The 41,302-nt window shown below is 60.0% G+C and carries 33 protein-coding genes and 1 pseudogene; 17 read left to right on the top strand and 17 right to left on the bottom strand.

Annotated elements, in window-relative coordinates:
• Positions 1-40: 40 nt before the first annotated feature.
• Positions 41-4,459: a beta strand repeat-containing protein gene (locus Ga0074115_RS16900; protein WP_232433096.1), complete on the bottom strand. Its 4,419-nt coding sequence runs from the start codon at positions 4,457-4,459 to the stop codon at positions 41-43.
• Between the two features lie 663 nt (positions 4,460-5,122).
• On the opposite strand from Ga0074115_RS16900, the gene Ga0074115_RS13065 reads away from it, so the two are divergent.
• The 3 genes from Ga0074115_RS13065 (at position 5,123) to Ga0074115_RS13055 (ending at position 8,453) form a co-directional block, all read left to right on the top strand.
• The gene (locus Ga0074115_RS13065) at positions 5,123-5,440 is read left to right on the top strand and encodes a DUF2934 domain-containing protein (RefSeq protein WP_057955727.1); all 318 of its coding nucleotides are present in this window, start codon (positions 5,123-5,125) and stop codon (positions 5,438-5,440) included.
• A gap of 220 nt (positions 5,441-5,660) precedes the next feature.
• On the top strand, positions 5,661-8,195 hold the full coding sequence (gene mutS / locus Ga0074115_RS13060) for a DNA mismatch repair protein MutS (RefSeq protein WP_057955726.1): 2,535 nt from the start codon (positions 5,661-5,663) through the stop codon (positions 8,193-8,195).
• 45 nt (positions 8,196-8,240) lie between these two features.
• Complete coding sequence (locus Ga0074115_RS13055; protein WP_057955725.1) at positions 8,241-8,453, top strand: dodecin; 213 nt, start codon at positions 8,241-8,243, stop codon at positions 8,451-8,453.
• A 186-nt stretch (positions 8,454-8,639) separates the two neighbouring features.
• Here Ga0074115_RS13055 and Ga0074115_RS13050 read toward each other — a convergent pair whose 3' ends face one another.
• From Ga0074115_RS13050 to Ga0074115_RS13025, 6 genes are all read right to left on the bottom strand, one after another.
• Positions 8,640-9,305 (bottom strand): FHA domain-containing protein, encoded by a 666-nt coding sequence (locus Ga0074115_RS13050; RefSeq protein WP_057955724.1) that lies wholly within the window; start codon positions 9,303-9,305, stop codon positions 8,640-8,642.
• 13 nt (positions 9,306-9,318) lie between these two features.
• A complete protein-coding gene (locus Ga0074115_RS13045; protein WP_057955723.1) occupies positions 9,319-10,068 on the bottom strand; it encodes a PP2C family protein-serine/threonine phosphatase in 750 nt (249 codons plus the stop codon).
• A 169-nt stretch (positions 10,069-10,237) separates the two neighbouring features.
• The gene (locus Ga0074115_RS13040) at positions 10,238-10,993 is read right to left on the bottom strand and encodes a DsbC family protein (RefSeq protein ID WP_057955722.1); all 756 of its coding nucleotides are present in this window, start codon (positions 10,991-10,993) and stop codon (positions 10,238-10,240) included.
• 3 nt (positions 10,994-10,996) lie between these two features.
• The gene (locus tag Ga0074115_RS13035; RefSeq protein WP_006475850.1) at positions 10,997-11,479 is read right to left on the bottom strand and encodes a YajQ family cyclic di-GMP-binding protein; all 483 of its coding nucleotides are present in this window, start codon (positions 11,477-11,479) and stop codon (positions 10,997-10,999) included.
• Positions 11,480-11,575: 96 nt separating this feature from the next.
• A complete protein-coding gene (gene xerD, locus Ga0074115_RS13030; protein ID WP_057955721.1) occupies positions 11,576-12,481 on the bottom strand; it encodes a site-specific tyrosine recombinase XerD in 906 nt (301 codons plus the stop codon).
• Positions 12,478-12,954: a methylated-DNA--[protein]-cysteine S-methyltransferase gene (locus Ga0074115_RS13025; protein ID WP_057955720.1), complete on the bottom strand. Its 477-nt coding sequence runs from the start codon at positions 12,952-12,954 to the stop codon at positions 12,478-12,480. The genes xerD and Ga0074115_RS13025 overlap by 4 nt, the downstream gene beginning before the upstream one ends.
• Before the next feature lie 85 nt (positions 12,955-13,039).
• Between Ga0074115_RS13025 and Ga0074115_RS13020 the strand changes: the two genes are divergently transcribed.
• The 3 genes from Ga0074115_RS13020 (at position 13,040) to Ga0074115_RS13010 (ending at position 15,229) form a co-directional block, all read left to right on the top strand.
• Entirely contained in the window at positions 13,040-13,348 is a 309-nt protein-coding gene (locus tag Ga0074115_RS13020; protein WP_057955719.1) for a hypothetical protein, read from the top strand.
• A gap of 382 nt (positions 13,349-13,730) precedes the next feature.
• A complete protein-coding gene (locus Ga0074115_RS13015; RefSeq protein WP_408642719.1) occupies positions 13,731-14,168 on the top strand; it encodes a YcgN family cysteine cluster protein in 438 nt (145 codons plus the stop codon).
• Positions 14,165-15,229 (top strand): DUF3549 family protein, encoded by a 1,065-nt coding sequence (locus Ga0074115_RS13010; RefSeq protein WP_057955717.1) that lies wholly within the window; start codon positions 14,165-14,167, stop codon positions 15,227-15,229. Before Ga0074115_RS13015 ends, Ga0074115_RS13010 begins: the two co-directional genes overlap by 4 nt.
• 98 nt (positions 15,230-15,327) lie before the next feature.
• Here Ga0074115_RS13010 and soxB read toward each other — a convergent pair whose 3' ends face one another.
• The 4 genes from soxB to Ga0074115_RS12990 all read right to left on the bottom strand — a co-directional run bounded on the left by soxB (position 15,328) and on the right by Ga0074115_RS12990 (position 21,045).
• Positions 15,328-17,106 (bottom strand): thiosulfohydrolase SoxB, encoded by a 1,779-nt coding sequence (gene soxB / locus Ga0074115_RS13005; RefSeq protein ID WP_057955716.1) that lies wholly within the window; start codon positions 17,104-17,106, stop codon positions 15,328-15,330.
• Positions 17,107-17,439: 333 nt separating this feature from the next.
• Positions 17,440-18,054: a response regulator transcription factor gene (locus Ga0074115_RS13000; RefSeq protein ID WP_006474790.1), complete on the bottom strand. Its 615-nt coding sequence runs from the start codon at positions 18,052-18,054 to the stop codon at positions 17,440-17,442.
• A gap of 4 nt (positions 18,055-18,058) precedes the next feature.
• Complete coding sequence (locus Ga0074115_RS12995; RefSeq protein WP_057955728.1) at positions 18,059-20,122, bottom strand: PhnD/SsuA/transferrin family substrate-binding protein; 2,064 nt, start codon at positions 20,120-20,122, stop codon at positions 18,059-18,061.
• Between the two features lie 248 nt (positions 20,123-20,370).
• Positions 20,371-21,045 (bottom strand): hypothetical protein, encoded by a 675-nt coding sequence (locus tag Ga0074115_RS12990; protein ID WP_232433095.1) that lies wholly within the window; start codon positions 21,043-21,045, stop codon positions 20,371-20,373.
• Positions 21,046-21,533: 488 nt separating this feature from the next.
• Between Ga0074115_RS12990 and Ga0074115_RS12985 the strand changes: the two genes are divergently transcribed.
• Complete coding sequence (locus Ga0074115_RS12985; RefSeq protein WP_057955714.1) at positions 21,534-23,834, top strand: Tex family protein; 2,301 nt, start codon at positions 21,534-21,536, stop codon at positions 23,832-23,834.
• Here Ga0074115_RS12985 and Ga0074115_RS12980 read toward each other — a convergent pair whose 3' ends face one another.
• The 4 genes from Ga0074115_RS12980 to Ga0074115_RS12965 form a co-directional block, all read right to left on the bottom strand.
• Positions 23,835-25,601 (bottom strand): SLC13 family permease, encoded by a 1,767-nt coding sequence (locus tag Ga0074115_RS12980; protein ID WP_057955713.1) that lies wholly within the window; start codon positions 25,599-25,601, stop codon positions 23,835-23,837.
• A 107-nt stretch (positions 25,602-25,708) separates the two neighbouring features.
• Positions 25,709-26,551 (bottom strand): deoxyribonuclease IV, encoded by an 843-nt coding sequence (gene nfo / locus Ga0074115_RS12975; protein ID WP_057955712.1) that lies wholly within the window; start codon positions 26,549-26,551, stop codon positions 25,709-25,711.
• A gap of 171 nt (positions 26,552-26,722) precedes the next feature.
• On the bottom strand, positions 26,723-28,498 hold the full coding sequence (locus Ga0074115_RS12970) for a PAS domain S-box protein (RefSeq protein ID WP_057955711.1): 1,776 nt from the start codon (positions 28,496-28,498) through the stop codon (positions 26,723-26,725).
• A 3-nt stretch (positions 28,499-28,501) separates the two neighbouring features.
• Positions 28,502-29,047 carry a heme NO-binding domain-containing protein gene (locus Ga0074115_RS12965; protein WP_057955710.1) on the bottom strand — a complete coding sequence of 182 codons (546 nt, stop codon included), beginning with the start codon at positions 29,045-29,047 and terminating at the stop codon, positions 28,502-28,504.
• Between the two features lie 310 nt (positions 29,048-29,357).
• Between Ga0074115_RS12965 and cysZ the strand changes: the two genes are divergently transcribed.
• The 3 genes from cysZ to Ga0074115_RS12950 all read left to right on the top strand — a co-directional run bounded on the left by cysZ (position 29,358) and on the right by Ga0074115_RS12950 (position 33,607).
• Positions 29,358-30,098, top strand: a complete 741-nt coding sequence (cysZ, locus tag Ga0074115_RS12960) for a sulfate transporter CysZ (protein WP_057955709.1) — start codon at positions 29,358-29,360, stop codon at positions 30,096-30,098.
• A 24-nt stretch (positions 30,099-30,122) separates the two neighbouring features.
• Positions 30,123-31,079, top strand: a complete 957-nt coding sequence (locus Ga0074115_RS12955) for a DUF3616 domain-containing protein (protein ID WP_057955708.1) — start codon at positions 30,123-30,125, stop codon at positions 31,077-31,079.
• 185 nt (positions 31,080-31,264) lie between these two features.
• On the top strand, positions 31,265-33,607 hold the full coding sequence (locus tag Ga0074115_RS12950; RefSeq protein WP_057955707.1) for a hypothetical protein: 2,343 nt from the start codon (positions 31,265-31,267) through the stop codon (positions 33,605-33,607).
• Between the two features lie 44 nt (positions 33,608-33,651).
• Here Ga0074115_RS12950 and msrB read toward each other — a convergent pair whose 3' ends face one another.
• On the bottom strand, positions 33,652-34,056 hold the full coding sequence (gene msrB / locus Ga0074115_RS12945; protein ID WP_006474801.1) for a peptide-methionine (R)-S-oxide reductase MsrB: 405 nt from the start codon (positions 34,054-34,056) through the stop codon (positions 33,652-33,654).
• Between the two features lie 118 nt (positions 34,057-34,174).
• On the bottom strand, positions 34,175-34,618 hold the full coding sequence (locus tag Ga0074115_RS12940; RefSeq protein WP_057955706.1) for an Hsp20/alpha crystallin family protein: 444 nt from the start codon (positions 34,616-34,618) through the stop codon (positions 34,175-34,177).
• Positions 34,619-34,817: 199 nt separating this feature from the next.
• Between Ga0074115_RS12940 and Ga0074115_RS12935 the strand changes: the two genes are divergently transcribed.
• From Ga0074115_RS12935 to Ga0074115_RS12905, 7 genes and pseudogenes are all read left to right on the top strand, one after another.
• The gene (locus tag Ga0074115_RS12935) at positions 34,818-36,002 is read left to right on the top strand and encodes a pyridoxal-phosphate-dependent aminotransferase family protein (protein WP_060528596.1); all 1,185 of its coding nucleotides are present in this window, start codon (positions 34,818-34,820) and stop codon (positions 36,000-36,002) included.
• A complete protein-coding gene (locus Ga0074115_RS12930; RefSeq protein ID WP_057957141.1) occupies positions 35,999-36,817 on the top strand; it encodes a sulfurtransferase in 819 nt (272 codons plus the stop codon). Before Ga0074115_RS12935 ends, Ga0074115_RS12930 begins: the two co-directional genes overlap by 4 nt.
• A 6-nt stretch (positions 36,818-36,823) precedes the next feature.
• Positions 36,824-37,648 carry an endonuclease VIII gene (gene nei / locus Ga0074115_RS12925; protein ID WP_057957140.1) on the top strand — a complete coding sequence of 275 codons (825 nt, stop codon included), beginning with the start codon at positions 36,824-36,826 and terminating at the stop codon, positions 37,646-37,648.
• 63 nt (positions 37,649-37,711) lie between these two features.
• On the top strand, positions 37,712-38,296 hold the full coding sequence (locus Ga0074115_RS12920) for an SCO family protein (RefSeq protein WP_057957139.1): 585 nt from the start codon (positions 37,712-37,714) through the stop codon (positions 38,294-38,296).
• A gap of 4 nt (positions 38,297-38,300) precedes the next feature.
• Complete coding sequence (gene asd, locus Ga0074115_RS12915; protein WP_057957138.1) at positions 38,301-39,206, top strand: archaetidylserine decarboxylase; 906 nt, start codon at positions 38,301-38,303, stop codon at positions 39,204-39,206.
• A gap of 151 nt (positions 39,207-39,357) precedes the next feature.
• Entirely contained in the window at positions 39,358-39,702 is a 345-nt protein-coding gene (locus Ga0074115_RS12910; RefSeq protein WP_057957137.1) for a CU044_2847 family protein, read from the top strand.
• Positions 39,703-39,963: 261 nt separating this feature from the next.
• Positions 39,964-41,253: pseudogene (locus tag Ga0074115_RS12905) on the top strand (SulP family inorganic anion transporter); the annotation flags it as partial.
• Positions 41,254-41,302: the final 49 nt, after the last annotated feature.

Genomic DNA, 41,302 nt, shown 5'->3' with positions numbered 1-41,302 from the left:
GCCTCCACTACATCTTTCCTTTTCTGATCACGCTGTTCTTTTATCGTAGCCATGGAAAGCAGTATACACTGCCAATACTTTCGGAACGATTAATAGTGCCGGTGCGATTAAAGACATAGGCGGCACCGGCCTCGGTCTCGGTATTGTTGGTCGGGGTATTGATACCATCGTTGCCACCATCCTCAAGATCGGCACCCACCGCCAGGGTGTTGCCATCCGCGCTAAGGGCCACGGCATAGCCGAAGTCATCTCCAGCCTCGGTGGTAGCCGCCTTAAGGCGGGTCTGCTCGTTCCATGTGGCACCGGAGCGAGTGAAGATGTAGACCGCACCGGAGTCGGGTGCCGACCCATTGGAGGAGAAGTGACTACCGGTGTCGTCACTATCCTCGGCGTTTGCACCAACCGCCAGAGTGGAGCCATCCGAGTTCAGGGCGACGGATGCACCGAACTGATCGCCCGAGCCAGCGTTGGATGCAGTAAGCACCTGTTGCAGGCTCCAACTTCCAGCGGCGAAGTAGAAGATATGGACCGCACCTGCTCCTCCGTTGGCGATCTGCGGCGCACCGACCGCCAGGGTGGTACCGTCAGCGCTCATAGCGACCGAGTAGCCGAAGTTGTCATCGTTGCTTGCTGTGCCCGGCTTGAAATAGCCGATGGCAGCAACCGAGTCAATCGCCACAGTGGTCTGCTCTGCAGAGCCGGCGCAGGCGCTCTCGGCGGCGTCACAGGCCTCCACCATATAGCGGGCGGCGGGCCAATTGTGCAGGTGCACCGGGATGTCGATGGTATGGCTGGTGAGAGTGATCGAGTCGGCTCCTGCTACCACGCTGTATCCAGAAACGCCGTCAGGGTTCACCATCAAACGGTAGTGGTCTGCCCCCAGTGACGCATCCCAGCTGAACTGGAACCGTTTGAAGCCGATGCTCATGGTCACATTGGTAGGTGCGTTCGGGGCGCTTGACACCACCTGAACCGTTCGGGTCAGTTGAGTCGCGGCATTGCCGCTAGCATCGGTGACATCGTAGGTCACGCTGTAGCTACCGATGGTAGCGGTGTCGACGGCACTGCTGTCGATAGCCAGGCTAGCGGAGATATCGCCATCCAGATTATCCGTGGCCGTGGCGCCAGGCTCAGTGTAGCTATTGTCCACAATGACAACCAACGGGTTGTCTCCTGTGAGGGAGATCACCGGAGCGGTGGTGTCCACCACATTCACCGTGCGGGTGACTGCGATGGCGGCGTTGCCAGCCGCGTCTAAAACGTCATAGCTCAGGGTATAACCGCCTAGAGCCACGGTATTCACGTTGCCGCTCACCACCACGCTGGCACTGAGATCGCCGTCCAGGGTGTCGCTGGCGCTTGCCCCCGGATCGATGAAGGTGGAGCCGGCCTCCACGCTCATCGGGTTGGCCCCGTTCAGGGTGATGACCGGGGCCGTCTGATCGGAGACGACTACACTGCGGGTCACCGTGGTGGCCACATTGCCAGCGGCGTCGGTGACATCGTAGCTGAGGGTGTAGCTGGCGGGTACCGCGGTGTCCACACTGCCGCTGACGCTAATGCTCGCGCTAAGGTCGCCGTCGACATTGTCGCTGGCGCTGGCACCGGGATCGCCATAGGTCGAACCCGCCTCCACCACCTGCGGATTGGCGCCGATCAGAGTGATGACCGGGGCGATCTGATCGGTGACCAAGACGCTGCGCTGCACTGGCGTGGCAGCGTTGCCCTCCGCATCGGAAACACTGTAGGTGAGGGTGTAGCTGCCCAGGGTGCTGGTGTCTACCGTACCCGCCACAGTGATGCGGGTCGAGAGATCACCATCCACCGCGTCGCTGGCACTGGCACCCGGGTCGCTAAAGGTGCCGTCCAGCGCCACCTCCAACGGGTTGGCACCAATCAGGGTGATGACGGGTGCGGTCTGATCCACTACATTGACCCTGCGGGTCACCGCGGTGGCGGCATTGCCGGTGCTGTCGGAGACGTTGTAGGTCAGGGTATAGCTGCCCAGCACGGCGCTATCGACACTGCCACTGATGACGATGCCGGCGCTGAGATCGCCTTCAAAGCTGTCACTGGCGGTGGCGCTTGGATCACTGAAGGTAGAACCCCCCTCCACACTCATCGGATCGCTGCCCAGCAGGGTGATGACGGGTGCGGTCTGATCCACCACGTTGACCGTGCGGGTAACCGCGGTGGCGGCATTGCCGGCCGCATCCGAGACGTTGTAGGTAAGGATATAGCTACCCAGCACGCTAGCGTTGACACTGCCGCTCACCGCCACGCTGGAGGAGAGATCTCCGTCCACGTTGTCGCTGGCGGCGGCCCCAGGATCGCTGTAGCTAGAGCCTGCCTCAACGCTCTGTGGATTGTCGCCATTAAGGATGATCTGTGGCGCAGTCTGATCGGTGACCGAAACAGTGCGGCTCTGGGTGGCGCTGTTGCCGGCGGCATCACTGACCGTATAGGTCAGGGTGTAGTCGCCTGGAGTATTGCTGTCCACCACACCGCTGACCGTGATGCTGGCCGAGACATCGCCGTCGAAATTGTCGTTGGCGCTGGCACCCGGGTCGGAAAAGGCGGCGCCAACGGCCAGGCTAAAGGGATTGGCACCGCTCAGGGTGATCACCGGGGCGGCAGCGGCGGAGACATCCACGGTGCGCGTCGCGCTGGCCGGGTTACCGGCCGTATCGGAGACACTGTAGGTCAGGGTGTAGCTGCCGGCGGTGGTGCGGTCGACCGTACCACTCATCACAATATTGGCGCTGACATCGCCATCCACATTGTCGTTGGCGCTGGCGCCCGGATCGCTATAGGCTGCCGGCCCCGCCTCCAGGGTTAGAGGGTTGTCGCCGGAAAGAGTGATCACCGGGGGCGTTGACTCGATCACGTTGACCCTGCGGGTCTGTGTGGCGCTGTTGCCGGCGGCATCGCTGACCGTATAGGTCAGGGTGTAGTCGCCTGGAGTATTGCTATCCACCGTGCCGCTGACCGTAATGCTGGCCGAGACATCGCCGTCGAAATTGTCATTGGCGGAGGCCCCCGGGTCGCTGAAGCTGTCGCCCGCCTTCAAGTCGATCGGATTGGCACCGGAGAGGCTGATCACCGGGGCGGTAGCGGCGGAGACATCCACGGTGCGCGTCACGCTAGCCGAGTTACCGGCCGTGTCGGAGACGCTATAGGTCAGGGTGTAGCTGCCGGCGGTGGTGCGGTCGACCGTACCACTCATCACAATATTGGCGCTGACATCACCATCCACATTGTCGTTGGCGCTGGCGCCCGGATCGCTATAGGCCGCCGGCCCCGCCTCCAAGGTCAGGGGGTTGGCGCCGGAGAGAGTGATCACCGGGGCGGTAGCGGCGGAGACCTCCACGGTGCGCGTCGCGCTAGCCGGGTTACCGGCTGTGTCGGAGACGCTATAGGTCAGGGTGTAGCTACCGGCGGTGGTGCGGTCGACCGTGCCACTCATCACAATATTGGCGCTGACATCGCCATCCACATTGTCATTGGCGCTGGCGCCCGGATCGCTATAGGCCGCCGGCCCCGCCTCCAGGGTCAGAGGGTTGTCGCCGGAGAGGGTGATCACCGGGGGTATTGCCTCGGTCACGGTCACTGTGCGGGTGACCTGGGCCGCCGCATTCCCCGCCGCGTCCGAAACATTGTAGGTGCGGGTATAGCTGCCGATCGAGGCGGTATTGACGTTGCCACCAATCATGATGTTAGCGCTGATGTCACCATCCCTGTCGTCGTTGGCGCTCGCGCCGGGCTCACTGTAGCTGGAGCCGAGGGCGACCGTCTGGGGATTGGCGCCGGTCAGGGTGATGACCGGGGGGGTGACATCTGCGGGGAGCGTCACGGCGACCACGTTGACCGTGCGGGTGATCGCGGTGGCGGCGTTGCCGGCGCTATCCGCAACATTGTAGGTCAGAGTGTAGCTGCCAACGGCACCGGTATTGACGCTGCCTGTGGCAACGATACTGGCCGAGATATCGCCATCGAAAGAATCGTTGGCAGTCGCACCCTGATCGCTATAGCTTGCGCCGAGGGTGACGGTCTGCGGGCTACTGCCAATGAGGCTGATGGCCGGGGGGGTCGTATCGGCTACCAGCACGCTCCGAGTCACTGCGGTAGCAGCATTACCGGCGGCATCCGAAACATTATACGTGAGGATGTAACTGCCGGGAGCGGAAGTGTCAACCACGCCGCTTTGCGTGATGTTGGCGCTGATATCGCCATCTTTCGCATCGTTGGCGCTGGCGCCAGAATCAGTGTAGACGGTTCCCGCCTCGACAGTGAGGGCATTGGCGCCCAGCAGGGTGATGATGGGGGGATCGGTATCGTCACCGGCAGCGGCCGTGGTCGTTGTATTATTGTCTACCACTTCCTCAACACAGCCTGACAGCAGGGCCGCTGCAATGAGCGCCAACGGGTAGTACGATCGCTTGATCTTCTCGGTCAACATGGATAAACTCCCCGATTCTGTTTCGCTATCAGTTATTTTTAATGCAAGGGGATGCAGGGGAGGTGCTTGTCCGCAACCATCGGGCAAGCAATCAGTACCAACCTCCAGAAAAAACCAGATCCCTGTTCTCTATTCCCTAAATAACAACAAGAATGAATGGTACATTCTCTGGATTTTGTGGCATCGATCAACGCGGCATAACGTCTTTTTAGGCGGCTTTGTGATTGCTATCACGCTTATTTCTGAGGGGGGATCTGGCGCTGTGAGGACTATCAACTTCGCGCATTTTGTAGATGAATTGGAGCGGACTTTGCGCTAGGCAGATCCTCTGCGCTGTCCGTCCCGCAACCGATGCGCCATGTGATCGAACACTAACTTCTGCCCGGCATCCAGCCCCATGCCCAATGTCAAAATTTGTGGACAAGGTTCCTGAATGGTGTGGGGTATGGGGCTACTGCCCATCCGCGGAAGCAGTCTTCACTGCCTTGACCGTACGATACTTTGCTTTCCAATTCCCAGAAATTGTGTGAGGGGGCGCAGCATCGGCTGGCGCAACACCAAGAATAATCCGGCACGCTCCGGCTCCCAGATCAACCATGGTTTTTTCATCAATATTGTCTAGAATGCCGGAGGTATTTCAGCACTAAATAAAGGGATAAGGACGTGAACAAGAGATCCGGCAAAGACGACGAGAAAATGAAAAAGGCCAAGAAGAAGGTGGTGAAAAAGAAGGTCAGCAAGAAGAAAGCGACGAACAAGGCCGCCAGCCCAAAGGGCCCGGTCAGGAAAAAGAGGGTGGCCAGAGTAGCGCCCCAACAAGCCACCACACCCCATCCCGAGGTCAGCCCCCGCGAACGCTACGAGATGATCGCCACCATGGCCTACTACCGGGCCGAGAATCGCAACTTCGAAGCGGGCCACGAAATGGACGACTGGATCGAGTGCGAGCACATCGTCGACCAGATGCTGGCGCCGAAATAGTCCCGAGCAAAACAAGTTACGCACAATCTGAAAGGGGCAAACAGGCCCCTTTGTCACCCACCTCCCGCATAGATTTCTCTCAAACATCCTCTCGCCAAGGCGAGAGAGGGTATGATCCACCATACACATTCCAGACTGCCCACAAACACCGGAATCGATGGATAAAATACAGAGCAGCTCCGCACCACAAACCAGGCCAAAAAAGGCAAAACACACACCCATGATGCAGCAATACCTGCGCATCAAGGGTGAATTCCCCGGCATGTTGCTGTTCTACCGCATGGGGGACTTCTACGAACTCTTCTTCGACGACGCGGAGCGCGCCGCGCAACTGCTCGACATCACCCTCACCAAACGCGGTCAGTCCGCCGGCAAACCGATCCCGATGGCCGGGGTGCCCTACCACGCGGCGGAGAACTATCTGGCGAAGCTGGTGCGGCTTGGAGAATCGGTAGCGATCTGCGAGCAGATCGGCGACCCGGCGGCCAGTAAGGGGCCGGTTGAGCGCAAGGTAGTGCGCATCATCACCCCCGGCACCCTCACCGATGAGTCACTGCTGGAGGAGCGTCAGGAGAATCTGCTGGCCGCCCTCAACCAGGTCGATGACAAGTTTGGCCTGGCGACCCTCGATCTGGCCAGCGGCCGCTTCATCGTACAGCAGTTCAGCGGCCTGGAGGCGCTGCAGGGGGAGCTGGAGCGGCTGCGCCCGGTGGAGCTACTGCTGGAAGAGGATAACCCGATCGCCGAGCGGCTCGGCCTGAAACGCGGCATCACCCGCCGACCCGCCTGGCACTTCGACCTGGCATCCGCCGAGCAGCTGCTGACCCGCCAGTTCGGCACCCGCGACCTGGGCGGCTTCGGCTGCAACGACCAGCCGCTGGCGCTGGCCGCCGCCGGCTGCCTGCTGCAATACGTGGCGGAGACCCAGCGTAGCGCCCTGCCCCACATCCGTTCATTGCGCACCGAGCGACGCGAGGATGCGATCATCATCGACGCCGCCACCCGGCGCAATCTGGAGCTGGATCACTCGCTCTCCAACCAGCCGCAACACACCCTAGCGGGGATCATGGACCGCACTGCCACTGCCATGGGCAGTCGTATGTTAAGGCGCTGGATCAACCGTCCGCTACGCAATCGGCAGGCGGTGGCACAGCGCCACACCGCCATCGAAGAGCTGCTCGAGCAACGCGTCTTCCTCGAGCTGCAGGAGAGCCTGAAAGAGATCGGCGATATCGAACGCATCCTCACCCGGGTCGCCCTGAAGAGCGCCCGGCCGCGGGATCTGGCCACACTACGCGACACCCTGGATGTGCTACCGGCGCTGCAGTCACAGCTCGCTCCGCTGCAAAGCCCATTGTTGACTGAGCTGGCCAAGCAGATCGACACCCATCCGGAGGAGCATGCGTTGTTGGCACAGACGATCATCGAGCAGCCACCAATGCTGATCCGCAACGGCGGGGTGCTCGCCACAGGCTTCGACGAACAGCTCGACGAGCTGCGCAACCTGTCACAGAACGCGGATCAGTTCCTGCTCGACCTGGAGGCGCGGGAGCGCGAGCGCACCGGTATCGCCAGCCTCAAGGTGAGCTATAACCGTGTCCACGGCTACTACATAGAGATCAGCCGCAGCCAATCCGAGAATGCGCCGGAGGACTACATCCGCCGCCAGACCCTGAAGGGGGCGGAACGCTTCATCACCCCCGAGTTGAAGAAGTTCGAGGATCAGGTGCTGAGCGCCCGCGAGCGCTCCTTGGCCCGGGAGAAGGCGCTCTACGAGCAGCTACTGGAACAGCTGGCAGAGTCGCTAGCTGCATTGCAGCAGTGCGCCGAGGGGCTCGCCAGCCTGGATATTCTCTGCAATCTGGCGGAGCGCGCCGAGAGTCTCAACCTCTGCCGCCCTGAACTCAGCGACGAATCCGGCATGCAGATCAGCGATGGCCGTCACCCGGTGGTGGAACAGGTCAGCCGCGAGCCGTTTATCGCCAACAGCATTGAGCTGGACGAGCAGCGCCGCATCCTCATCATCACCGGACCCAACATGGGCGGCAAGTCGACCTTCATGCGGCAGATCGCGATCATCGCCCTGCTCGCCTACTGCGGCAGTTTTGTGCCGGCCAGCGCGCTGCGCATCGGGCCGATCGACCGCATCTTCTCGCGCATCGGCGCCTCTGACGATCTGGCGGGGGGACGCTCCACCTTCATGGTGGAGATGGAGGAGACCGCCAACATCCTGCACAATGCCACCGACCAGAGCCTGGTGCTGATGGACGAGATCGGCCGCGGCACCTCCACCTTCGACGGACTCTCACTGGCCTGGTCCTGCGCGGTAGAACTGGCGACCAAGATCCACGCCTTCACCTTGTTCGCCACCCACTATTTCGAGCTGACCACCCTACCCGAAGAGTATCCCGGCATTGTCAATGTGCATCTCGACGCGGTGGAGCATGGCGACTCCATCGTCTTCCTGCATGCGGTCAGGGAGGGGCCGGCGAATCAGAGCTACGGACTGCAGGTGGCAGCACTGGCGGGGGTGCCGAAAGCGGTAATCCAGCGCGCGCGACAGCGCCTGGAGGAGCTGGAACAGGCGGCCCAGCAGCACGCCGATCAGCAGCAGAACCAGCTGCCGCTATTGTTTCATGAGACACCACAGAATTCAGTCGTCGAACAGGCGCTGCTGGAGATCAACCCAGACAACCTCACTCCCAGGCAGGCGCTGGAGCAAATCTACCGACTGAAGACACTCTGTCAGACGTGAGGCTTCGGCAGGTGTCGTGTATTGATCCAATCAGAGGAGAAGAAGATGAGTGAGCATATCTACAAGATGATCGAGATTGTTGGTTCATCCAGCGAGAGCAGTGACGATGCGGTACGCAACGCAATCAGGCGTGCGGCAAAGTCGATCCATAACATGAACTGGTTTGAGGTGGTGGAGAGCCGCGGCCATATTCAGGATGGTGAAGTGGCCCACTGGCAGGTCACCCTGAAGATCGGCTTCCGACTCGAAGATGAGTAGCACAGGCCAAATTTAACGTCGGACTTTCCAAGATTGGCGATACCCCTAACCGGCGGAGTGTCGGCAGCGGGGATGCTGCCGTGAAGCTTCCAAGGATGGATCTACAGCGTCTTTGCCGGTCAGGGGCATCGCCGGAATACGGATATATTTGATGGCCGCGTTAATAGCCGCAGCAGCCGCCTGAGGTCAGGCGGCGCCCGAGTTCACTGGAGAGGCAAAGAAGCGCAGCCGGTGTTCGGCAAACTCGACCAGATCACCATCCTGGAGTTCATGACCACCCGCTCGCACCAGCGTGCCATTCACTTTGGGAAGGGTATCGCCAGCCAGCTTGAGCAGCACATAGTTGCGGTGGCGGCGGTTGATCAGCGCCAGATCGCTGCCCGGCTTGCCGATGGTAAAGAACTGATCCTGCAACGCCTGCTGCTTGCCTCGTTCAGGACCATCCAGGTAGAGCACATGCGCCGCTAGTGCTTGATGCGCTGGTTTTTCCACAGCGGCTGGTCGGCGTTGATCCGCCGGATGAAGCACCACAGTTCGATCCAGCTCAGGCTCTTGTGCTCTGTCCTCACCCACCTGAAATTCAAACTCAAAGACGCCCAAGTTGATTCGGTCGCCATGCTTGAGGAAGTGTTTGCGGATCTCGTGGCCGTTGAGTTTGGTACCGTTGGTACTACGCAGGTCTTCCAGAAAATATTCGTTGAAGATGCGCACCACCGCGGCGTGGTGGCGACTGACCGAGGTGTCATTGAGGCAGACATCACTCATCGGATCCCTTCCAATCATCACCCGCTTACCACTGAGATCGACCTCTTTCAACACCCTGCCTTTATCGATCATCACGAGTTTTTCCATCACCGGTTCCCCACTATTGCTGCAGAAGCTCGGCCTCCTTGTCGTCCCAAACTCTGACAAGGATGACAGAGACATTATCCATGCCACCCTTCTCACAGGCGGCCTCTATCAGCTGATCGGCCGTCTGTTCCAGATCTTCATCGCCTGCCATCAAATATTCGTGAATCTCGTTCGCGCTTAGCATACCGTTCAGTCCGTCAGTGCAGAGCAGGTAGAGATCGCCCGTCTCCAGGCGTGTCTTCTCCAGATCCACCTCGACATAGGGGAAGATGCCATAGGCACGTGAGAGCACGCTGCCCGGCACCCCTGACCTGCGCGCCTCTTCGGTGGAGGAGAAGACCTCCTGAGCAACCAGCTCCTCGACCAGTGAGTGGTCACGGGTCAGCATCTCCAGCTCCCCTCCGCGCAAACGGTAGAGACGGGAGTCACCCACATGGCCGTAGATCAGATCGTTTCCACGAAACATGCCCAGCACCAGGGTGGTGCCCATACCCTTGCACTCGGGCATCTCCTGGGCCGCTGAATAGATCGCGGAGTTGACCTCCTGGACCGTCAGGCGCAACTGATCACAATCCACCGGACCACTGGCGACACCGGGAGTATCCAGCAGCCGGTTGAGCAGCAGGTTGACCGCCAGGTTGCTCGCCACATCGCCGGCATTGGCGCCGCCCATGCCATCCGCGAGGATAACGATGCCTGCATCAGGATCTGCTCCCACCGCATCCTCATTGCGTTGGCGTACCACTCCCGTATCAGTACGCATCACAACCGCTAACTCCACATGTCCCCCCTGTCCCAAACTTGGCTGTTTCGATCCGCGCCACCCATCAAGCGGCAACTATCCGATGATATTAATCTCTATTGCACAGCTGCGAATATACAAAGAGGGCGCCAAAGCCCCTTCTCAGCTGACATCGATCCGTTGCGTTCTGCTACTGGGATTGTTTCGCCTTCAAATAGGAGAGCATGCGCTTTGCAGGCACATAGCCCGGTAGCAGTTCGCCATCGTCAAAGAAGATCGCGGGGGTACCGGTCACGCCCAGCTGTTGCCCCAGTTCCATGTGCTGGATGATCGGGTTTTCACACTTTTTTTGCTCAACCTGTTTGCCCGCTTTCGAGAGCGTCATCGCCTTCTGACGGTCGTCGGCACACCAGACAGCGACCGCCTTGTCGAAGGAGCTACTGCCCACCCCGGCACGTGGGAACATCATGTAGCGCACGCGGATGCCAAGATCATTGTACTGGCCTATCTCGCTGTGCAGCTTGCGGCAGTAACCGCAATCGATGTCGGTAAACACCGTCACCGTGTGCTCAAACTTCTCTGGCGCAAAAATCACCATATTCTCTTCACCCACCGCCTCAATCGCCCGCGCCTTCGCTTTGGCGACCTTCGGGGTGGTCAGATCCTCGCGGGTCTCGATATCGAACAGTTTGCCATTGAGCAGATATTTTCCATCGGCGCTGACGTAGACTAGACGCGGCCCGATCATCACCTCGTAGACCCCCTGCACCACCGAAGGCTGGATACTGTCGGGCGTCTCCCCTCCCAGCAGTTTGCCGACCCCCTGCCTGACCTGCTCGATCTCCGCCCTGTCAGCGGCAACCGCCAGCCCGGAAAATAGCAGCATCCCACCCAGTAGTGGTGCCGCAACCCGCCTGAGGCGATTTCGCAAACGATAATATTGCATGAGTTAATCCCTGAAGTTTTGAAACTGTAGAGGCAGCCCGTAGTCCGCCTCTCTGAGCGTGGCGATGATCTGCTGCAGGTCGTCCCGCTTCTTGCCGTTCACCCGCACCTGCTCACCCTGGATCTGCGCCTGCACCTTGATCTTGGTGGCCTTGATCGCCTTGACTATCTTGCGCGCGGTGTCGGTATCTATGCCCTGGCGGATGATCACCAGCTGGCGAGCGGCGTTGAGGCTCGTCTCCGGCTCCCGGATCTCCATGCAGCCCACATCAACGTTCCGTTTGACCAACTTTTGCCGCAGGATATCCCGCATCTGCTGCAGCTGAAACTCCTGCTCGGCGCGTAGTGTGATCTCGGAGTCGTTCTGTTCGAAACTGGCATCCACCTTTTTGAAGTCGAATCGGGTGCTGACCTCCCGATTGGCCTGATCCACGGCGTTACGGACCTCCTGCAGATCCACCTCAGAGACAATATCGAATGAAGACATATTCACCTCCCCGCAAAGCTGAATGTAATAATCGCGGGAATGTAGCACAGTTCCCGCTGCACATCAGGCATTGACAGGACCCATGCAGCATCCGCTTCAGGCTCGCGGATGGTGTTTGGCATGGAGAGCTTTCAACCGCTGCCGCGCCACATGAGTATAGATCTGGGTGGTGGAGAGATCGCTGTGGCCAAGCAGCAGCTGCACCACGCGCAGATCTGCACCGTGATTCAGCAGATGGGTGGCAAAGGCGTGGCGCAGGGTATGGGGTGAGATCGGTTTGTCGATGCCCGCCTGCCGGGCATGGCGCTTGATCAGATACCAGAATGCCTGTCGGGTCATGCCGCTGCCGCGTCGAGTAGGAAACAGGTGGATACAGACCCGCTGACCCAGGATCGCCTGGCGCGGTCCGCGCAGAAAACGCTCGATCCACGACTGAGCTTCATCCCCCATCGGCACCAGCCGCTCCTTGTCGCCCTTACCGATGACCCGTACCACGCCCTGGCTCAGGCTGAGCTGCTCCGGGCGCAGATCGATCAGCTCCGAGACCCGCAGGCCGGTAGCATACAGCAGCTCCAGCATAGTCCGATCACGAACCCCCTGAGGATCGCCCACGTCAGGGGCCGCCAATAGCTGCTCAACCTCACGCTCAGTAAGGGTGCCCGGTAGCGGGCGGGGCAGTTTCGGCGATTCGATCTGCGCACTGGGGTCGGCGCTGAGCAGGCTCTCCCGCACCGCATATTGGTAAAACTGGCGCATACAAGAGAGCAGCCGGGCACTGGAGCGGGCCTGGCGACCCTGCTGCGCCAGCACCGCCAAGTAGCCCAACAGGTCCTTCTGCCCCGCCTCGAGCAATCTTTTGCCGCGTTGGCGCTGCAGCCACAGCGAGAGCTTCGACAAATCGCTCTGGTAGGCGACCAGGGTATTCTGACTGAGTCCCCGCTCCATCCAAAGCGCATCGGCAAACGCCTCGATCAGCGCCTGCTCCACCACCGCTTCACTCACAATGCCCCCTCATGCCGTAGCAGCCAGGCCTTTATCGCCAGCTTTGTCCCACTCCGCCTGCCGGCAAAACCGCCCAGCCCAGTGGCGGCTACCACCCGATGGCAGGGCACCACCAATGGACAGGGGTTGGCACGACAAGCATTGCCCACTGCCCTGGGGCTGGTTCCCAACTCAGCCGCCAACGCACCATAGGTAAGGGTGGAACCCGGCGGGATCTGGCGCAGGCGCTGCCACACCCGCTGCTGAAAGGGGGTCCCCTGCGAAAAAAGACGGCAGCTAATCGACAGTTGCGGATCAGCCAGATAGGCCTCGATCTGTTGGACAACCGCAGAGACGTTCCTCTCTGTCGCATCCATCAGGAGCCAGGTTCGCGGCAGGAAATCGATGGACAAAAGCTCATGCCCCCGCATGCGCACGCCAAAACGACAACAAGCGGCATCAATTACCGCTTGATAGTCGGGCCTATCCGCCATAATCTTTCGCCAGAAAAAGTGTAAAAATAACCGACACAAAATCAGAACAAAATCCACCCGCCAGCGCCACAGGCCCCTGCGAGATATGTCTATCTTACCCCTATCCCTGCTGACGATACTGTTCCTCCCAACCGTCCCCAGCGCACTGGCGGACGACAACCGGCCCGACATCAACAGCTTGAGCCGCCAAGTCAGCGAACTGCTCGCAGCAGGTCAGCGTCTACGCGAGCAGAACCTGGCAGCCAGGCAGCGTCTGCAAACACTCTCACAAGATCTCCAGGAGGGGTGGCGCCGTAATCAGATACTGGATCAACAGATCCAAGAGCAGAGTCGCCTCTACAACGAAACCGCCCTCTCCAGCCCCGAAATCCAGACAGTTCAGACAGATAGATAACCGCCACCTCATCTTTCCACAGTTCTTGTGGATAACTTTGTGGGTAAGGTGATTGTATTTGCCTGCAGTCCTTGTCACTCAAGCCCTCATGTTAGATTGATCAGTTTTTATACAATCCAGATATACCCTTTAATTTCAAGGAGTTACAAATATATTGACAAGCCAAGTAAAAATCTGTCAGGCAGCACCCAGGCATTGCGAAGCAATCGACTAGGGTGTGCATAAAGAATTTGACAAGTGAAAAAACTGAAAAAACCTCAAGTTAGAGGCGGCTGCATAATGTGACACAGGTCATACAATCCCCCGCCTCCCTGTCAAGCGTTGCACAGACTCGATGGAACCCGGACAATGCGCCACCCCATCAACAGCCGCCGGATCGATAGTGACAACACCATTCTGGAGATCGAAACCACTTGAACAGCTCTCCGCCAGCGAATGGGAGTTGCTCTGCGACGGCTGCGCCAAATGCTGCCTGCAGAAGCTGGAGGATGCAGAGACCCGGGAGATCTATTTCACCAACGTGGTCTGTGACCTGCTCGACCTCGACAGCTGCCGTTGCAGCCGCTACCAGGAGCGCTCCACCCTGGTGCCAAGCTGCATCACTCTCACACCCAAAGACCTGGATGACCCCTACTGGCTGCCCTCTACCTGCGCCTATCGGTTGCTAGCAGAAGGCGCAGAACTCCCCAGCTGGCACCCATTGCGCTCCCACGATCCTCACAGCGTCGCCGCTGCGGGCCATACCATCTGCGGCCGGGTGGTGCCTGAAGCGGAAGCGGATGACCTGGAGTATCACCTGATCGACTGGGTGCAGGCATGAAACCAGGCTCTACTCTCACCGAACTGCTGGAAACGAGCGGCTTCCAGCCCAGTTATTTCGATATGGGACGTCGTGTGAACCCGATCGACAGAGCGGCCTTTCTCGACTTTGAATGTACCCGCAGCCCCTATCCCCTGCCTTTGCAGCAGCAGGCCTGGTTTGCCGTCCTGCTTGCAGAACCGGACAACCCACAGGGCGAGGTCTCGATCTGGTTTCTGCACCTGCCCCTCGACGAGCAGTGCAAGCTGCAGCAGGCCGTCCGTGACGACCTGCTGCAGCGCCTGCTGGAGGTCACCGGCCGCAATCTGCAGGCAGCGGAGAAGGGGGAGCAGCTGCAGGCCGCACTGCAGGACAACCCCTACGCCTTCACCCCAAAACAGGAGCGACTTGCGGTGTTTCACGCCAAGGTGAGCCGGCTGTTGAATCGCCCGCCCTCACGCTTTTATGCGCATGCCAGATCCTACTTCTGCGGTGAGATCGGCTGGGACCAGTGGCCCTTCCTCGGTTACCAGGGGATTGCCGATCTAGGTGCCAGATTCGATCTTGAAGACACAAGCCAACAGCTGGCAGCCGCTATCCCACAGCTCCCCGGCGCGCCACTCGAGGCACTCTGCCACTGTCTGGAGAACGAAAGGGTGACGGACGAAATCGCGACAGCCCTGCTGGAGCGGATGGAGTCGGCGTTGAATGAAGAGGAGATCGACCTCCAACTGATTACGGCGGCGATCCGTGGCAGCTCGCAGGCGCGTTCCCCGGAGATCCGACAGCGACTGATCGAACGGGTGCTGCAGGCCCCCTGCGCGACACACAGCGAGATCCTTGCGGCGATCGCCGGGCGCGCCTGGGAGGGACTGCAGGAGACCACCATCTGCCGTCTGTTTCTCGAACGTCTGGCAGAGAATCAGGAGGGACAGGCGTTGTTCAATCAACTACTCAGTGATCTGATGTTTCTGCCCGACACCCGCCCGCGGGTTCTCGCCGGGGTCAGGGATCCGGCACGCTCAGAGCAGCTGAGCAGCGCGTTTGGCGCCTTCCTGCAAGGCGTGCAAACGACGCCTTAAGAAGCAAAAAAGGCGCAGAGAGTGTTCCCTCTCTGCGCCATATCCATCAATCTGCAGCGCACCGGGAGTGAGCCTGCCCGACGGGCCGCAATGCCTGATCAGGCGCCCCGATATTCAGCAATGCCCGGATTGTTATCGACTCCAACCAGTTTGGGGGTGTTGAGCTTCTTGATCCTGATCGTCTTCTGGTCACGCAGGTAGTCGGCCACCACATCCCAGATCGGCCGACCCGGCGACTTGGAACCGACTGTCGCCCAGCCGGCGACCACGTAATTCTTGCCCGCCTCGATCTTGCTGCCGTCGTTGAGGCGCATGTCGGTAATACGCTTACCAAACCCCTGGCCGGGATCGCAGGTGTAATCGAGTCCACCCACCCGCACCATGTCACCGCCCTGCTGATAGTAGGGATCCTTGTTGAAGAGGTTGTCACTGACATCCTCCAGAATATTCTTGATGTCAGCACCACTCATCTCGCGGCGGTAGGTCTCGGGGTAGGTGATGCAGGTCTGATCCATCACGTTGTCCATGATGATCTTCTGACCCGGCAGCACCGTGGTACCCCAGCGAAAGCCTGGGGAGAGGGAGATCTGCGCATCGTTGACCGTGGTCAGAGCGTCGCAGATCACCTGATCGAAGGTGCCGTTGAAGTTGCCGCGACGGTAGAGAGTCTCCTCCGCCACCGCCAGTTCCTCATCCAGGGTCTCTTTATAGGGGGCGCGCACACCGTCGATGTAGGCCTGCATCTCTTTGTCCGCCGGCAGCAGATTGGAGAAGATCGGCAGCAGACGGTAACGAAAATCGCGTACCTTGCCGCCGCGTACATCGAGGTCCATCACTCCGAGGAACTTGCCGTTGGAACCAGCGTTGGTGACCAAGGTCTTGCCGCCAGCATTCTTGACGATGGTTGGGGCAGGCATGCCGTCGTGAGTATGGCCGCCGAAGATCACGTCGATGCCACTGACCCGGGAGGCCATCTTCAGGTCAACGTCCATGCCGTTGTGCGAGAGCACTATCACCACATCGGGCTTTTCGTTCTCGCGCACCGCATCGACCACCGTCTGCATGCGCTCATCTTGGATGCCGAAGGTCCAGTCGGGGATGAAGCGGCCCGGGTTGGCGATCGGAGTGTAGGGGAAGGCCTGACCGATCACCGCGACCCGGGCACCAGCCACGACCTTCATTACGTAGGGCTTGAAGGCGAGCCCTTCATCCTCATTGAAGCCGTCGAAGTCGGCGAACTTGTAGTCGAACAGAGCGTCATCCTTCACCCCGACGTTCTGCGCCACGAAGTCACCATTGAAGTCGGCAATGTTGGAGATCACCTCGTTATCGAGATAGGTAAACTCCCAGTGGCCGGTCATCACATCCACACCGAGGCGGTTGCAGGCGCCAACCATGTCTTTACCGCGGGTCCAGTAGGCGGTGCCGGAACCCTGCCAGGTATCACCACCGTCGAGCAGCAGGCTGTTGCCGGGACCGCGCTCGGCGCGCAGACGATCCACCAGGGTCTTGAGATGAGCAAAGCCGCCAATCTTGCCGAATTTGCCGGCAGCCGAATCGAAGTTGAGGTAGCTGAAGGCGTGGGCCTCGATACCGCCCGGCGCGATGCCGAAGTGTTTCAACAACTTATCACCCACCAGATGCGGTGCCTTGTTGAAGGCGTAGCCGAGGCCGAGGTTGACGTTGGGCTCGCGGAAATAGATCGGGTTGAGCTGGGCGTGGGTATCGGTGAAATGCAGCAACGAGACGTTGCCAAACTTCGGCACCTCATAGAGATCCGTCGGCTGACGCATCGCGGCAAAAATCGAAGCGGGCATCATGCCGGCCGCACCAGCCATACCCATCAGGCGTAGAAACTCACGTCGTGAAATGCTCATTCTTCCTCATCCTCCTAGACGACAGGCTGGTCGAGTCTGCCGCCGATGGCTGGTTCTAGGGTTTGTTGCAGCACTCTCTGCAAAATTGCCAGCAATGGAGCGCCTATTGTTCTGTGTTGCTGCTGGCCGCCGGAAAGGCCATCAGTAAAAGGGGAAGGCTGGTCGGAAAACTGCGGGATGCCTGTTCGCTATCCAAAACCAACAGTCCACCGACCAGCCTCCAGGAGGTTCCCCAAACGCTTGTTCCGGGCAGTTATCGGGGAGGCATTATTATCTAACCGATTGTCTTTTAATGAAAATCCCAGCATACAACGGTTTGTGTAAGGGTTTTCCTTAACCCTGCTCCAGGGAAAGCATCATGCGCATCAGATGCGACAGGCTATCTGCCTCCATCTTCTCCATCACCCGTGCCCGGTGCGCCTCCACGGTGGAGAGCGTGATGCCCAGTTCCTGGGAGATATTCTTGTTGCGCCGGCCGGCAATCACCAGGTTGAGCACCTCGCGCTCGCGCGGCGTCAGTTGATTGAAACGCTCACGGATATCGGAGAGCCGCGAGGCCTCGCCGCGCTGTTTGGCGTCCATTTGGATCGCCCGGTGCACACTGTCAAGCAGCACTTGGTCGTTAAACGGTTTCTCGATGAAATCGATCGCGCCGGCCTTCACCGCTCGCACCGCCATCGGCACATCGCCATGGCCGGTGATAAAGATGATCGGCGGATGGATCGGTTCGCCATTGAGCTGCTCCTGCAGTTCGATGCCGCTCATTCCAGGCATGCGGATATCAGCCACCAGACAACCGGGCCGGGAGGCGTCAAACGCCTGCAGAAACTCCAGCGCAGAGGCATAACAGGCCACTGTGAGCCCCACCGACTGCATCAGCAGTTGCAGCGCATTACGTACCTCTTCGTCGTCATCAACGATAAAAATTGTAGGGGAATTCTGTTCCATAATTTCAGGTTGTAGCTGAGACCGGCAGGGTAAATATAAAGCAGGCCCCACCCTGGGGCAGATTCTGTGCGCTGAGTCTACCACCATGCGCCTCGACGATCCCGTGACTGATGGAGAGCCCCAGCCCCATGCCACCCGACTTACTGGTGACAAAGGGAGCGAACAGAGTTTCGATCATTTCGAGCTTGATACCCGGCCCGGTATCACTGACCCGCACCTGCACCGAAGCCACGCCATTGGCCTCGGTGGTAATCACCAGCTGACGCTCCGTTTCGTCCCCGGCCATCGACTCGATAGCGTTGCGCGCCAGGTTCAAAATCACCTGTTCCACCTGAATCCGCTGCACCCTCATCTGCGGTGGATTCGGCATCAGCTCCAGCCGTACCGCCACATCCGCCCGCCGCGCTTCCGGCTGGATCAACACCGCCACCGCATCCACCAGGGTATTGATATCGACCCGGGAGCGCTCCAGCGGTTCTTTGCGCACAAAACGTCGGAGCTGCCGAATGATCGCTCCGGCACGCTCCGCCTGGGAGGCGATACGCTCCATCACATCGGCACAGGCCTGCTGCCCCTCCTTACCGGATTCGAGTAGACGGATGCTGGCATGGGCGTTGGTGGCGATGGCAGTCAGCGGCTGATTCAACTCATGGGCGATACCCGACGCCATCTCACCCATGGTGCTGAAACGTGCCACCCGGGCGAGTTCGTTCTGGTGCTGACGCGCCTCATCCTCGGCCTGTTTGCGTTTAGTGATATCACGGAACACCACCACCGAACCGAGGGTCCGCTCCGACTCATCTTTCACCGGGGTGCAACTGTACTCCACCGGAATACTGTGCCCAGCCTTGTGCCAGAAGGCATCGTCAGAGACGAAGCGGGGCTGGTTGTCACGAAAGGTCTGGTAGACCGGGCAATTCTCCGCCGGATGAGGGGTGCCATCCGGATGGGTGTGGTGCAGAATCTCATGCTGGTTTAGGCCAATCAGATCCTCCGCCGACCAGCCGGTAATCGCCTCCGCGGCGCGGCTGAAAAAGGTGCAGTTGCCGTGCAGGTCGACACCGTAGATGCCATCGGCCACCGAGTCGAGGATCAGCTCATGCTGCTGCTCCAGACGGCTTTTGGCGCGCTGCAGCTCCCGATTCAGGCGCAGTACCCAGAGGGTCATCAACGCCATAAAGATCAGGAAGATCAACCCGCTCAGCAACCAGTACCAATAGCGTTTAATGGCGTCCAGGAGGGTGAACTGAGCGGGCTTCTCAAACGGGCGCAGATGCAGCTCCTTCAGCAACTCGCGTACCCGCTGGTAGTCGAGAGGAATGGTCCAGCCGGAGTAACGTCCCTGAATCGCTGCCGGATGGTTCTGCGGCATGTTGAGCAGGGCCACCGCCACCCGCTGCGCCAGTGCGTTGGAGGTATGCGCTACCTTACTGAAGGGCCACTCGGGATAGAGCCGGGTGCTGTGGGCGAAGGGAAACTCCGGATCCGACTGGGGGTTGATAATACGAAACTCATCCAGATCGATCATGCCTGCGCTGGCCATGCGTTCCAGGATGTCAGTACGCACCGTGCCCGCATCCACCTCAGCGCTGCGCACCGCCATCACCACCCGATCGTGAATGCCGGCAAAGCGCAACTCGGAGAGATCATTGATATCGATCCCCTGGGCCCGCATCTCGCGCCAGGCCATCTGGAAGCCACCCAGGGAGGTTGCATCCACCGCCATCAGTGAGTGACCTGGCAGGTCTTCCAGGCTGTTGATCCGCGGATTGTCGGCTCGGGTAAAAATCACCCCCCCAAAGATGTTGTAGGGCACATCACTGCGCCGGTTGTTCAGGGTGGCGATGCGTGAGACGCGAAACTGCACCTCCAGATTGACGTAGATGCCGGAGTTAACCAGCACAAAATCGACCTTGCCCTCCACCACCGCCGTCTCCACCTCAGCGAAGTCGAGCGGCACGATGATGAAGTGATGGTCAGCAATCTGACTGGTCAGATACTCCGCAGGGGGCGACCATTTGTCGAGGGTGAACTGATCACCGCGATGGCTAAGTACACCGATGCGCACCAACTTCCCTCCATCCGCCAAGGCAGATAGAGGAGAGGCAAGCACTGCCAACAGACACAACCAGAGATAGCGGCAATGAAACATTGCCTGAAGACTAGGGGATTGCTGAGGCCGAAACAAGCATCCTAACTAGCCCCCGGGCAACTCTCCCCGAGGTGCAGCAACCCATTTTGGCCGAAAAAACTCGTTAATTCTTTTCCTAAAAATTGAAGTTACGTCATCCAAGCAAGAACGGGGTTCGTCAATACTCAATGATTGGGAGAGTGGAGAAAACGTCCAAACAACCCCTTACCGCGCTTCTGTCCCGGCCAGTGCACCCTGCCGGCACCTCCTCCAGTCTCACGCTCGAGCTTGTCTACCGCCAGGCGCTCACGCAAATTGACCAGGGTCGAGTCAGAGATGTCGAGACTGTGCAGCTTGTCATGGCGGCGCAACACATAGTTGCCGAGATTATCGAGCCACTCATCATCGATTCGCTCTGGTCCGTAAGTGTAGCGACGGATGCCAAACTTCTCGAAGTTCGAGGTAAGCATCTCAATCTCATACTGTTCAGGAGCAATCTGGAACATAAACACCACTTCCACCTTGGGCGTGACCTGGAAGTTGACGCCACTCAGACGTTGTTCTGCATCCCGGATCGGCCACTCGCTGAACTGCATGTGGTGAGAGTGCAGAAAACCCCGGGTCTCATCGGCGAGCCCCTTGGGGCTAACCGAAAATGACATCTCCTGAGCTGCCACGCAGCTGAATTTCAGTCGAATCCGGCGCGGATTGGTCACGCTGTCCGCATTCACCAGATAGTTCCCCTGACGCAGCCTTTTAACCTGACCCAGCCCGGGAATTCGGTAATTGGCCCGCACATCGGGAGCAACCAACTTGAGCTGACTGGTCAGATCGTTCAGGTAGGCCAGAAGCTTGAGCATCCGCGGCCGAAGTTCTTTGTGGTAATGTGCTTCCCAAGGGGAGTGGGATGCGGCTTGTTCGGAGGTACTTGAGTTGAGCCTTGTGGCCTCATGTTTCAATTCATCGAGCAGAGACATTGTGATTTTTCTCTATTGCAAACGGGCGAACCCGACTCGTAATCACGCTGGTGAACAACCATAGCAAACTGGCCGCCACCCCCAACGAGACGTTTCCTTACTAGACATTGCCATCCAACACACGCGTCAACTCTGATCGTTAATGAGCCGCTGAATGAACCTGAGCGAAGCAGATTGGGTTTCAGAATTCATCGATTTGAGGCTCTGATCACACGTAATAGCAGGCTATTGCGAAGATCAGCAACGACAAAGCACGGATTCTAGATCCAATATGCAAGTTCACGATTCGTTCAGAGGCTCCTTAACAAGCTTTTCACTCCCCGTCCGGCGAGGTAGAGTTGCGCGCTTTCCACTCCCGCGTGTCTGACAATATGAATACCATCTTTCGCCGTATAGCCACTGAGTTAAAGGTCACAGTTCAGCGGGTTGATGCCGCCATTAAACTCCTAGACGAGGGCGCTACCGTGCCGTTCATCGCACGCTACCGCAAAGAGGCCACCGGTGGACTTGACGACATCCAGCTACGTCATCTGGAAGAGCGACTCGGCTATCTGCGGGAGCTGGAAGAGCGTCGAGAAACCATCCTTAAGAGCATAAGCGAGCAAGAAAAACTCACCCTGGAGCTGGAACAAGAGATCAGGGCGGCAGAGACCAAGACCCGCCTGGAGGATCTCTACCTTCCCTACAAGCCGAAACGGCGCACCAAGGCGCAGATTGCCCGCGAGGCCGGCCTGGAGCCCCTCGCTCTGGGGCTGCTGCAAGACCCGAATCTCGATCCCGAAGCGACCGCCGCCGACTATATCGATGCCGACAAGGGCGTGCTCGACAGCAAGGCAGCGCTGGACGGCGCACGCCAAATCCTGATAGAGCGCTGTGCCGAAGATGCGACATTGATTGGCCGGCTGCGTGAACAGATGCAGAATAACGGCATACTCAGCTCCCAGGTGGTCAAGGGCAAAGAGCAGGAGGGGAAGAAATTCTCCGACTACTTCGACTACGCGGAGGCGATCGGTAAGATCCCCTCCCACCGCGCCCTGGCGCTATTCCGCGGCCGCAACGAGGGAGTGCTCAACCTGCATCTCGGCAGCGGCGAGGCAGAGGGAGAACCAAGCATCTGCGAAAGCCTCATCGCCGCCTCCCAGGGCATCGCCCAGCAGGGACGCGCCGCCGATGCCTGGCTCACCGAGACTGTGCGCTGGGCCTGGCGGATCAAGCTCTCCCTGAAGCTGGAACTGGAGCTGCTCGCGCAGCTGCGTGAGCGCGCCGAGGAGGAGGCAATCCGGGTCTTCGCCAGCAACCTACACGACCTGCTGCTGGCCGCTCCCGCCGGCCCCAAGGCGACCATCGGCCTCGATCCTGGGCTGCGCACCGGGGTCAAAGTGGCGATGATCGACACCACCGGCAAGGTGGTGGCCACCGACACCATCTACCCGCATGCGCCGAAAAAGCAGTGGGACCGGTCGATTGCCACTCTGGCAGCGATGGCCAAACAATATTCGGCAGAGCTGGTGGCGATCGGCAACGGCACCGCCTCCCGAGAGACCGACAAGCTGACCGCCGAACTGATCAAAAAACATCCGGAACTGAAGCTGCAGAAGCTGATGGTGAGCGAGGCCGGCGCCTCGGTCTACTCCGCCTCGGAGCTCGCCTCCAAAGAGATGCCGGAGCTGGATGTCTCACTGCGTGGCGCAGTCTCCATCGCCCGCCGCCTGCAGGATCCGTTGGCCGAGCTGGTGAAGATCGAACCCAAAGCGATCGGCGTCGGCCAGTACCAGCACGACGTCAACCAGAGCCGCCTCTCCCGCTCCCTGCATGCGGTGGTGGAGGATTGCGTCAACGCCGTCGGGGTCGACCTCAATACCGCCTCGGCGCCGCTGCTGAGCCAGGTCTCCGGCCTCACTCCAAGCCTGGCGGAGAACATCGTGCAGTTTCGCAATCAACACGGCGCCTTTAGCGAGCGCAAGACGCTGCTGAAGGTATCGCGCCTCGGCCCCAAGGCATTCGAGCAGGCGGCGGGCTTTCTGCGGGTGATGAACGGCAGCAATCCCCTCGACAACTCGGCGGTGCATCCTGAGGCCTATCCGGTCGTCAAGCGCATCCTGGAGCAGACCAAGCTGTCGGTGACCTCACTAATCGGCAACCATGAGGCACTGAAGCGGCTGCAACCGGCCGACTTCACCGACGAGCGCTTCGGCCTGCCGACAGTGACCGACATCATCGGTGAACTAGAGAAACCCGGCCGCGACCCACGCCCCGAATTCAAGACCGCCAGTTTCAAAGAGGGAGTGGAGACCCTCAACGACCTGCTGCCCGATATGGTGCTAGAGGGGGTGATTACCAACGTCACCAACTTCGGTGCCTTCGTCGACATCGGCGTGCATCAAGACGGCCTGGTGCACATCTCCCAGCTCGCCGACCGCTTTATTAAAGACCCGCGGGAGGTGGTCAAGGCGGGGGATCTGGTGAAAGTCAAGGTGATGGAGGTGGACTTGGAACGCAAGCGGGTCGGCTTGAGCATGCGGCTGCAGGAACGGGCCGAGCGGGAGCCGCGTCGGGATGGGCGGCAAAAGGCCCCGGCCAACGCCCCGCGCCGCACAAAGCGTGACAACCAACCGCAACCGCAGGCAGGGGGAGCGATGGCTGCAGCCTTCACCAAGGCACGCAAAAAGTAATCAGAACGGCCAGACCAGCGGCACCAGCAGCAGCGTCACCAGCCCCACCAACAGGGTCAGCGGCAATCCGATCCGCAGAAAGTCCTGAAAGCGGTAGCCGCCGGCATTATAGACCATCAGGTTGGTCTGATAGCCGATCGGGGTGGCGAAGGAGGCGGAGGCCGCCACCATGATGGTAATGGCAAAGGGCAGCAGGCTCACCTGCAGCTGCTGGGCCGCTGCCAGGGCGATGGGGAACATCAGCACCGCCGCCACATTGTTGGTGGCCAGGGCGGTCAACAGAGCGGTGATCCCAAACACCAGCGTCAGCGCCAGCCAGGGCTCGCCACCCGCCAGCCCCATCAGCCCCTGGGCGACAAACAGCGCCGCTCCGCTCTGCTGCAGCGCTGCACCGATACCGAAGGAGGTGGCGATCACCACCAGCACCTGCCAGTCGGGGGAACGCCGGGCCACCTGACCGCGGGTGCAACGGGTCAGGATCATCAGCCCCGCCGCCAGCAACGCCCCCTTCAACATGCTGAGCCAGCCCAACCCCACCAGCACGACCATCAACAGCACAATCCCCAGGGCGAGCGGGGCGCGTTCATGTTGCAGCGGGTGCGACTCCCCCACCGGGCTGATCAACAGCCAATCCTGGGCATTGCGCTGCTGTTCCAGAAACGAGGGGCGCGCCTCCAGCAACAGGGTATCCCCCGCCTGCAGCCGCTGATCGCCGAGCTTGCCATCAAGCCGCTCACCGTTGCGCGCCAGGGCGATAATCACCGCATTGTAGCGATTGCGGAAGCGTCCCTCGCGCACCGTGCGCCCCACCAGAGGGTGCCGGCTGGAGACCACCACCTCGATGAAGCGGCGCTCCGGACGCTCATCATTGAGCTTGAAGAGCTGGTTGGTGGCGGGCAACAGGCCGTGGATCCGCTGCAGATCCACCACCGAATCCCGTGCCCCGACAAACAGCAGACGGTCACCCGCCTGCAGCCGCTCTTTCGACGAGACCGCCGGCAGCACGCCTCCCTCCCGTTCGATCTCCGCCAGAAACAGCCTTGGCAGCTGTCGCAGCCCCGCCTCGTCGATTGATCGACCCGGCAGCGGCGAGCCGGCCTCTACCTGCATCTCCACCGTGTAGGCGCGCACATCGGCAAACTCCTCCATCGCCGAGCTGCGGTTGGGCAGCAGCCAGCCCCCCATCAGCAGCACAAACAGCAACACCGCCAGGCTCACCGGCAGACCGATCCAGAGCAGATCGAATAGCGCCAGGCCGCTGCCGGACTGCTCCAGCATCAGACCGTTCACCAGCAGATTGGTACTGCTGCCGATCAGGGTGCAAGTGCCACCGGCGATGCTGGCGAAGCTGAGCGGAATCAATAGTCTGGAGAGCTGCAGGCGATGACGACGAGCCCACTCCTGCAGCGCCGGAATGAACACCGCCACCACCGGGGTATTGTTGAGAAAGGCGCTGAGCGCCGCCACCGGCAGCATCAGCCGCCACTGGGCATGGCGGATGGAGCGGGGCCGACCCAGCAGGGTCTGGCCGATCCAGCCCACCGCGCCAGTCTCGGTCAGGCCGCTGACCACCACGTAGAGCACCGCTACCGTCAGCATCCCTTGGTTGGCAAAGCCCGCCAGCGCCTGCTCGGGGCTAACCACACCGGCGAGCAATAACAAGGTCAACGCGGCACTGGTGATCAGGTCGGGAGAGACCCGGGTGAACGCCATCATGCCAAAGCAGAAGAGCACGCTGGCGAGACTGAAGAGGGCTTCCCAACCCATGATCACCTGTCTGCAATCTATCGTTTACAAAGGGGCTTGTGATAATCGCCTCCACAAAAGGCGATCAACCCTAAGCATAGATGCAGAGCGGGAAGCAGAAACCCCAATCAGGCAATCAGCCCATAGAGGGCCTGGATCTCCTCCGCCCAGAGGGTATCGTCGATGGTCTCCAGCACCATCGGAATATCATCGAAGCGTGGGTCGTTCATGATGTAGCGGAAGCATTCCCAGCCAATCTTGCCTTGCCCCAGGCTGTGGTGGCGATCAACCCGCTGGCCCAGCTCCGGCTTGCTGTCGTTGATGTGCATGCCGCGCAGATAATCGAAACCAACGATGCGCTCGAACTCAGCGAAGCTCGCCTCGCAGGCCTCGGCGGTGCGCAGATCGTAGCCGGCAACAAAGGTGTGGCAGGTGTCGAGACAGACACCGACCCGGGATTTATCCTCCACCCTGTCGATGATCTGCGCCAGGTGCTCGAAGCGGTAACCCAGGGTGGAGCCCTGGCCGGCGGTATTTTCGATCACCGCCGTCACCCCCTCGGTCTGCGCCAGGGCGATGTTGATCGACTCAGCGACCCGCTCCAGGCTCGCCGGCTCGTCGATCTTGCGCAGGGTCGCACCTGGGTGGAAGTTGAGTAGCTTGAGGCCAAGCTGCTGACAACGCTGTATCTCATCGATAAAGGCGTTGCGCGACTTCTCCAGCCCCTCCGGCTCCGGGTGGCCCAGGTTGATCAGGTAGCTGTCGTGGGGTAGCACCTGCGCCGGATTGATACCGACCTGCTGCAGGTTCTGCTGAAAACCCTCGATCACCTCATCAGTCAGCGGCTTGGCACGCCACTGGCGTTGGTTCTTGGTGAACAGGGCAAACGCCTTGGCGCCGATCTTCCCAGCATTCAACGGGGCATTCTGCACACCGCCAGAGGCACTCACATGGGCACCGACATATTTCATCTTTGATTCTGCTCTCTGCTGCAAAAATGGCCGCGCATTCTAACCATAAAAGTGTGAGAAAGCCTTAAGGAGACTCTTCTACTTTGTCAGATTCACCTGGAGCCAGGCTTGGTGGGGCGATCCGTGGGTATCTACGGCAGGGATGCCGCAGCCAAACCCACAGGGATGGGTTCACGGCGCATCGTTTTTCTGTCCAGTTTTACCGTCGATGGGCAGACGAATGATAAAGGTGGTGCCTTCCCCTACGCTGGAATCCACCTCTATGGTTCCGTTGTGTTTATCCACCACCGCAGAGTAGGTGATCGACAAGCCCTGGCCCGTTCCCTTACCCACCCCCTTGGTCGTGAAAAAGGGGTCGAATATGCGTGGCAGTATCTCTTCCGGGATGCCCCCTCCATTATCACTGATGCTGATCTCGGCATAATCGCCCCTCTTGCGGGTGGCGATCCGGATGAACCCTTTCTCATCTGGGCATTCCTTGCGCCTATCGGCGATGGCGTGGGCGGCGTTGACGATGATGTTCAGAATGGCCTGGTTGATCTCCCCGGGAAGGCAGCGGACCGCAGGAAGTTCAGGGTCAAACACGGTCTCCAGCTCAGCGTGGTATTTCCACTCATTGCGAGACACATCGATAGTGCTCTGAATGGCGCTATTGAGGTCTACAAAGGTCTTCTCCTCTACGCCGGGATGAGAGAACTCCTTCATCGCCCGCACAATCTTGGTGACGCGTTCAAGCCCGCCCAGGGTCTGCTCAACCGCCAGGGGGATCTCCTCTTTCAGGTAATCGATTTCGATCGTCTCAGCCTGCGCAGCGGCCTCGGCGACCAGCTGCGCCGCTAGCGGGTCACCGCTAGTCAGTGCTGCGATGCTGCGTTCCTGCAGGGAGACGAGTTTGATGATATCCGCATAGGCATCCTGCAAAAAACGGGTGTTGTCGCTGGCATACTGGGTCGGGGTATTGATCTCATGGGCGATGCCGGCGGCGAGTTGGCCGATGGCCTCCAACTTCTGGGCGTTGTGCAGTTGGATCTCCATCTTCTGCCGCTCCCGTTCGGCCTCTATACGTTCCGTGATGTCACGGAAGGAGATGACTGCTCCCACTATTCTCTCTTCTTCCCATATCGGTCGGCTGACGTATTCCACTGGAAGGGATGTGCCGTCCTTGCACCAGAACAGATCTTCCAGGATGGTGTTTCCCTTGCCTTCTCGGAACGTCGTGTAGATGGGGCACTCCTCAGCGAGGTGGCGTGAGCCGTTGTTGTGGGTATGGTGCATCAACTCGTGACTGTGCTGCCCGATCAGCTCCTGCTGGCTCCATCCCAGCATCTTGCTGGCCGCGGAGTTGATAAAGGTAAAATTTCCCTCGCAGTCTACGCCAAAGATCCCCTCAACCACCGTTTCCAGAATCAACTGGATCTGCCGATTGGTCATTTCCAGTCTCTTCTCCGCCTGTTTTCGTTCCGTAATGTCACGTACAACGGCGATGACGATTCGCTCGGTTCCAGGGTGAGCGATACTGGTCGTCAATTCGGCCGGAAACACCGATCCGTCCTTCCTGCGCCCCTGCGTCTCATGACTCAGGCTCAGGAGCGGTTCGGTTTTCTCCAAATCGGACTTGGCGAAAGGGCAGTTCAGAAGCTCTTCGGGCAACAGTGTGTTTATGCACTTTCCGGAGATCTCGTCCGGCGTGTAACCGAACATTGATTGCGCCGCCCGGTTGAGAAACTGCACTGCACCGCCTTCATCGGTGGTGATAACCCCCTCGGCGGCCGCCTCCAGGATGGAGCGACTCCACTCCTCCTTGTGCGTCAGGCTAGCCGCCAGCTCAACCAATTCGTTATTCATCTGGAAGAGTTCTAGGCTTTTCTCCTCCAGCAGGCGCTCCGCCTCATGGCGGGCCTTGCGCTCACGCTGCCAGCGGTGTTCCAGACGAGTCAGTTCATCCATTCGTTACACCTGGCGGGTCAGCAGAAAACGGATGGAGGTTCCCTCTTCCACCAGCAACTCTTCCCGTTCAATGGAGAGGGTATCGCCGAAGTGGGCGGCACATCCCTCAATTAGCCCGTGCGCCAGATCCCCCAGCGGCCGCTTTGAGTGATAGATCAGTTCCAGTTGGTTTGCCGACGGGGAGCAGTGCTCGAAGGTCGGCAGCTCGGCATCTGGGTAGAGTTTTCTCACCTCGACATGAATGTAATTCTCAATCAGCTGTAAGAAATCCAGGCTTGAGTCGATTCCTTCCAGGAACTGGGGATAGGCGCCAGCCAAGATGCCAAACAGGTGACAGCCAAAGGAACGAACCAGGTCCGGAACTGGTGTGCCGGATTTTTCGCTCAATGCGGTCACCAGTTGCAGCATCTCCCTGTGATCGTAGGTGCCCACCGAGGTATATGCCCCCCCTGACGGGAGATCGGAGGACTCGATGATGTCATCTGCCATCTCCGGCGAAAAACACTCCTCTACGAACTCGATGAACTTGGAAAATACAATGCCCTTCATGCGCGGTCTCCTTATTGGCACTTACTGCCATATCTGGCGTCATCCGCCATTAATGAGCCTCGGATCAAGTCATGAACTCGTATCTTACGCTCAGAATATCCAGGTTCTGCGTTGCAAATCTTTGTAATAGCTAGCTATTTCGTACGATTTGCGCCTTGAATCTGGATATTCTGAATCACAATCGACTTCGCCCAGACTTTATCAGAGGCTCATTAAGGACATTCGGCACAACTGACGGGAAGTTTACAGGCACACGGCAGAAACCGTCGCATTTGCTACCATAGGCGTTTTCAATTGAAGATCCTCAACCATGGTAAACAACCCCCTCTCCGGCGCCGGCTATCTGCTGCGCGGCCTCAGTCTGATCAGCAAACCGGGGCTGCGCCCGTTTGTGCTGATCCCGCTGCTGGTCAACATCCTGGTCTTCAGCCTGCTGATCTGGTTCGGCATCGACCAGTTCGAGCTATTGATGGAGCGCTTTCTGCCGGCGGAGGATAGCTGGCTCTTCTGGCTACGCTGGCTGCTCTGGCCGCTGTTTGCCATCGCCCTGGTGCTGGTAGTCTTCTACACCTTCACGGTGATCGCCAACCTGATCGCCGCCCCCTTCAACGGCCTGCTGGCAGAGAAGGTTGAGCGTTTCATCGGCGGCGAGCTGCCCCAGGAGCCCGCTGGCATCGGCCAGGTGATGAAGGATATCCTCCCCTCCATCGCCTCCGAGCTGCGCAAGATGGGCTACTTTCTGCTGCGCGCGATTCCACTGCTAATCCTGTTTCTGATCCCAGTGATCAACATCGCTGCGCCATTCCTGTGGATCGCCTTCACCTCCTGGTTTCTGGCACTGGAGTATGGCGACTATCCAATGGCCAACCACGGCCTGCGTTTCAAACAGCAGCACCGCCGCCTCAAGCAGGCGCGCTTCACCTCGCTGGCGTTTGGCGGCAGCCTGACCCTGCTGATGATGGTGCCGATCCTCAACTTTGTCGCGATGCCGGCGGCAGTGGCGGGAGCCACCCTGCTCTGGTCCGAACGGCTCAAGCAGCTCTCCGACTGACCCCGTATCAGAGGCGCATCCGGCATGTTCAATATCGCGGTCAATCAGCTCAAGTCACCGGCGGACATCAGCGCCATCGGGCGTCATCAAGGGCTGCTGCTGATCGGCTCCGATGAGGCCAGCGGCGAGCGGCGCAACGAAAATTATCTGCAGCTGTTTCGTGCCGATGGCCAGGGCCACTATCAGCTGGCCCGCAATATCCTGCTGTATAAGGGTTCCAGGAAAAAGGGCCGGGAGCTGGACATCGAAGGCATCGCCTCCGATGGTGAATCGATCTATGTGATCGGCTCCCACTCGCTGAAACGCAAGCAACTCAACCCAGCCAAAAGCCATAAAAAGAACCTGAAGCGACTACATGGGAAGTCGATCATCCATGAAAAGAGTCGCGACCAGCTGTTCCGGCTGCGCATCAACAGCCAGGGTAATATTGAATCGAAGCAGCGTATCAGCCTCAGAAAACTGCTGCGGCGGGACCCAGTGCTGCAGCCATTCAGCGCCATTCCCGGCAAAGAGAACGGTGTCGACATCGAGGGAATCGCAGTGCGCGATGGCTGGCTTTACGCCGCCTTCCGCGGGCCGGTGTTGCGCGACGGGCTGGTGCCGATCCTGCGGTTTCGTTTCGATGATCCGCAATCAGACTATGAACTGCGCTTCGTCACTCTGGGCGGCCTCGGCTGCCGCGAGATCACACGGGTCAGCGACGGCTTCCTGATCCTTGCCGGTCCCAATGGCAAGGGACCAGGGGATTACCGGATCTTCCACTGGGATGGCAGAGACACGCTGCCAGGCGCCGATCGACCGCAGAGTGGACAGGGAAAGATCCGCCTGCTGCACAAGCTCGAACCGCCTGCCGGCGGCAAGGCCGAGGGCCTGGCTCTGCTCGATGAGAGTGAGCAGGATTACCACCTGCTGGTCGCCTTTGATGGGATCAGCCACGCGAATATCCACTCACTTGTCATCCCAAAAAACCTATCGACTTAGACCCCGCACTCACCAACCTGTATACCCCTGCGCTGAAATAGACTTCTGTCGTAACGCAGCTGCTCCATCACAATCCTCACTCAATCCCGGCTTCAGGTTTTCTCCAACGCGCCGATGTCTCAATCAGTTCGGGTCCACGAACTGAAGATGGGAGAGATGTTCTTGTTTGCCAATGGAGACGACAAATGAACCAGTTTTTACATCGATATGGTGCGTTGTTTACCCTCTCAACGCCTCTGATACTCACAGCCTGTGGCGGTGGCGGGAGCACAGAGACCACCACTAGCGAAGCGATTTCCGGCCTTGAACTGCCGGAACGAGTGGACGTGGTGGCCGCAGAGTCGAGCAGCGCCCGATCTGCCGCCGCGCGCTTCGCCGGTCGCGGCGAGCTTGGCCTGAGATTTGACGATGCCGGCAGTGACTACGCCAACGCCAGTACCGATATCCATACCTACCACCCGGCCATCGAGCCGGTGAATACCGCCAACGAGATCCTCTGCTTCATCTCGCAGATGCGCGCCGACCAGTTTGTGGACCAAGGAGCCTACATCGCCCTGGTGGATGATGATGAATGCTCCCAGGGTGAATCGGGCGCCAGCAGCCAGAATCAGTCCAGCGGGCAAAATGCTACCAACTACACCGAGGTGATTATCGATTCAACTCGCGCCTCCAATGAGGATCCGATGATCGTCAACGTCTGGATCCCGGAGATGGAGGGCCCAGGCAACAGCAGCATGCTGATCAAGGCCCGTGCCGAGGTCACCGCCGAGCCCAGCGCTACCAACCCGATGGGTGAGTTTCAACTCACCTGGCAGATGATAGACTCATCAGGCGCCAGCTTCGGTAGCGGCGAGATATCTACCGCCGGAGTGAGCAGCGGGCTCAACGGCTTCACCTTCTTCGAGTCGATGGAGGATGACTTTGGCTTCGGGCCGATGCAGATCGAACGCGCCGCCTCGGTAGAGATGCAGGGCGAAACCACTGGTCAGGCGATCACCCGCACCGCCATGACCCCCGATCCCGGCGGCGAAAACGCCACCTACCGCCTCAGCTACGATGCCGACTTCATCATCGGTAGCCAAGACAGCCTAACCCCACAGGTCTGCCTCGACCGTAACAACATCGACGAAACAGTCTGGAGCTACGATCTGTTCGACTACACAAGCGGCGCCACGCTTAGTCTCAATTCGGGGCTCTCCTTCACCTACGATGGCAAGTACGGCCATGTGGGTTATTGGGGCCTCTGGTATGAGGATGAATCGGCCAATCTGGATGGCGCGACCATCTCTGTATTCGACTACAGCAGCGACACCCAGACCGATTATACCCTGCAGCAGACCCCCGGCCGGTTGATCCGCAACGAGGTCAAGAGTCTGGCCATCAGCGCCCTGGATGGCATCCAGTTCGAGTTCCACGACGAGCAAAATCCACTACCAAACAATGCCGATGGCGCCTGGCTGGTGGAGTATTTCACCGTCAGCGATGGGGTAGCCAGCGACGGCTTCTACCGCACCGGCTACCAGATCTGGCAGCAGGACGCACCGCCCGTTGTCAGCAACCTCGATGCACCAGTTTTGGTCAGCTTCTCGCCAGGACAGAACACCCTGCATATGTGGTCGAGTCAGCTCGGCGGCAGCGTACGCTTTGTGCAGGGCGACAACGAGATCACCTATGATGAGCAGACCATCATGAACGGCAGCGAGACCGGCGCCGGCGAACTCTTCGCCTCTGGCGGCAGCGCCACCCTCTACTGCCTCGACCGCTGCCTGGTGCCGGGTTCACCGATGAGCACCAGCAATCCCAACTCGGTGGCCGAGGCGGTCGCCTACAGCATCAACAACGACAGCAGCGCTGCCAACTTCCTCACCCTGGTCCACAATGCCTCCGGCAACCCGGTGGATGGCACCGACCCAGCCAACCTGCCCGCCGGCAGCGAGTGGGGGATCGACACCGGCGCGATGCTCACCGACACCTCAGCACTGGCCAACGTCTGGGATGTCTACGAGCTACCGGAAGACTCGGTCTACTACACCTGGGAGACCGGCCCCAACAATTGGAACCGCACCACCACGGTGTTTGACTCACTCGGTGTCGTGCAGAGCTTCGACAAGCCGATCGAGTTCACCTACACCCACAGCGACGCCAATGACCGCAGCGGCAGCGCGGTGCACGACACCACCGACTACGCGGGTCAGACCTTCCGCCTCAACTATGGTGGCAGCGGCGATTTCTGGGGTATTCCGGAGGAATCGATCGACACCGATGGCAATGGCAACCCGGATCGTTGGACGCGGGCCTTCGCCATCGCCGATGGGGTGCAGATGGGTCCGAACGGCACCGAGTATGCGATCAAGGCACGGAATGTGGAGCAGACCTTCGTCGAGGTCGCCATGAGCAACTGCAGCGCGCTCAGCCTGACCGAGCCTGCCACCGCCCTGCCAAGTACAGTCAGCGGAACGCTCAACGACCTGCCGGTACCGACAGTGACTTCAGCACCCAAGGTAATCGGCGGCGAGATCCAAGAGTAACCACCATCGCCCTCCCCTCAGCAACGGCCCTTCGGGGCCGTTTTTTATGGCGGTGACTCAGGCTTGAAGTCGAGGGAAACCGAGTTGATGCAGTAGCGCAACCCGGTGGGAGGCGGGCCGTCGGAGAAGACGTGGCCCAAGTGCGCATCGCAGTGGCCACACAGCACCTCCACCCGCAGCATGCCATGGCTGTTATCCGCATGCTCCGTCACCGCATCCGCAGAGACCGGCTGAAAATAGCTCGGCCAGCCGCTGCCGGAATCAAACTTGGCAGAGGCGTCGAACAGCTCATTGCCGCAGCAACTGCAGCTGTAAACACCCGCTTCATGATGATTGTAGAATTTGCCGGTAAAGGGCGCCTCCGTCCCCTGACAACGGCAGACCCGATACTGCTCCGGGCTCAGCTGTTGCTGCCAGTCGGCATCCGATTTTGCGATCTTCTCTGACACCTTCAACTCCTCCCGGCCAGGCTTTTGAGGTTCAACCCCACCATAGACAAACGCCGCCCGACAGAAAACCACCAATCAGGGTGGCTTTCTGTCAGCGCGGCGTGTCAGAGAGTGAAACTCAGTGAGTGATCTTGATCCGGCGTGGCTGCGCCTCCGCCTTCTTGGCGATCACGATCTCCAGCACCCCATGCTCTGAGGCCGCACTGATCGTCGACTCATCAGCCGTCTCCGGCAATTTGAAGCTACGGCTGAAGCTGCCTGCAACCCGCTCGCGCCGAGTGTAACTGGCCGCCTCTTCCTCCACCTTGCGCAGGCTGCGCTCTCCGGAAACCGTCAGAATCCCCTTCTCGACCTGGATCTCCAGCGTGTTGGGATCGACACCGGGCAGATCCATGCTCAGGACAAAGCGCTCCTGCTGTTCGAGGATATCCACCGACGGCTGCCAACGGGATACCGTCCCGGCGGTAGCAACCTGTGCCCGCTTGTGCTCCGCGGCCAAGCGCCCCATCTCGCGGGTCATCTGATTGAGCATGGCAAGAGGCTGATAGTGCATGTAAGTCATCGTCACATCTCCTGGATGGTGTAATTCACTGATGTGTCCAAAATTGGGTCCCACCCGTTTTTTTCAAGGCGCACCCAGATGCCTCTTAACCACGCCGGCAACAGGGGAGTGATCCCTTGCAGCGACACAAAACGCGCACATATACTCGGCCGCCATAGACTCAACCCCTTTTCCATTGACTTCACCAGGCATCCACACCATGGCCACACCCGCTTTCAACCCCCCCGTACGTACCCTAATGGGCCCCGGCCCCTCCGATGTGCACCCGCGCATCCTGGAGGCGATGTCGCGCTCCACCATCGGTCATCTCGACCCGCTCTTCATCGAGATGATGGAGCAGACCAAGAGCATGCTGCAGTACGCCTTCCAGACCGAAAACGCGCTAACCATGCCGGTCTCCGCCCCCGGTTCCGCCGGCATGGAGACCTGCTTCGCCAACCTGGTGGAGCCTGGTGACAAGGTGATCGTCTGCCAGAACGGCGTATTCGGCGGTCGCATGAAAGAGAACGTAGAGCGCTGCGGCGGCACCCCGATGATGGTCGAGGATGAGTGGGGCCGGGCAGTCGACCCGCAGAAGCTAGAGGATGCGCTGAAGGCCAATCCGGATGCGAAGATCGTCGCTTTCGTGCACGCTGAGACCTCCACCGGCGCCCAGTCAGACGCCGCCGAGCTGGTCGCCCTAGCCCACCAACACGACTGCCTAACCATCGTCGACGCCGTCACCTCGCTGGGCGGTACCCCGGTGAAGGTGGACGAATGGGACATAGACGCCATCTACTCCGGCACCCAGAAGTGCCTCTCCTGCACCCCCGGCCTCTCTCCAATCAGCTTCAACGAACGCGCCTTGGAGAAGATACGCAACCGCCAGAGCACCGTGCAAAGCTGGTTCCTCGACCTGAATCTGGTAATGGGCTACTGGGGCAGCGGCGCCAAACGTGCCTACCACCACACCGCACCGATCAACGCCCTCTACGGCCTACATGAGGCACTGCGCATTCTCGAAGCGGAGGGTCTGGAGAACGCCTGGGCACGCCATCGCAGAATGCACAACGCCCTCAAGGCAGGGCTGGAGGCGATGGGACTCTCATTCGTGGTCGATGAAGCTCACCGGCTGCCACAACTGAACGCCGTCACCATCCCCGAGGGAGTGGACGACGCCGCGGTGCGCGACCGCCTGCTCAACGAGTTCAATCTGGAGATCGGCGCCGGGCTCGGCGCGCTGGCCGGCAAAGTCTGGCGCATCGGCCTGATGGGCCACGCCGCCCGAGCCGAGAACGTGCTCCTCTGCGTCAGCGCCCTAGAGGCGGTGCTCAACGAAAGAGGCGCACCGATCAACAGCGGCGTCGCACTCTCAGCAGTACAGAAAGTGCTGGCAGCCCGATGAGCGCCATCGACCTGCCCCTGGTCTGCGAACCGGACCAGCTCGAACCGCAACTCGGCAGCGAGGGGCTGCTGATAGTCGCGGTCTGCAAGGAGACTACCTACCGGCAAATGCACATCCCCGGCGCGATCCATCTGCAGTACGGGCGGTTCGTCGCCGGGCGCAAGCCAACCTTCGGGCTGCTGCCGGAAACGGCTCAGCTGGAACAGGTTTTCAGTGCCCACGGCATCGGCAACCAGACCCATGTGGTGGCCTACGACGACGAGGGGGGTGGCAACGCCTCACGCCTACTCTGGACCTTGGCAGCGATGGGGCACGAACGATTCTCCCTGCTCAACGGTGGTCTGCACGCCTGGAGCAACGAGCAACACCCGGTCGAGCAAAATCCGGTCACGCCGCCCTCCGCCCTGTTTAAAGCCACCACCACCCCCGAAGTGGTAGCAGAGGCCGACTACATCAGCAGCCGCCTGGGCAACCCAGACCTCGCCCTGTGGGACGCCCGCAACAGCGACGAGTACAGCGGCCGCAAGCGCTTCTCCCAGTTCGGCGGCCACATCCCGGGAGCCGCCAACCTGGACTGGCTGGAGCTGATGGACCGCAGCCGCAACCTACGTCTCAGACCGGAGAGTGAGCTACGGAGCATGCTGGAGGGCCTCGGCATCAGCAGCGACAAGGAGGTAGTCGCTTACTGCCAGACCCACCACCGCTCCTCGCTCGCTTGGTTGGTACTGAAACATCTGGGCTATAAGCAGGCGAAAGGCTATCCCGGCTCTTGGTCCGACTGGGGCAACCGGGACGACCTGCCGATCGAAAGCTGACCCGGCATGCCAGAGGGACCAGAGATCCGCCGCGCCGCCGATGCCGTTGAGTCGATACTCAAGGGCCGAATCGCCAGCGAAGTCTGGTTCGGCCTGCCCCGCCTGCAACCATTCGCTGCCACACTGACAGGGCAACGTGTGCTGCGTATCGACACCCACGGCAAGGCGATGCTAACCCGCTTCGACAACGGCCTGACCCTCTACAGCCACAACCAGCTCTATGGCCGCTGGCACTGTGTGCAGCGCGGCGAGCGCCCTGAGACTCGCCGCCAGCTGCGCCTGCGCATCTCCACCGAAAGTCACGACGCGCTGCTCTACAGCGCCTCGGAGATCGACGTACTCAACGACCAGGAACTGCTCAGCCACCCGTTTCTCAGCCGGCTGGGGCCCGATCTGCTGGCCCCCACGCTCGACGTCAAAACCGTGCTGGCGCAGCTCGAATCCCGCCAGTTCCGCAACCGCCGCCTGGGCAGCATTCTCACCGACCAGGGCTTTCTCGCCGGCATCGGCAACTATCTGCGCTGCGAGATCCTATTCCACGCCGCTCTGCACCCAACCAGCAAACCCAGTCAGTGCCGCCCCGAACAACTCGCCCGGCTGGCAGCGGCGATCATCCACCTACCTCGCCAATCTTATGAAACCGGCGGTATTACTAACGACCTCGAGCGGGCAGAGCAGCTGATGGCAGCCGGCAGCAACTTCGAGAGCGCCCGTTTCCAGCTCTTCCGCCGCGAGGGCCTGGCCTGCTACCGTTGCTCTAGCCGCATCGTCAAAATCAACCAGGGCGGGCAGCCCTGCTACCTCTGCCCCAACTGCCAGACCGCAGTCTGAATCATCACATCCGAGCCGGTTTGGATTAAACTGCCCCGACCCAGTTAAACATCCACCCAGCCGATGCCAAAACGTCCAAGCTCCAAACAACGCCGCTTTGTCTTCCTTACCCTGAGCCTGATCGTCTTCGGCATGGCCTACTACACCGGCAACCGCTACTCCGACAACACTCTGCCGGCGATCGCCGGGGTGCTACTGCGACCGCCCCATCCACTGCCTGAGTTTCAGCTCTCCAGTCGCGACGACACACGCTTCGACCAAAGCCAACTGGAAGGCAGCTGGAGCCTACTCAGCTTCGCGGAGCAAACAGCCCAGCCCAGCCCCCTGCTGCGCCTAACCCAGGTCCACAATCGCTTCAGCGCCGAGCCGGAGCTGCAACAGCAACTCCGCTTCATTTACATCGATAATGGCAGCGACCCGGCCCGGCATGTGATGCTCGAACAGATCGGAGAGCGCTTCCTCATTCTGCAGGGCGACCCGGCGACCCTACAGGAAATGCGCGCCCGCTTCGGCGCAACCCAGGGTGAGGAAGAGGCTCCGCTGTTTCTGATCGGACCGGGTGGCCGCATCCATGCCCTGTTTACCTCCTTCCAGGAAGGGGCTAGCATCGCTGCGGATATCAAGACCCTGATCAACCACTACCGGTAACCTCATGCGCGAAGAACCCTCCCGCCGCTTCACTAAAAACCCCCTCGACTATCTCTTTATCAGCCTGCAATACCTGCTGCCACATCACCTGATATCGGCGCTGACCTACCGTATCACCCGCATCGAGATAAAACCGTTCAAGGATTGGCTGATCCGCAATATCATCAAACTCTACCGGGTCGAGATGGAGGAGGCACTAGAGCCCGATCCAAGCCGCTACCGTAGCTTCAACCACTTCTTCACCCGCGTCCTGCGCCCCGATGTCCGTCCGGTAGCTGAGGCCCCGGAGGCGATCGCCTGCCCTGCCGATGGCGCGCTAAGCCAGTGTGGTGACATCGAAGAGGGCTACATCTTCCAGGCCAAGGGGCGCGACTACTCGCTGCTGGAACTGCTCGGCGGCGACCCCCAGTGGAGTGAGCGCTTCGAAGAGGGCAACTTCGCCACCATCTACCTCTCGCCACGCGACTACCACCGGGTGCACATGCCATTCAGCGGAACCTTGCAGCGAATGATCCACGTGCCCGGTCGGCTGTTCAGCGTCAACGCCACCACCGCGCGCATGGTGCCACGGCTGTTCGCCCGCAACGAACGGGTGGTCTGTCTGTTCGAGACCGAGATCGGGCCGATGGCGATGATCCTGGTGGGAGCGATCAACGTCGCCAGCATCGACACCGTCTGGGCCGGCACCGTCACCCCCCGCTCCCACCAAGCCAGCCATTGGGACTACACCCCCGAGTCAGAGGCGTCCGAGCCGATCAGCCTGCAGAAGGGCGAGGAGATGGGCCGCTTCAACATGGGCTCCACAGTGATCCTGCTGTTTGGCAAAGATGCGACAGAGTGGGTGGAGGAGCTAGAACCCGGCATGCCGCTGAAGATGGGGCAGCAGATCGCCACCATCACCCCGGTCTGAACACACTGCTGATCCTCGCGTAGGAACGCCGCTGGCGGCACGAACCCTCCCCCCCGAACATTCGCACCGCAAGCGGTGCCCCCCATTAGGAATTTCATTCCGCAGGCGCAGATGGAATAATCGGCACCGAATCCACAAAAAGGAGTTAGGAATGGAAAAGATCGCCCCGATCAGACTAGCCGATGGCCGCCTCATCATGGTGGAGATGGAACAGGGTGATCTCGCCCTGCCGGGCAGCGGGGCCGCCCCCACCGGCCTGCCGGTAGGCGCCGAAGCCACCGAACTCAGCGACAATATCAGCAGCGCCATCGGTCTGCTGCGCAACCAGATCAGCGCGGTGGCCGATACTGTACAGGAGGCGCTGGTCAGCAACCGTCCTGACGAGCTGAAGGTAGAGCTGACCATCGGCTTCAAGGGCGAGAGCCAGCCGATCCCAGTGATCCTCGCCGGCGCGGCGAGCGGCGGGCTGAAGATCACTGCCAGTTGGAAACGGTAGACCTAGGCCGCCCCAGCCTGCCCTGGACGCTGAGAAGGGTAGCTGGGGTTGAGTTATAATTACACTCAACCCATCCCCAAATGATCCGATCGTAGGAGTGTCGCTTGCGGCGCGAACGCACCATCTGCCGAGCATTCGCACCACAAGCGCTGCCTCTACAGACTTGCAGGAAAACAGGATCTCGTGCCAGGCTCTATCTGTAGACATATAAGAGTTTTCTGATAGACTCTCCGCCTCTTTCTATCCCATTAGAGGTACTCCATGTTTCAGCTCACCTGCCCTGGCAGACAGTGCGTGAAAAACGACACTCTCTCCGGCCTGACTGTCGCGCTGGCGCTGGTTCCAGAAGCCATCGCCTTCGCGTTTGTCGCCGGGGTGGAGCCACTGGTGGGCCTTTATGCCGCCTTCATGATGGGCATCATCACCTCGATCATCGGCGGCCGGCCTGGCATGATCTCCGGCGCCACCGGGGCGATGGCAGTGGTGATGGTCTCGCTGGTGGCGCAACATGGCGTCGAATACCTGTTCGCAGCGGTGCTACTGGCGGGTCTGATCCAGATCCTCTCCGGGGTGTTACGGCTCGGCAAGTTCATCCGCATGGTGCCGTACCCGGTGATGCTGGGCTTCGTCAACGGCCTGGCGATCGTGATCTTTCTCGCCCAGTTGCAGCAGTTTCAGGTAGCCGACGCGGGCGGCAACCTGGTCTGGATGAGCGGCGAGCCGCTGCTGATCATGCTCGGGCTGGTGGTGCTGACGATGGCGATCATCCACTTTCTGCCAAAGCTGACCAGCGCGCTACCTGCCTCGCTGGTGGCGATCGTCAGCGTCACCCTGCTGGTCTTCTATCTGGATTTGGACGCCCGCACTGTGCAGGGCGTGTTGGCCGACATGTCCGGCAATCCGCAGGCCACCATCGCCGGCGGCCTACCTGAATTCCATATCCCGATGGTGCCGTTCAGCTTCGAGACTCTCTACATCATCCTGCCCTACGCCGTGATCCTCGCTGCGGTGGGGCTGATCGAGTCGTTGCTGACCCTGAGCCTGATCGATGAGCTGACCGAGTCCCGTGGCCGTGGCAACAAGGAGTGTATCGGCCAAGGCGTGGCGAATACGGTAAACGGTCTGTTCGGTGGCATGGGCGGCTGCGCGATGATCGGTCAGAGCATGATCAACATCAACTCCGGCGGTCGTGGCCGTCTCTCCGGCATCTCCGCCGCACTGTTCCTGCTCACTTTCATCCTGGTCGGCTCCAGTCTGATCGAGATGATCCCGGTGGCAGCGCTGGTCGGCGTGATGTTTATCGTGGTGCTCGGCACCTTCGAGTGGGCCAGCTTCCGCCTGCTCGGCAAGATCCCACTGGCTGACACCTTCGTCGGCATCCTGGTAGCGGTGGTGACGGTGCTCACCGACTTGGCGATCGCCGTGATCGTCGGTGTCATCGTCTCCGCACTGGTGTTCGCCTGGGAGCATGCCAAACATATCTACGCCAAGACCTATGTCGACAAGTACGGTATTAATCGTTCCGAAAGTATTGGCAGTCTATTTTTGAACTTGCCAAAATATACTTTGTATCTGACATGCGGAAGAAACTCTTAATCAG

It is taken from the genome of endosymbiont of Ridgeia piscesae (genome assembly GCF_001443665.1).
GTDB lineage: Bacteria > Pseudomonadota > Gammaproteobacteria > Chromatiales > Chromatiaceae > Endoriftia > Endoriftia persephonae.
Note: the sequence above shows the minus strand (reverse complement) of the source record. Positions and strands in the feature narration are given on the sequence as shown.

Excerpts from the sequence above, each read along its gene's own strand:
- Ga0074115_RS16900 (WP_232433096.1), bottom strand. The coding sequence starts at position 4,459 with ATGTTGACCGAGAAGATCAAGCGATCGTACTACCCGTTGGCGCTCATT.
- mutS (WP_057955726.1), top strand. The coding sequence starts at position 5,661 with ATGATGCAGCAATACCTGCGCATCAAGGGTGAATTCCCCGGCATGTTG.
- Ga0074115_RS13055 (WP_057955725.1), top strand. The coding sequence starts at position 8,241 with ATGAGTGAGCATATCTACAAGATGATCGAGATTGTTGGTTCATCCAGC.
- Ga0074115_RS13050 (WP_057955724.1), bottom strand. The coding sequence starts at position 9,305 with ATGGAAAAACTCGTGATGATCGATAAAGGCAGGGTGTTGAAAGAGGTC.
- Ga0074115_RS13045 (WP_057955723.1), bottom strand. The coding sequence starts at position 10,068 with ATGCGTACTGATACGGGAGTGGTACGCCAACGCAATGAGGATGCGGTG.
- Ga0074115_RS13040 (WP_057955722.1), bottom strand. The coding sequence starts at position 10,993 with ATGCAATATTATCGTTTGCGAAATCGCCTCAGGCGGGTTGCGGCACCA.
- Ga0074115_RS13035 (WP_006475850.1), bottom strand. The coding sequence starts at position 11,479 with ATGTCTTCATTCGATATTGTCTCTGAGGTGGATCTGCAGGAGGTCCGT.
- Ga0074115_RS13025 (WP_057955720.1), bottom strand. The coding sequence starts at position 12,954 with ATGGCGGATAGGCCCGACTATCAAGCGGTAATTGATGCCGCTTGTTGT.
- Ga0074115_RS13020 (WP_057955719.1), top strand. The coding sequence starts at position 13,040 with ATGTCTATCTTACCCCTATCCCTGCTGACGATACTGTTCCTCCCAACC.
- Ga0074115_RS13010 (WP_057955717.1), top strand. The coding sequence starts at position 14,165 with ATGAAACCAGGCTCTACTCTCACCGAACTGCTGGAAACGAGCGGCTTC.
- soxB (WP_057955716.1), bottom strand. The coding sequence starts at position 17,106 with ATGAGCATTTCACGACGTGAGTTTCTACGCCTGATGGGTATGGCTGGT.
- Ga0074115_RS13000 (WP_006474790.1), bottom strand. The coding sequence starts at position 18,054 with ATGGAACAGAATTCCCCTACAATTTTTATCGTTGATGACGACGAAGAG.
- Ga0074115_RS12990 (WP_232433095.1), bottom strand. The coding sequence starts at position 21,045 with ATGCTCAAGCTTCTGGCCTACCTGAACGATCTGACCAGTCAGCTCAAG.
- Ga0074115_RS12985 (WP_057955714.1), top strand. The coding sequence starts at position 21,534 with ATGAATACCATCTTTCGCCGTATAGCCACTGAGTTAAAGGTCACAGTT.
- Ga0074115_RS12980 (WP_057955713.1), bottom strand. The coding sequence starts at position 25,601 with ATGGGTTGGGAAGCCCTCTTCAGTCTCGCCAGCGTGCTCTTCTGCTTT.
- nfo (WP_057955712.1), bottom strand. The coding sequence starts at position 26,551 with ATGAAATATGTCGGTGCCCATGTGAGTGCCTCTGGCGGTGTGCAGAAT.
- Ga0074115_RS12970 (WP_057955711.1), bottom strand. The coding sequence starts at position 28,498 with ATGGATGAACTGACTCGTCTGGAACACCGCTGGCAGCGTGAGCGCAAG.
- Ga0074115_RS12965 (WP_057955710.1), bottom strand. The coding sequence starts at position 29,047 with ATGAAGGGCATTGTATTTTCCAAGTTCATCGAGTTCGTAGAGGAGTGT.
- cysZ (WP_057955709.1), top strand. The coding sequence starts at position 29,358 with ATGGTAAACAACCCCCTCTCCGGCGCCGGCTATCTGCTGCGCGGCCTC.
- Ga0074115_RS12955 (WP_057955708.1), top strand. The coding sequence starts at position 30,123 with ATGTTCAATATCGCGGTCAATCAGCTCAAGTCACCGGCGGACATCAGC.
- Ga0074115_RS12950 (WP_057955707.1), top strand. The coding sequence starts at position 31,265 with ATGAACCAGTTTTTACATCGATATGGTGCGTTGTTTACCCTCTCAACG.
- Ga0074115_RS12940 (WP_057955706.1), bottom strand. The coding sequence starts at position 34,618 with ATGACTTACATGCACTATCAGCCTCTTGCCATGCTCAATCAGATGACC.
- Ga0074115_RS12935 (WP_060528596.1), top strand. The coding sequence starts at position 34,818 with ATGGCCACACCCGCTTTCAACCCCCCCGTACGTACCCTAATGGGCCCC.
- Ga0074115_RS12930 (WP_057957141.1), top strand. The coding sequence starts at position 35,999 with ATGAGCGCCATCGACCTGCCCCTGGTCTGCGAACCGGACCAGCTCGAA.
- nei (WP_057957140.1), top strand. The coding sequence starts at position 36,824 with ATGCCAGAGGGACCAGAGATCCGCCGCGCCGCCGATGCCGTTGAGTCG.
- Ga0074115_RS12920 (WP_057957139.1), top strand. The coding sequence starts at position 37,712 with ATGCCAAAACGTCCAAGCTCCAAACAACGCCGCTTTGTCTTCCTTACC.
- asd (WP_057957138.1), top strand. The coding sequence starts at position 38,301 with ATGCGCGAAGAACCCTCCCGCCGCTTCACTAAAAACCCCCTCGACTAT.
- Ga0074115_RS12910 (WP_057957137.1), top strand. The coding sequence starts at position 39,358 with ATGGAAAAGATCGCCCCGATCAGACTAGCCGATGGCCGCCTCATCATG.